Raw genomic sequence first — 57,671 nt, forward strand, 5'->3', positions numbered from 1 at the left:
GATCAACCAGGGGATACACCCGAGGACGCCCACGGCGACTGCAATCAACCAGATGAAAATCGACGTGTCACTCATGGTTTAGTCGGGTAACGTTGGCGATCACGCGGTCGCCGCGATCGATCGACCACTTCGAAAACCATGGCTCGGCGACTCGTCGTGCATCGCATTGTTATTCGCCGCTCTCCCGTTTTCTAGGTGCACTGGGAAACCAATCGCGTGAGATCGTGATTTGCAAAACGATGGTGATTGCAACAAGCATCGAAGAAACAATCAGTTTGGTCGGCGGTTCCGCGGGGAGTAGTGTGACAACAAGAATGCAGGTGGAGAGCGCAAATAGTGAGGCAAACCGAATCGCGACGGTTGGCATAGACGGCTTAAATCCGAACCAGCGAACCGCCGCGTAGAGCGACGCCAACAGCAGTGGAATAAAGATGAACGGAGCAAGGTCCGCGTCGCCGAATGGCGCGACGAGGCCAATACGGTCCCAGTTTGCGCAGAGACCAACCAGGGCCAGCGTGAACGCGATGACGATCGCGAGCAACGTGAGTGATGATTTGCTTTCCATTAAGGACAACGTTGGAACTGCTTTGGATGTGAGTCACGTCAATCGAATAACGTCACGCGTCACCCGGTACGCGCGTTAGATTCTCAATTTCAAAACGCCCAACTCGCGTACTCGGGTGCACGCGATTGTTCCCCGCCAATCTGGGTGTGAATCAGTCGAGGTCAACTCCGGGGAAGTGATGGTGAATTACATCGGTTTGGCTACAGGTCACCACCACCGTCATCGGCGAATCAAGCAATCGTTCAATGTCAGGTTGATCAGCAGCGTTTGAAGTAGCAAGTATACGTTCGCGTGCGGAGGCCGACCATCGCACTTCGATTGTGACCGCCATGTAGTCCGCGTGCCCGGGTGTGCCATAAGTTGCAACAATCTCCTCGTCTGCCGGTTTGGCATCGAGCACGGCTGGGTTTTCCCATTGCAGCGTCGCTGTGAATGCGAGTGCTCGTCGCACGATTGGATGCGAGTGTTCAGATTCCAAAGTGATCGTTGCTAGCCAAGGATTTCAGTCGGGGAACGTCACCGATCACGGGGCGGCGACGAGAGATTCTCAATTGTCAAAAACGCGACTTCGCCGCTCCCGTGCATCGGAATGGTTATCCGTTTTCAGGGAGATCCGGATGCGGAAGCACCGACCGGAGGTAAGCAAGCAACGATTTCGAGGCTTCGTTGGGTTGAAACCCGTGCCAACGATACTTTTCATCAGCTTCATCATAAAAGTAGAAGTTACGGCACTTCCAGCAAATCGTGGTTTCAAAGACAAGTTCGTCCCCGTTGTAGAAGCGCAAGCCGTAGACGGGATAGTGACACATCGCCCCAGCATATCTCTCGAAGTTCAATCGCTCCCAGGTTTTGACAAATTGCTCAGATTGTTCATTGTCCAGGGTTGTTCGGTCGCCTATCTCGGCGAACGCGTCATACGGACGTACCGGAAAACGATCTGGTGCAGGTTGCTTGTGAAGCGCGGCGAAGCCAGGTTTCTGTTTCAGCGAGTAGACCTCAGCACGGTCAAAGCGAGGCAAGCCAGCGACTATCTCCGGTGCGACGGTTCGACCCTGTTTCGGCGGGCCACCGGCCTCGCCTGCATTTGGAACAAACAATGCCGCGATGACAACGATAAACGAAACGAGAAGATGTTTCATGATTTCCAGTCGGATAACGGTAGACATCACGTGGGACGGACGAAAGACTTTCCACTTCAAAAACCGCGCAAGCCGTCCTCACGTGCATGTCATGGTTCTGCGTTCGTGCGAAGCGGAATTGGCTTCGCGTGAATTGCGAACCGTTTGTAGTCTGGGTCTTGGAAGTAGAATTCTAACGTATACCAATCAGAGATGTTGTAGTACTCAATGTTCCGCAAGTCTGTTGGCATTCCCCTGTCGTCGGGAAAAGGCTTGTCGTAGTCAGGTTTGCCGAATTCCTCGTAGCACTCTGCAGGCTTCTGAATTTTTGATGCGTTTTCGAAAACGCGAGCATATTCATGCGTAGGTGCAATCGGCCCTTCTGCGACGCGGTTGGGCAGCGGTTCAGCGCACCAAGGGCAATGGTGAATAGGGTATTGTGTGCGCTCAGCCCCCTGAACAAAGAACCCGCTGTCATCGGAGTATGAAAACGGCGTCGATTGGTCATTGACCATCATTGCGAGCCAACCGCAGGTGCACATTATTGCAGTCACTCAATCGCAGAACGTTGCGGATCACCCGGTCGGCGCGAGCAATTTCCCATTGTCAAAACGCCCGACTCGCCGACTCGGGTGCATCCGATGGTTCCCCGCTCTTTTCGGGATCGATGTTAGGTTGCCCATCGCCAAACCGCATACGCGACGTACCCGATGAGTATAGCCCTTGCCACCATCGAAAGCCAAGACATCCGCAGTCGCGTGTTTGCTCGTTTCACAGGAAAGGGCAGATCACCCTTCCAGTATCGCCATCCATTCAACCCGAAGTGATAAGTGTGGTCGTCGGTGCGAGCGGAAAGAACGTAGCCAGGTATGCGAAGAATTGGCGAGCGAAACGACGCGAGTACGGCTTCGCGTATGTCCTCGTAGTGAACGGTCCAGTCGCCGCAAACCAAGTGGTCATCGAAGAGACGAAGTCTAGCACGTCGCGAGGTGATCCATTGCGGCCCCGTTTCCAACTGGTTGCCGTCGGCGATGATAGCCTTCGTCATGCAGCTGTGAACAGGTTGCGTCATGATCTTCAGTCGGGGAACGTCCGCCGTCACCGGGCGGCGAGAGTAAAACTAACCATCAGGAAACACGCTGACGCCGCTCCGGTGCACGGCATGGTTACCCGCCGTTTACCTGCAGCGGGGAAGACCAGAGGAAGCGATCCGAACGTATATTGCCACTGCGAACGCCAATCAGTGAATCACGGACAGTATCCGCCGTCACATTTTCCGCGTCAAGGTAAAAGTGTGAGGAGCCAATGCACCGATCATCGAGATAGTCAGTTGTAATGCACACGCGATCGGCAATCACGTCGATTGCAAAACGGGCAGCATCGTGAGCCGCAGCAAGAAGCCGCGAATCGTCCGAATCGCCGTCATAGTTGTAGCCTGAGAAGTGCGTGTGGTGTTTGGTGCCAACTTCGAGCGTCAGTTCGTCGCCGTTGTCGTCGATGCAAAGCGGTCCAACATCCTTGTGTTTGGCGGGAAGGGTTAGGGTTGGATACCGCGACTCGGTTTGCAGCCAGCCGTTAGCGTCACCTCCAAGTTCTGCAAAACGCTCAAGGAATGCGTTCAGTGCTGGAGTCATATCTCAGTCGGGTAACGGCGGTGATCACCGAGCACGGCCCATGTGGTCACCATTTGTAAAATCGCTACGCCGTGCTTCGTGTGAATCACATGGTTATCCCCGATTATGCGCCCCGTCACTCTGCCGCGTCGTGGCCACAATGCGAGCAAACCGTACCGTCCCAGCGGTACGCGAACCCGCACGACGGACACCGCCCGACCGTATCCCACTTCGTGCGATCATTTGGAGCAACGCGAACCCAGTCGCAGTTTGGGCAGTCAATCTGGGTCCCGCTACGATGGCCGGCACCGCATTCAGGACAGATCCCACTGTAGGATACAAAGGGGATCGGGGCGACCCGGTCTTCAATGCGTTTAATCGCGACGTCCAGAGAACCAGCATCGTCAAGCATGAACTTACACTGAAGGACACCAAGGCCGGTGAGCTTCCGCAGCTTCATTACGTCCTGGGCGTGGCTCATATGGACACCGTGTGGCCGGCGAGGATTACAGTGGGATAACGGCGGACATCACGGGGGACGGACGAAAGGCCTTCCACTTCAAAAAACACGCAAGCCGTCCTCCCGTGCATGTCATGGTTCGCCGATCTACACGGACATTATTGCGGCGAAAGCCAAGTGATTGTTATGGGACCATAGTATCATGCCGATGAAAACGATCCAAGCAAACACGAATCTGCGTGAACAGAAGTGCAACCAAGTGCCGACCGTCGTCAGCAGCATACCCAATAGCATCAGCGAGCCGTGCAAAGGTCCGTAAAATCCTAGGCTCGGAAACAAACCAAACGTCATGGCGATAGGGCTGGACATGACGGCAGCAATCGTGTGGCTGGTGTAGTCGCCGTCGGCATCGTCAGGATACCACGCATCTCCAACGTGTACTGAAACGAACGATCCGAGAACGAGGCCGGTGAAGGCAAACGCCAAAAAGATGAAAAGACAGGTCGCAAATGAAGGAGTGCATGACTCGTCCGCCTGACTCTTCTGCGATGCTTCGTACGGGTTATGTTTGCTTTGCATGCATTTAGCACGGCGAACTTGTTTATCACCTGTTGGACAGGTGGGAATAAGTGGTGAGGTTTATTCTACACTGTTTGCCGGTGGGAATAAGTCGCCTTCCGAGCACTTGTTCTCATCAGTTGGCGCGGACTTCGTCCACGTGGGTGACTTGTTCTCACCGAGACGCTTCCAAGACGTTGCGCCCTCTCATTGATCTCAACTGACAAGATGACGGCGAACGCGAGTCCAAGGGCTACATCCTTTGATGCTCGCGAAAGTGTCCAGTGGAATTCCCGTCTTATTGTTGGGGATCCGGATCCCGCTTGCAAGCATTTTTGGCACCCGGTGAACAAAAACGCACGCTTTGAGCGGTGGTTTCAGCGAGTTTCCCGCCTAGTTTGTTCACGCAAGGCGGAAGGGCGCGAGCCCTCCGGTTCCTCACCGGGCGGCTTGCGACACACCGCTAACATTGTGACTTGTTGTTCACGCGTCGCTTGTGCAGCGGGTTGGGAGGGAGGATTCTCAGGCTGGAAGCCTAAGCCACTTGGGTTGCAGAACGACGGGTGAGCGACTTGCTGAGGTGGCAGGTTGGAGGACACAAATTGGATGGCACGGTTGACGTGCGGGAGCTGAGTTTGGATGGGGATGTATTCGAAGCCGGCGAGTGCTGAGCAGAAGCAACGTTGGGCGAAGATTTGGTTTCAAAAGCTTTGCCAATTCCACCGGCGGAAGACGGAACCGGATTGGGCGTTCTCGGCCGATGATGTGATTGCGTTCCTTCAATCACGTCGCGATGCGGAGGTGCCGGCTTGGAAGCGGATGAAGATCATCGAGGGCTTGGTTCAGTACCGTGAAACGATCCAGCGTCGAGAGGTGGACGACCTGCTGCCGCTGAAGAAAAAGATGGGGGAGATCATCCTGATCGAGCAAGCCAAGACGGGCGGGTTGGATTCGATCGATGATGTGGTCGGCAAAATCAATCCCAATGAGATGGATGCGATTCAGGAGTTCCGTCGCTCGATGCGTCGAGCCGGCATGGCGATCGCGACCGAACGCAGCTATGTGACCAAACTGAAGGCGTTCATGGCGGATCGTGGGCTGAATTGTCTGGCGGATTTCGACCGGATTCACGCTTCTGACGTGGAGGCTCACCTGACGGATTTGGCGGTTGATGGCAACGTTTCTCCGTCGACGCAGAATCAGGCTTTTCATTCTTTGCTGAAGTTCTTCGAATTGGTGCTGAAGCGGGAGATGGGGAAGATCGAAGCGATCCGTGCGAACAAGGATTCGATGGCCCCCACGGTGATGTCACCTGGTGAGGTCGGCCAAGTGTTCGAGGGACTCGAGGGCGTGTATCTGGTGATCGCGAAGTTGCTGTATGGTTGCGGGATGAGGATCAGTGAGGCGCATCGGTTGCGGGTCAAGGACATTGATTTCGCGAACAAGCAAATCGAGATTCGTCAGTCCAAGGGCAACAAGAGTCGATTGGTTCCGATGCCAGATGATTTGATTGAACCGCTGCGGCGTTTTGTTAAGACTCGCGAGGCTTTGCACGAACATGATTTGGCCAACGGCACGGCCTCGGTGTATCTGCCGTATGCGTTGGACCGGAAGTATCCGTCGGCGCATCGTGAACTGAAGTGGCAGTATCTGTTTGCGTCGCACCGATTGTCTCGGGATCCGAGAACCGGCCGGATTCACCGTCATCACTTGCATTCCAGCACGTTCCCGACTCACTTGCGACGGGCGGTGGAGCAGGCGGGGATTTTGAAGCATGTGACGAGCCACACGTTTCGCCATTGTTTTGCGACGCATCTGTTGTGGCAGGGAACCGACATCCGTCAGATCCAGCAGTTGCTGGGGCACAACGATGTGAAGACGACGGAGATTTACACCCACGTGCGGAATCCGAACGAGTCGAAGGTGGTCAGTCCGTTGGACCGGTTGGTGCAAGAGGGGGACTCGGCTGAGGCGGGGTGAGACGGCTGGTTGCAATGACCACGGTGTCGTTTTCAATGGACGGGGGTGTTTGCGTTCGACCTCCCCTCGCTTCGCTCGACCCTCCTGCCAGGAGGGTGAATTGGTTCTTCGGCTGGACGCTCCCTTTCCGACCCGTTCCGTTTGGACTCGTCGAGTTTGTTTTAGGGTGGCCGTTCTTGGCCGACATTCAAAACTCCGACGGGCAAGAGTGCCCATCACAACGCGACGCGTGAGCGAGGGATGCCACCCCAACTTCTACGACGGCCCCATCCGGGGCGACCGCTTGTTTTTCGGCATCGGTCTCTCGGGGCTTCCGCCCCGAGCTAAGCACGACGGCCCCATCCGGGGCGAAAACCAAACGCCAGCCACCATTTGTTTTTCGAGCGTCGCCAAAGAACCAGTGCCAGGTGGGACCTGGCCTACGAGCGACAACGCGTCCGTCACAAGGTTGTTGGAGGTGGTTGATGCGATGGGGGCATTGAGAAGTGGGAGACGCACCAATCGTCATATCTGAATTCTGGCGAATCCAGCTACCACGAGGAGCGTTTAGGGCACCTTTCATCGCGAGGGTGGAGTTGTTTGACACAGAACCAGTGCCAGGTGGGACCTGGCCTACGAGCGGCAATGCGTCCGTCGCAAGGTTGTTGGAGGTGGTTGATGCGACAGGGGCCTTGAGAAGTGGAAGACGCACCAATCGTCACATCTGAATTCTGGCGAATCCAGCTACCGCGAGGAGCGTCCAGGGCACCTTTCATCGCGAGGGTGGTGTTGTTTGACACAGATCCAGTGCCAGGTGGGACCTGGCCTACGAGCGACAACGCGTCCGTCGCAAGGTTGTTGGAGGTGGTTGATGCGATGGGGGCATTGAGAAGTGGGAGACCCACTAATCGTCATATCTGAATTCTGGCGAATCCAGCTACCGCGAGGAGCGTCCAGAGCACCTTTCATCGCGAGGGTGGTGTTGTTTGACATAGAACCAGTGCCAGGTGGGACCTGGCCTACGAGCGGCAACGCGTCCGTCGCAAGGTTGTTGGAGGTGGTTGATGCGACGGGGCATTGAGAAGTGGGAGACGCACCAATCGTCATATCTGAATTCTGGCGAATCCAGCTACCACGAGGAGCGTCCAGGGCACCTTTCATCGCGAGGGTGGTGTGGTTTGACACAGAACCAGTGCCAGGTGGGACGTGGCCTACGAGCGACCGACTTGCTGGCGCGGCGCTGTTGAACAGGGGAGTGGCAAGTCCTTTTGCAATTTGCAATTGTCAATTTGACTTTTTCAATTGACTGAGGTGTTTGGGTTCGACCTCCCCTCGCTTCGCTCGACCCTCCTGCCAGGAGGGTGGATTGGTTCTTTGGCTGGACGTCCTGCCGCGGAAATCTTGCTGGGGACGCTCTCAATCCTTTTCGGCGGCACTCCGTGATTTGGCGACGCCGTGGACGACATCGCCGCCTTGTTGGGCGGCTTGGTTGGCGATCGTTTGCAAGTGCGCGGCGTACTCGGCGCCCAGTTGGTTGGGCACGAATTCGTTGCCGATCGGGCTCTCGCCGTACAAGCATTCAAACCACACGCACGCGCCCAAGTATTCGCCGGCAAGGTTGGCGTGGTGGCCGTCCATTTTCAGTTGAGGTTTTTCCTTGGATTTGTTCCAACTGTACCCAGCATGCAAAGAGTGAGTTTGCTCCGGAAGACTTGGGTACTCGAGTGACTGGGCGTCGAAGTCTTCGGGTGGTTGGTATCCGAATTTCGGATCGTTGTCGGCGATCCAGAACGCGTCGCCGACTGGGATTCGATTGGCGGCTAATTCGGCTGTGATCGTTTGGTAGGCTTCGCTAAGCCCTTCGTACATGGCTTGTTGAGTGCCCGGTTCACCCGCAGCGGGTTTCGATCGATTGAATCGCGGGTCGTCGCTGCGATACGCCCAGGTTTGATGCACCAGCAACTTGGCTTGCGGCGCCTCGCGACGAATGATCTCCGCGAGTTGTTGGGCGTACGGGCGGTAGGTCTGGACGTCATGGCTTTTGAAGCTGACTTGCTGAATCGTGACGAAGTCCCACGGTTCGCTCCGCAGCGCTTCCTGCAGGGTGTTGCCGTTGCTGTATTTGGCGGACGCCGCAGTGGGATCGTTCTCGAACGCCAATGCTTTCTTCGCGTGCAACTCCAAAGGTGACCCACCGATGGAGAGCATTGTGTGAGTCAGCTTGTGCCCGCCTGCTTCGACCACCTCGTCCAAGAACCGAGTCGCGTTGTGAGTGAAGCTGTTGCCGATCGTCAGAATGCGAACGTGTTTTGGACTGTCGTGGGCAGGTTGCTCAGGTGAGTCAGCGAAGGATGACGGCCCAGCGTTCAATGAAATCAACGTGAAAAGACAAACGAAGAAAATCGGTCGGAACATGGTGGGGGCATTCCTCTGGAGTTGGTGGGAAGGTGGGGCGGGGCCGCCTATGGTACTTGAAGTCGGAGGGCGGTTTCCGACGAATGGTATTGATACGGCGCTTGTCGCTATTGAAAAAGCGAAAGTGTAAATTGACAGTTGTAAAATGCCGGAATGCGCGGATGAAGTCGCATCATTTTGCATTTTTCAATTGTCAACTTAACCTTTTCAATGAGTTGCATTCAGTTCGCACACTTACCGCCCTGCCAACATTTTCATCAGCCCAGGTGAACGCTCGGTTGTGCAATGTTTGGGGGTGACGCCGCTTTGGATTCAAAAACAAAGGGTGGCTGGCGTCTGGGTTTCGTCCCGGATGGGTCCGTTGTGGGAGTTGGGGGAGTCCCTCGCTCACGCGTCGGGTTGTGATGGGGGCTTGGCAGACTCTGGCGTGCAAGAGTGCACATCCTCCCTGTGTTGAAACGTCGTTGACGATTGAGTCGAAAAGCCGTCACCATTGGCGTTTTGATTGCGGATGCCAATTTTGTTCCTGGATTGCACTCGTAGGCCAGAACAAAACAACTTGAAGGTCGTGCGGTTTTCATTCACTCGCCCTTTGGTAGGGGCGGCCCGCTTCGGGCTGGGGAGGGTTGCGCGCTGGATCCGATACTCGACCCTCCCCTCGCTTCGCTCGGCCCTCCCAGAGGGAGGGTGATGAGAATCGCCCGGCAATGCAGCACTTTAAAACTGCACGACCTTTTTGCAAATTGACTGTCAGGCCTGGAATCAAGCCTGGTCTGGGAAGAACTTTGCCAGGGTTTCTTTCGGTGGCTTGGGCGTCACCATGGAAACCACGACCATCGCAATCAGGGTGCTGAGCACCATCGCGACAACGGGCATCACTTCGTAAGTCTCGCCACCAAACGGCAGACGCAAGACGTACTTGCTCAAACCCTCTGGGTCCAAGGTGCCTTGGTAGAAGAGATACGACCAACTGGTGATGGCGGCCAAAATACCGGCGATTGCACCCGATGCGGTGAGGCCTCGCCAGTAGAGCGCGGCCACAACCAACGGGAACAACGCGCTGAATCCGCTGAAACACCAGACTCCCAGGGCAAACACACTGCGAACGTTGCCGAGGCTGAGAAGGTACGTGATGGCCACGATTCCGACGATGAACAATCGTGTGAAGAGGACTTGTTGTTTGTCCGAGAAACGGTCTTCACCGAAGGTGTGGTTGACCACGTCGTTGTTGAACATTGTTCCGATGCACAGGAATTGACTGTCCAGGCTGGACATGATCGCGGCCAAGATTCCCGCGGCCAAAAAGCCACCGAGGATGGGTGCGGTCTGAGTCTTGACCAAGAATGGCAACACCTTGTTCGCATCCACAATGTCGCCACCGGGCAATCGTGGCAGTGGTGGCTTGGTCGGCATCAATTCACCGGTCGCCCAAACGCCCACCAGAACACACGGCACCCAAACGATCATGATGAACAGTGGGTGACAGACGACCGACAGCTTGAACGTGCTGGCTTTCTTGGCCGTCATCCAGTGTTGGAACAGGTGTGGGAACATCCCAACCGACAACGGAATCATCAGGTAGGTGAAGAACTTTGTCTTGCTCATCGCCACCCGTGTTTTGCCTTCTTCGGGAATCGATTCACCGAGCACGCGAAGATTTTCGAAGAAGCTGTCTTGTTTGCCCAGTTTGTTCGCAATGACGAAGAACGTCACGACACCTAAGACCATGAAGACCAAAGTCTGGAAGGTGTTGGCCCAGGTCGTGCCTCGCATCCCGCCAAAGAAAACGTAGACCAAAACGACGGTGCAGATGGTCAGCGAACCGAGCCAAGCGGGAATGCCACCGTGAACGGCCGGGTCGATTCCGCCGGGGCCACCTTCCAGTGGGACGGGGAACATGTCGGGGGCCAGTCCAGCGGTGAGAGCTTGGACAACGCCACCGGCGCTGATCACACCGACCAACAGGTACGGGATGATCATGCCGACCAGGATTGGGAACAGCAGCCATCCGACCAAGTTGTTGTTCAAACGGTCGCGAAAGAATTCGATTTGGGTGGTGTAGTTGTGGGCGCGGGCGAACCGCCAGACTTTGACACCGATCAAAAAGAAGCACAGCGAGTGGATGATCCCACTGCTGCTGGCCAGCATGCCGTAGACGCCGATGCCTTCGCGGAAGGCTTCGCCGCTGCTGCCGACCAGGGCGAAGGCGGTCATGGTCGTTCCAAACATGCTCATCAACAGCAGGAATGGACCGATCGAATGGCTGGCGACTTGGTAATCTTCCTTCGTTCCGCGAAACAGGCGGCTGCTGAAGAGGCCCAGCGCGAGTAACAAACTCAAGTACACCAGAATGATGATGAACTGAGGGACACCATTGTGCATTGCGAAGAGCATCATCGTTGTGGCTCCTCTTCATCGAGAGGCCAAGCGATTCGTGTCGCCAAGAACCACGTGAAGGAGGCGGCAATCGAGATCCCGGCGTGCCACGCCAGTCCGATGGGCATGAATCCGAACAGCAACGTGTCGTTGGTCCACAACCAATTGTCTTGGTGAAGAATCAAGAGCACGATGACCAAACCGGCGATGAGGAGGGCGCCACCTGTCAGACCTTTCCGGTCAGGCGGAGCGGACGAATCAGTCGAGTTGGGCATGATGGAGAGTTTCAGGCGAGACGGGGGAGGAAGGTGGGACCGGCAGAATCTGAAGCGGAATGGCGTTCGGCAGAGAAATGCCGTCATTCTGGGCATGCAAACCACTGTCAGGGAAGTAGTCTAATGGGATCACGGGGGCGACGATATCCATGGTTTGAATTACTGTAGGAGCCAGTTGTTTCGCGTTGTCCGGACCGAAACGGGCCTCCTCCCTGCTGCCGCGGAACTCGCCGGCACATTCAACACGTTTTCTGCCGCATGGAATCTTTGTTTGACCCCTTGGTTTGGCCGACGGTTTGGCCCATGTGGCTGACCATTGGAGTCGCGATTGCGCTGTTGCTTGGTTTGGCGACACGAGCCGCGGCGACGGATCTTTTGGCGCTGACGGCCTTGTCGGTGTTGGTTGTCGTTCAGGATCTGACTGGAACGACGCTGCTGCCTGATCCGACGCAGGCGGTCGCAGGATTCGGCAACAAAGGCTTGATCACGATCGCGTTGTTGTTTGCAGTGGTCGCTGGTCTGGAACTCACTGGTGGAACCGAGCTGGCCACGGGATGGTTGCTTTCCAAAGCCAAGAATCTCCGTGACACCCAGATTCGGATGTTACTGCCGGTCGCGCTCTTGAGCGGTTTTTTGAACAACACCCCTGTCGTCGCGGCGATGTTGCCTGTCGTGGGTGATCTGGGAAAACGGTTGTCGATCAGTCCCAGTCGATTGCTGTTGCCGCTTTCCTACGCCGCGATTTTGGGCGGGATGTGCACGTTGATGGGAACCAGCACGAACCTGTTGGTTCGTGATGAGTACAACCAATACGTCGCCGATGCGCATGCAGCCGGCGAGGAGATGAAACTGTCGGAACTCAGTTTCTTCACGCCGGCGATCGCTGGGATTCCGGCCACCATCCTGGGATTGATCTACATCATCGGGGCGTCCAAGTGGTTGTTGCCCGAACGCAAGCCAGCGGTGAGTGTCGGTGACGATCCCCAGAAGTACACCGTTGAGATGCAGGTGGAGTTGATGGGGCCGTTGGTGGGCAAAACGCTGCAAGAAGCCGGGTTGCGTGCTCTGCCAGGTTTGTATGTTGCCGAAGTCCAGCGCGCCGACGGTCGCATCGAGCCTGCCAAACCGGAGCAACGTCTGTATGGCGAAGACATTTTGATTTTAGTCGGCGACGTGGACAGTGTGGTCGACCTGCGGAAGATCCGTGGTTTGATCACTCCCGGTGACCAGGCTCGCAAGTTAGAGATTCCCGCTTGGCGACGAACGTTGGTGGAAGCCGTCGTCAGTCCACGTTGCAGCTTGATTGGCAAGACGATTCGCGAGGGACGGTTTCGTTCCAATTTCAATGCCGCCGTGGTCGCGGTTGCTCGCGGTGGCCGGCGTTTGGAAGGCAAGCTGGGGGACGTTCGGATTGAGCCAGGCGATGTGTTGTTGTTGGAAGCATCGAAGTCCTTCATGCATCGTCAACGTGGCGGCAGTGACTTCTACCTTGTGAGCAGCGTCGATCGAGGTGAGATTCGCCGGCACGAACGGGCACCGTTGGCGCTTGGGATCATGTTGGTGATGGTGATCGTGGCGGCATTGAATTGGTTGTCAATTTTGAGTGCCGCTATGATGGCGGCCTGTGCAATGGTGCTGACACGCTGTTGCACGACCTCGGAAGCGCGACGCAGTATCGATTGGTCAGTGTTGATTGTGATCGGTTCGGCGATCGGAATTGGCCGAGCGATGGAACAGAGCGGAGCGGCAGGGCAAATCGCTGGTGGGCTGTTGAGCATTGCCCAGGGAAATCCGTTGGGCACCTTGATCGCGATTTATGTTGCCACCGTGATCTGCACCGAATTGATCACAAACAACGCGGCGGCCATGTTGATGTTCCCGATTGCCTGGACGGCCGGTGCTCAACTTGGAACGGATCCAATGCCGTTGGTGGTGGCGGTGATGATCGCGGCTTCGGCGAGCTTCCTGACTCCGTTTGGTTATCAGACAAACACAATGGTGTACGGTGTCGGTGGTTACCGACTGCGTGACTACATTCAATTTGGGTTGCCGCTGAGTCTGCTCGTTGGTGTGGTGTCGATTGGAATGTTGACGTGGTGGTATCAGTGATCATGACATTCCACCATTGGGACCGCGTTTTGTTTCCACGTTACCATTTTTGGGCTGATTCTGTTTTCGGGGGCTTGGGTTGATGAGCGAACGTTTTTCAGATGCTCCCATTTCACGATTGGTTGGATTTCAAGTTCATCCCAGTGAGTGCGTGGACGGTGATCCGGACGCGGGCACAGCGACCGTGGACATTCAGTGTGGTCCCCAGCATCACAATCCAATGGGGCGCGTGCACGGCGGTTTGGTGTCTGCTCTAGCAGACGCCGCGATGGGGATCGCGTTCGGTCGGACACTGCTATCCAGCGAGGACTTTTCGACGATTGAGATGAAAGTCAGCTTCATTCGTCCGGTTCGTGAAGGTCTTCTATCGGCCAAGGCGACCGTGATCCAGCGAGGCCTGCGAATCGGGTTCGTGGAATGTCAGATCACAAACGAAAAGGGAAAGTTGGTCGCGACCGCGTCCTCGACCTGCACGGTGCTGGCGGGAGGATAAGCAGGTAGGCAGGTGTCATCGGGTATGTGAGCCGTTTGGCGTTCGCCACGGTTCCCACGCACAACCGGGGCCAACGCCCAAACGGCTCACTCATTTTGATCCAATCATTCCGGCGTACCTGCTTAAAACCGAACAAGAAGGGAGCCAGGGGCACCGTCTTCGGCGACCTGTGTTAGACTGTCGCTCCTAGTGGTCTGTCACAGCTAAAAGTGAGGGTTGATCGTAGTGGACGAGGCCACGAGTCCTTGGATTTGACGCCAGTTCAGGACTCGTGGCCTCGTCCACTACCCTAAAAACAAGTCCTGACAGACCACTAGCCTGATTCTTGTGTCCAGCTGAACAAGCGATGTTTTGTTCGTGGTCATGCCTGCCTCTCCATCCCACCTCGCAAATCTCTATGCGAACGCATTCGATTTTGATCGCGGCCCTCTTGTGCGCTGTTTTTCAAGCCAACTCGCACGGCTTCGGGGCCGATCAGTCCAACGATGACCATCCCAACGTTGTGTGGATCATTGCCGATGATTTGGGGCCTGAACTGGCCTGTTACGGCTATCCCGATGTGGCGACGCCCCATCTGGACCGTTTGGCAGGGCAAGGTCGTCGGTTTGCCAACGCATTCAGCACCGCCCCGGTGTGTTCTTCGTCGCGATCAGCGTTTCAAACGGGCCGGTACCAGACATCAATCGGGTGCTATCACCATCTGACGCGGGACAAGAAGGAACTGCAAGTTCCAACGGTAATCGATTGGATGAGAGACGCGGGGTACTTCATTTCGCATGGCAATGGGGAAGTCGGGAATCGCAAAGCCAACAAGTACGGCGTCAACTATTTGTACGACAAGAAGACCCACTTCGACGCTTACGATTGGTCAGAGCGAAGCCCGGGGCAGCCATTCTTTGCCCAGGTTCATCTTCATGAACCACACCGCCCGTTTGTGGAGAGTGACCGCAAGCGGCCAATCGCTGCGATTCCGCCGTACTACCCCGATCATCCGATCACGCGAGCCGATTGGTCCAACTACTTGGCCACGATCGAGGTGATGGACCAAAAGGTGGGGCAGGTGCTCGATCGATTGGACGCCGAAGGTTTGAGCGAGAACACACTGGTGATCTTCTTTGGCGATCATGGTCGGCCGCATGTTCGTGGCAAACAGTGGTTGTACGACGGCGGGCTGCACACGCCCTTGATCGTTCGTTGGCCCGCCAAACTTGCGGGGGCTTCCGTTGAAACCGGCATGGCGAGTTTGTTGGATCTCGCACCAACGACGTTGCAGGCCGCGGGAATCAGCGTGCCTGAGTTGCCCGGGAAGAGTTTGCTGCAAGAGGACTGGAAGGGGCATGAACAACTTTTTGCCGCTCGCGATCGTTGCGGGGACGCTCCCGATCGAATCCGCAGCGTTCGGACGGAACGATACAAATACATTCGCAACTTCCATCCTGACAAACCATACCTGCAACTGAGCAGCTACAAGAAGCTGTCCTATCCGGTTGAGACGTTGATGAAGGTTCTGCACGCCGAGGGACGTTGGGATTCGCTGATGATGGCGGAGACTCGACCGGAGGAAGAACTTTACGACCTGAAGGCCGATCCATTTGAAATGAACAATTTGGCCGTTTCACAAGGCCATAGCGAAACGTTGATGCAACTACGTGGCGAATTGGATTCTTGGATCGAGCGGACTGGCGACCAGGGCGGCGTCGACGAGAGCTTGAGCGTCGACATGGATGCGCTGATGGCTGAAAAGCGGGAGTGGTACGAACGCACCATGAAACGACGAGGCCTCGACCCCGCCATTTCTGATCAGGAGTATCTGATTTGGTGGGCGACTGAATTGGGAGTTGAATGAGTTGTTATCGGTTTTGAAAGTACGAGACGAGTTTTGCAGCATGAGACGAATGAACCATTTGGCTGGACGAAGATGGCGTTGCGTCTTCATGGTGTTGGCGTTGTGCTGCGCCTCGATTTCCAACGCCGAGGAGATCGTTCCAGCCGACATGCATCCGTTTGTGATCGGTGTGGAGCGTCTTGGTCGGTTTGGTGAGATCGATCCAGTTTCAAATTCACGGTTGCTTGTCACGGAGTTGAGCTGCACTGCCTGTCACCGCTCGGATCGCACTGATTTGTCGCCGAAAGGGGGTCCGAAATTGAGTGCCGCGGGTTCCCGGTTGAGCATGTCTTGGGTCAAAGAGTTTTTGCAGTCGCCTCATCAAACCAAACCCGGCACCACGATGCCTGATGTGTTGGCGGCTTTGAATGAACCTGAACGAGAAGAGGCGATCAAGGCTCTGGTTGCGTTCATCGGATCGCTGCAAGAACCATTTCCTCTGTTGAAAGCGGGTGGCGCCAATCCGTTGGAGGATGAGTTTTGGAACAAAGGCGATGCTGTTCGAGGCGGGAAGCTGTATCACGAAGTGGGGTGCGTCGCATGCCACGAGACGGATCCTGAGCATCAGGTGAACTCCGCACCGATATCCGCAGTCGACCGTTTGTTGGACGAACTGGATCCGGAAGAACTGGAGGACATGGGATTGGCAGCGGCTGCACGGAAGGTGCCTTCGGTCCCGCACGCGGAACTGGCGAAGAAGTACAGCCGTCAATCACTGACCCACTTTTTGCACGATCCCGAACACGTTCGTCCTTCGGGTCGAATGCCAAGTTTGAAGTTGACGCCGAATGAAGCCGCCGACATCGCGGAATATTTGTTTGAGAAGGAAGGTGCCGATGGGGACTCAGCGCAGCCAGAGATCGTTTCACCGGGGCCGTCCCACGAACCATTGGTGGCTCGTGGGAAACAGTGGTTTGTGCAGCTCGAATGTGCGAATTGCCATGACACGGGATCGGCCGAGGAATCCAAATTTGCGACCGACTGGGATCAGCTTTCTTTTGATTCGGCCGAGGCCTGTTGGAAGTCCGAACGTCAGTCATCTGTCCGCTTCCATTTGGACGATTTTCAGAAGGCAACGCTTGCCAAGGGAATCCTGAACGCCTCGTTCGCGAATGATGAAACAGCGAATGACCCGCAGCAATTGATTCAGCAGAGTTTCCTGGAACTGAACTGTTACGCTTGCCATGAGCGGGACGAACTCGGTGGTGTGGGCCGCTATCGAAAGGCCCACTTTGAATCGACTGGACTGGCGGACCTGGGCGATGAAGGTCGCCTGCCGCCGGCATTGACGGGGGTGGGAGCCAAGCTCCACTCCGCGTGGATGCGGAAGGTCTTGGAGGGGCATCCATCAACTCGCCTGCGTCCGCACATGACCATTCGCATGCCGAGGTTCCCCAAATCAAGGGTGGATCCGCTGGTCAAGGCGTTGGAAACCGCCGATCAGGGATCACCGCTGTCAGATGCCGACGTGTTCCCCGATCATCTGCCATTGGCAGAGACGGGAATGCGTCTGACACAAGTCGGCTGCATCCAGTGCCATGTGTTTGATGGTCAAGCCCTTGCGGGGGTGGTTGGCATCGATTTGGGTAGCGTGACAAATCGAATCCGCCCGAGTTGGTTTCGAGAGTTTTTGTTGGATCCTGGTGGGCGAAAACGGGGGACTCGCATGCCATCGTTTTTTCCGGATGGAAAGAGCCAGTCACCGGATGTTCTGGATGGAGACGCTGAAAAGCAGATTGCTGCGTTGTGGTCTTACCTCAAGCATTCGGATCGAGTTGGCGTTCCACCCAAAATTGCAGAAGCGTTGGCGGCGAACTACGAGTTGAAACCAAACGAAAAGCCGTTGCTGTTGAGGACGTTCATGCAGGGTGTGGGAACTCACGCGATCGCCGTTGGTTTCCCGGAGGGCGTCCACTTCGCTTTCGACGCAGAAACACCGCGGCTGGCGCTGGCGTGGAAGGAGGACTTTGTGGATGCTCGAAGCACCTGGTTCGAACGCTTCTCGCCCCCCATCGATCCGCTCGGCAAGGATTCGATCGCCATCGCTTCCGAAATGGAGTTTCGATTGTCACATGAACGCGAACCAATGGATTCCGAAACGCCGCCCCTGCAGTTCCTTGGTTTTCGATTTGATGCGAAACGCGTTCCAACGTTTCGATACCGCTTGGGCGATGCTGTCATTCTGGATCGTTGCGAAGCGACCAGGGAAGGAGCGTTGCGGCGAACAATTGAATTGGAAGAGAACGGATCAGAGAACATGGGGCGACTGCAGTTCCGTGCTTTGAAAGACACGTCGATTCAAGCCGTTGATTCGCAAACCATCCAAGGCTCTTCCGGACTGAAAGTGAGTTGGTCGATGTACCGGTCTGAGTCGCAGCGTGTGACACGTGTCGAGTCAAACGATGAGGTTTGGCTTGATTTGAATCCGAATCAGACGTTGGAGGTTGTCTACCAATGGTGAATCAAAGCATGTGGCGAACACTTCGGATGCCATTCGTCCGCTGTCTAATTGGAATGGTGGCGTTGGCTTTGGCAGTCGGCTCGGCGTGGGCGGATGAAGAGCAGGATTATTACCGCATCATTTCGATTGCAACGCCTGACTCGCAAACCGATTCTCGCGACCCGAACTGGAAGCCATCTGACGAGGGGATCGCTTTGGAGGTCAGCGGAATTGCGGTTCTCAGTCCCTCACGCGTGGCCGTTGCGATTCGGAAGGGCGAGGTTTGGTTGCTCGATGGAGTCGATCAGGTCACCGGCGAGGGGGAGGAGTCCGGCGTGGTTACCTATCAGCGTTTCGCCAGCGCGTTGCACGAACCGCTGGGGTTGCTGCAACAGGATGACTCATTGATCACCGTTCAGCGGACGGAGATGACTCGACTGCGTGACACTGACGGTGACGATGTCGCCGACGTATACGACACACTCGCGTCGGGATGGGGCGTCTCGGGCCACTACCACGAGTACGCTTACGGGCCCAAGTTGGATGGCGACGGCAACCTCTGGATGACCTTGAACATCGGCATGGGGTTGAAGGGCGAACAGCTTCAGAAGATCGTTCCGGATGCGCCGTTGGGGTACCGGCAGGCAGCTTGGCGAGGTTGGGGAATGAAGTTGGATTCCAGCGGAGAGTTGAACCCGGTTTGTGCTGGGATGCGTTCGCCGTCTGGTTTGGGAGCCAACGCCGACGGGGACATGTTCTACACGGATCAGCAAGGCAATTGGGTTGCCACGAACTCGCTGCATCACATGCGTCCGGGCGCGTTCTCGCATCACCCTGAATCACTCGCGTCCATGGAATTGAGGGGATCAACCATTCACGACGTTGAGGAAGTGCCCAATGGACTGGCGTACCCCGAAGCGTTGAAACGATTCCCGCAGATGCAACCGCCAGCGGTTTGGTTCCCGTACAAGAAGGCCGGGCAGTCTGCGACAGACATTCTGTTGGATCAAAGCGGAGGCAAGTTTGGCCCATTTGAGAACCAGTTGTTCGTCGGTGAATTCACGCAAGCGTCGATGCATCGCGTGTTCTTGGAAAAGGTCAACGGCGAATATCAAGGCGCGTGTTTTCCCTTTCGTCGCGGGTTTGCTTCCGCGGTGTTGCGGATGGCACAGGCGGAAGATGGAAGCGTCTACGTGGGACTGACCAATCGCGGATGGAGCAGCCTGGGGACGTCGTCCTATGGATTGCAGCGTTTGGAGTGGACCGGCAAGACTCCCTTTGAAATCCAAGAGATGCGAGCCAAGCCGGATGGATTCGAGTTGGTCTTCACACGTCAGGTGGATGTCGAGTCCGCATCGGACGTCGGTTCATATCAACTGGCCAGTCACACGTACCTGTATCAGTCCAGCTACGGCAGCGACGAAGTCTTGAAGCAAGATCTGAAAATTCGAGAAGCGATTGTTTCAGAAGACCGTCTGCGAGTTCGTCTGAAGGTGGACGGCTTGCGGGAACTGTTTGTGCATGAGTTGGACGCGGGCGGAGTGAAGGATGAAAACGGCCAACCACTGCTGCATCGCAAAGCGTTCTACACGCTGAACAACATCCCGCAGGAATGAGGGGGTGGACTCAAACGAGTTGCCAGTAGGCGATGCCGAAACCATTGTCGTTCTGTGCCAAGGTTCGGAGTTCGCCGTCGGAATCGAATTTTCCCTCTTTCAGTGAATAGGGCTGCAGGCTTCCGATTTCATCCGGGTTGTAGGCCGAGATCCCATCGGCACTGAATGACGAGTCCAGTTGACCGTCCGGCGTCAGCCGAGCAACTCCGTTGAAGTAATGAACCAGATAACGGCCCAAGCCATCGACGCTGAAGGTCCCGCCAGTGTTATCGAACAACAGCGATCCATCGGTCACGATGGAACTTGGCAGAATGATCCGACCGCCGTCACCAAAACTTGGGTCGATTTGACCATCGATCGTGAACCGAAGCAGTGCCTGAGTCCCCAGGACGGTGAGCCTTCCTTCATCGTCCAGCACCAAGCGTTCAAACCGCTCGCTGTAGGACGAAAATTCAGAAAACTGTTGGTAGGGAATGCTTGCGAAGCCTTCGTCGCCAAACCAGGTTCCCGTGCTGCCGTCTTCGTTCAATTGAATCAGCCACCCGGCACTCGCGTTCGCACTGGATGGGATTCCCCACAAGACCAGCATCGAATCGTCAGGACGCGTGAGGATCTGCGATTGCCCCGCGTAAAAGTCAGGTTCCTGCGGCAACGGGATGTCGGATGCACCGTTGGTTCCGAAACTGTTGTCGGCTGTCCCGTCCGCGTTGTAGCGTGAGATCGTCACGGCATTGCTAACCAGGATGCGGTCTTGGGAGTCGATTGTCATTGAGGAAGCGGTCGTGATGCCTCCCAATGACACTGGCACGAATCCACCGTCGCCGAACGACGAATCCAACTGTCCATCCGATGTCAACCGAACCAATACATTGGAATAGCTGCGGAAGTATCCGTTGTAGTGGAATGCCTGAAGACGGACGAGCAGCCGATCCTGTGAGTCGACCTCGAGGTCCATCAAAGACAATTGTGAAGATTCCAGCGAGTCATCATCGAGGAATTCGATTGTGGCTTGAATCAGTTCGACAGGTTCGCCGCGATGGAACGAAGTCAGCACCGATCCGTTTTCGTCGAACAGTTGAACTTGGATGATCTTTTGATACTCGCCTGATTCTGTCCAAAACGATTCGCTCCATCCAACCGCGGATAGATCCGAAGAGGTGATCTCGTGTTCAACATCAAAAGGAAGATTGGGGGTAACGATGGAAACGCCTGCCTCGGCGATCGAGTCGTCCAACGTGTATCGTTCGCTCGCAAAAACGCTTGCATCGAACTGAAAATGCCCACGTCCTTCGAGACGCTCGGTTTGCCAATTGCCCGAGGTGAGTGCACCGTCTCGATAAACGCCTTGGGCGAAGGTCGTTGGGGCTTCGGTTTGATGAACCACCCCATCGATCTCGATCCGATCGACGACCAGGTTGTAATCGATGCCTTGATCGGGGCGGTACAAGTCGTTGATGAATTCCACCCGTACCGAACTCGGTTTCAAATCGGTGTCGAGATAGAACGTATAGGCCGTCATTTCGGTGGTCAGACTGATTTGGTCAGCACGGAACGAACCCGCCAAAACGTTCATCTTTTCGCCGCCTTGATCACCCCGAGCGTAGACGATGAGTTCGGATCCGGTGGGCGTGCCGTACTGGAGGTAGCCGTTTGCGTTCAAGACGCTGCCGCGTCCTAGGCCGGAGGCAACGCCGTCTTCGGGAAGCCAAGTTCCCGTTGAGAAAACGTCCGCCGCGTTGCTGTCGAGAACTTGATCGCCAACCGTCACCGATCCAAGTTGGACATTTCGATCGATTCCCTGGTCTGGGTCATACAAGTCGTTCACAAAATGAATTCGCAACAGGCTCGGATCAATCGAGATGTAGTCCACATTGATCTGATAGGTCTCCCATTGGTCGCTGACGCGGAAGCTCGAGATCGTTTCGTCGTTGTAGAGCACTTCCAGGATCTCTTGTCCTGTGTCTCCAATCGCCTGCACCTGGATTCCCGGTGCGTCCAAAGCAAAACTGACTTCCTGTCCCGTGTCACCGGCCAACAGCAACCGCGGCTCCAACTCATCAACCGACCAATTCGGGAGCGATCTTCGCGAACGTTTCGACGTGAATCCAGAGGAGCGGCGGTGCGAGAGACGGTTCACCCAAGTGCGAAGATTCATGAGATTGGTGGATCATGGAGACAAGGCAATTTGCAGCAATGGTCAACAGTATAGGCATTTGGAAGTGAGGAGGGAGAATCCCCCGGGATATCTGGGGGGAGAGTGAACTCAGCGGTCGAGTGAATGAACCCGCCACCGGGTGGCGAAAGGAGAGAGAGATTCGCCAGAGTCGGTTGAGGGAAACGGAGTTGGGTGAAACGACCGCGACGTTGCGGCATGACAGGCCGCCAATACTAAATCTCGAGAGTGGACGCATGCGATTCGATAGCCCCCGTTGCACGATCGGCTGTGCCTTGTCATTCAGTCCGTCGAGGAACAAAATGGAAGATTCGAGGCGACTTGTTTCGGAAGAGAGCCATTTCAATTCATCGTCGACGAGATCGAGTAGACTGTGCGTTGAGGGGCTGAGTTGACGAACCAGCCCGCCCTTCCTCACACAGTGAAAAGATTTTTGGCCCGAGCCTTGATGCGTTCTCGCATTGCCTTGTTGCCAACCCACCCCTTTCCGCCAACCCGTTTGGCCCCGCCACCTGCCTGATTTCAATGCTTCGTGATCGTAGCATTGGTAAGCAAGAATGATTGGGTATCACCTTGTGAGCCGTTTGGGCGTTAGCCCCGGTTTTGCGTGGGAACCGTGGCGAACGCCAAACGGCTCACATACCCGATGACACCTGCGTACCTGCTTAGACGTCCAGCCATGCTGAGACGATTGGGCATCCCGATTGACGTGAGAAATCCGATTGCCACCGCGGTTGATCCGCTGACCGGCAATCAATGGGGATCTCGTACCGACTGGTTTTCGCTCCGCGTTGGTGAACGAACCGCATGCTACAAAAATCCAAGACGAATGAATCGATGTCGCAAAAGTTTCTGATCACAGTCCTGTCTGTCTCCACCACAACCTTTCTCCTTGGCGGACTGGCCAGCTACTGGGTTGGGGGGCAACTCTCACCTGCCGTTGATTCCGCACCCGAATCCGCGCCGGCGAACCCGGCGGCAAACCGAGGCGGCCCGCAGGCTCAACTCGTTCGCGTCGACTCGATCGAGCGGGAGGAGTTCACCCCTGTCCGCACGCTGGTCGGTGATTTGATCGCTGTCCGTCGCGCCACCATCGCCACCGAGGTCGCGGGCAAGATCATCGAATTGCCGGTGGATGAAGGCAGTGCCGTGATCGCTGGCAAAACCCGCTTGGCGCGTGTCGACGACACTTGGACCAAATTGGAAGAGGACAAGATTGCGACGCAAATCGCCGAGCAACAGGCGACGTTGGAATTCGAGCGTGCCGATTTGAGTCGCTACGAAGACATGCTCAAACACAACGCGGTCTCTCTCAGCGAAACCGAGCAAAAGCGATCGCTGATCGAAGGTCTGGAAGCGGGGCTTGCCCAGCACAAAGTGATGCTTCGGGAAGCCAATGAGCGGGATTCGCGTCTGGAGATCTTTGCTCCCTTTGACGGAAGCGTCGTCGCAAAGCTGGCCGAGGTCGGCGAGTACCTGCCCATCGGCAGCCCGATTGTTGAAATCGTCTCCAGTGGTCGGATCGACGCTCGTATCATGGTTCCCGAGGAATCGCTGGCGTTGATCCGCGTGGGCGACACACTGGACCTGCTGATCGATAGCCTGGGCATCGAACTTCAAGGCGAAGTGGCATCGATCAATGCACAAGGTTCCGTTGGCAGCCGAACGTTTCCCGTTCGAATTGCGATGGACGATCAGGACGGCATCCTGTTGCCTGGCATGGGAGTCAGTGCTTTTGTCCCGATCAAACGAGAGTCAACCGAACTGCTGGTTCCCCGTGACGCGGTTCTTAGAAAGCCAGATGAATCGACGATTTGGATTCTTGAGCGGGGCGACTCGATCGCTGGCGATTCCACTGCGGCAACCAGTGGGAAGCCAGATGCGCCGGAATCGAGCGGGCCAGCCAATTGGACCGCTCATCCCGTCCCAGTTCGTGTGCTCTCGCATACGCGAGATTCGTACGCCATCTCCCCGGTCCGAAAAGTCGATCGACCGCGATTGGAGCCGGGGGTGCAAGTCGTGACCGAAGGATTGGAACGACTTGTTCCAGGTGCTCGCGTCAAAGTGGATCCAGACACCTCCGAACTCGCCGCTGTCCCTGGGACCTACCGCACGGGCCAACAACTGAGTGACCGTGATCGATAGCAGAAAGATGACCGACACACGCCGCGGACAAAACCATTTCTGAACGACATCAAGACGCACTGCCATCATGGATCCCATCAAATTCGCCATCGAGAACCCTGTCAAAGCCGCCGTTGGCGTGATCTTGGTTCTGCTGTTTGGCATCATTGCCTTTGCGCAGATTCCGGTTCAGTTGACTCCGGACGTCGATCGTCCCGTCATCACGATTCGGACGCAGTGGTCGGGACGCAGCCCCGAGGAGATTGAGAAGTCGATCATCATCGAACAAGAGGAGAAGTTGAAGTCGGTCCAAGGCCTTTGGAAGATGACTTCGGTGGCCAGTCTTGGCTCCGCCATGACGACGCTTGAGTTCAATGTGGGATCGTCGCCCGAGCGAATCCTGCAAGAGGTATCCAACAAGATCGATGAGGTCCCCGAGTACCCCGAAGACGTGGACCGACCGATCATTGATGTCGCCGATACAGCCGGTGACGACGCGATCGCGTACCTGTTGTTGCAAGCTGAGGATCCCGATTTTGAAGTCGCGACGTTCTACGACTATGCCGATCGGTTTCTCAAACCCAGTCTGGAACGAATCGAAGGGGTTGCCGAAATTGATCTGAAAGGTGGCCGCCAACACCAAGTCCAAATTCGTTTTGACCCAACCACCTTGGCGAGGCGAGGGATCACAATTACGGAGCTGAATGCGGCCCTGCGTCTGGACAACGTCAACGCCTCCGCAGGCGATATGGCGAACAACCGGCAAGACGTCCGGTTTCGAGTCCTCGGCCAATACGACTCACTGGAACCGCTCCGCAACACGATCATCAAGTACGACGACATGGGCAGTCCCGTGCGCGTCGCGGACATCGCCGATGTGGAACTCGCCTTGGAAAAGACGACTCACTTTGACCAATGCAAAGGTCAAACATCGATGACGATTTTTGTCAAACGAAAGACTGGCAGCAACGTGCTCGACATCATCGAGCAAGTCAAAGTCGTGGTCGATCAAATGAATGCCCCGGACGGTGTTCTGCGGAGTTTCAAAAACGACCGTTACGGGCTAAGGCTGCGGATGGCGTTTGATGATTCGCACTACATCTACAGTGCCATCAATCTTGTCAAAGAGAATTTGTTGATCGGTGGTGGACTGGCGGTGCTGGTGTTGCTGCTGTTCCTTCGCAGCATTCGGTCGACGTTGATTGTCGCGGTCTCGATTCCAATTTCCGTCATCGGCACCTTTGTGATCATGTGGTTCGCCGATCGAAACCTGAACGTGATCTCCTTGGCCGGGCTCAGTTTCGCCGTCGGGATGGTGGTCGACAACGCAATTGTGGTTTTGGAGAACATCGATCGACATCTCAAGCGAGGATCCAGCCCGCGGCAAGCCGCGTACGAAGGCACCAAGGAAGTCTGGGGAGCCATTCTGGCATCGACGCTGACAACGCTCGCCGTGTTCGCACCGGTGTTGACGATCCAAGACGAAGCCGGCCAGTTGTTCTACGACTTGATTCTTGCGATCTGCGCCGCGGTCGGACTGTCGTTCGTCGTGTCGATCACCGTCATCCCTGCCGCGGCATCGTTGTTTTTGCGTTCGTCGACCGTGACCAGCCCGATCGCTCGTTCTGCGTCTGACTTGTTCGGCATTGCTCCCGTGTTTCAGTGGCTCGGGAACGGTTGGGCATCGCTGATTCACCTGTTGACCTATCGCAGCATTGCCAGTGCTTGGCTGCGGGTTGTCTTGATCACGCTCACCATCCTGGTTTCAGTCGTGATCAGCATGATCTTGATGCCGCCTGCGAGTTACCTTCCCAACGGGAACAAGAACTTCACGTTCTGCCGGATGTCGACACCTGCCGGCTATTCCGTGATGGAGAACTTTTACGTTGGGCAACGGATCGAAGAAGCTTTGAAGCCGTTCTGGAGTGCAGAGAGTTCCGAAGAAGCGTCCGCTTATGGCCCGATCACGGACCAACGGTCAGGCAATGTGTTCGAGACAATTCCCGCTTTGAAGGAGTTCTTCTTTGTCGTGGCTCGCGGAAGTGTGTTCATGGTGGGGATCAGTGATGAACCTGACAACGTCGAACCCATTGCAGCGGTTTTCAACAAAGCCTTTGAGGTGATCCCGGCCAGCAAAGGGGTGACTTCTCAGAAGTCGATCTTTGGACGTGGGGCGGGCAGTTCCAATGCCGTCGACATTGAAATCAGCGGGAACGACTTGGTCCGTCTGAAAGCGGCTTGTTCTCACCTGGAGCGGGAATTGAAGCTCGCATTCTCGAAGTTTTCCGTCCGTGCCTCACCCAGCAATTACAACGAGGCCGGACCTGAACGGCAGTTGCAGATCAAACAAGAGGTCGCGAAACGCTTGAACATTAGCGTCAGCGAGCTGGCCATGTCGGCGCGTGCAATGATCGATGGATCGTTCGTCGGCGATTTTGATTTTGAAGGCGACAACATCGATCTCTTGCTGATCCGCGACCCTGCCATCGAGATTTCTCCTGACGATGTTCCCGATCTACCCATCGCTGTTCGCGAGGCCAATGGGGAAGTCGCGATGGTTCCATTGGGGCAAATCGCCGAATTCGTTTCGACCGAAGCGTCCCAAGAGATCCGGCGAGTCGAACAGCAACGAGCGATCGCACTGTCGGTCACACCGCCGGAGAATATCGCGTTGGAAGAAGCCCAAGCGACGATCCTCGAGATTGTTGCCGACGCCCGTGCCGAGGGACGGCTGGGCAACGACATCTTTGTCTCGTTGTCGGGCAACGCGGACCGCCTGTCGGAAGTCCGGGCGTCGTTGATGGGACGCTGGACAGGATGGAATTGGGAGTCAATCGGAAGTGTCGCCCTGAGTCGATTCTTCTTGGCGATGGTGATCACCTATCTGTTGATGACCGCTCTGTTTGAAAACTTTCTCTACCCGCTGGTCATCATGTTCACGGTGCCCTTGGCGACGGTCGGTGGCTTCATCGGTTTGTGGTTCATCCGTCAAAATGACCCGACGCAACAACTGGATGTGTTGACGATGCTGGGGTTTGTCATTTTGGTGGGCGTGGTGGTGAACAATGCGATTTTGATTGTGCACCAAGCTCTCAACAACATGCATGGCCGGCATCACGATGGCGAGGGCGATGCCGAGCCCATGTCGCCGCGGGATGCGATTCGCGAATCCGTTCGCACTCGCATGCGGCCCATCTTCATGACCACCTGCACGAGCGTGTTTGGAATGTTGCCGCTGGTCATCGCGCCGGGTTCCGGCAGCGAACTGTATCGCGGGTTGGGTTCGATCGTGGTTGGCGGGCTGTTGTTCTCGACCGTGTTCACCTTGCTTGTGATCCCGTTGCTGTTCAGCTTGGTGATCGATGCTCGGCGACTGATCTGGAAGTCGTGAATCGGTTCTCGGTGGTTCAGCAGACCGGGGACTGACGCCCCCGGCAAAGGCTGTGTCGGCCTTTCAGGCCTGATACATTGGCTTATCGGACTAGGCCCGATAGGGCCGGCAGAACCATTGCCGGGGCCGTTAGGCCCCGGGTGATATGCGTTTTGAGAACAGTAGCCCCGAATGGGGCGACACAGATACGCCAAGGGCCAGCCATGTCGACTCATCAGCAGCTTCTCTACCACATTGTCTTCAGCACGAAGCGTCGCAAGCGCCTCTTGAATGATTCGATTCGCGATGATGCATTCGCCTACCTCGCTGGAGTTTGCAAACGGTTGGATGGTTTTGCGTTGGAGGTGGGTGGCTACTACGACCACGCTCATTTACTCGTACGGATTCCGGCCCGTGTTGCTGTTTCTGACTTCGTGGGGAAGGTCAAAGCAAACGTGAGCAAGCACCTGAATGAGGGCAAACTCATTGGAGTTCCTTTTGCGTGGCAGGATGGATTCGGAGCCTTTTCAGTCAGTCGCTCGAACAAGGAAGCGGTTGGTCGTTACATCCGCGGTCAGATGGAACATCATCGAAAGCGGACCTTTGAAGAGGAGTATTTGGAGTTGTTGAAGAAGCACGAGGTTGAGTTTGATGAGCGGTATGTGTTTGACTAACCCCTGTGTCGCCCCGTTGGGGCTTTTTTGATTGTGGGTGTTTGGCAAACCGGGGACTGACGCCCCCGGCAATGGCTGTGTCGGCCTTCCAGGCCTGATGTTTTTTGTCAGACTGCAGGCCCGATAGGGCCGACAGAACCCTTGCCGGGGCCGTGAGGCCCCGGAACTGTGCTCGATGAAAACCACAGCCCCGAATGGGGCGACACAGAAACTCCCTGAACCAGCCATGTCGACCTTAGCTCTTGGAACGTTCCACCAATTCTTCGACGAAGCGGACTGCCCAGGCGAGACGTCTCATGGGTCTTGAGTTGCTGGTTTGGTTGGCCAAAATCTCTGGCGTTCGTGGATCGCATTCTTTGGTTTTGGGTTTCAACGCGATCGATTTCAGCACGATACTCGGCGTGAAGTCCGCTCCGACGTCTTCCAGCAACTTGGACGTGCTGCGATGGAAAGTAGCGACGCGATCATCGGGCCGAAGGAAGGCTCGCCAGCGTTTACGAAATTCGTCCACGGAGACAAGCGGTTGCAAATCAGCCGAAGTCAGCCGCAAGCGATTCATGAACGCTTCGTCTTTCAATGAATCGGACTGGATTGCACATCGAAAGAATTCGCCCGTGCCCATGCGGACCGCGTTCCAATACAGCGGTGCGGGCGGTTGGTTGGGCGTGCTCGACCCGTCGCCGGTGTTGCCACGTTCTTGTTCGCCATAGGCGACAACAATTTTGCTGATGTCTTTGGTCAGCACTCGCGGCACGTTGGGAGATCCAGGCCGGCGGGCTTCGTTGTGACGCCAGTTGGATTTTGAGACCTTGAGCTGATCCACGATCATGTGGTCGAACACATCCAACAAGCGGTCGAACCCAGGTGTGTTGGGCTCAATCGCGGACAAGGCCGCGACGGTGGCTTCCAGCGTCGACAGGGCGTGCTCGTTCGGCTCTCGGCGAATTCGGTAACGCCCGGGTTCCGAGGGAGCCAGTCGATATCGGGGCAACGTTTGGAGCCTTGGAATGTCGCGAAAGAGTGTCTTGGCATGATGCCAGGTTCCGTCGATCACGACCAACTGCCGGGGCCGTTCCTCAGGCTCCAGGTCTGAGAGCAGCTTTGCGTTCTCGCCGGGATACAACAAACCGACCCGATCACTGAGTGGCATGGTGGCGAACCGCTCCGCCAGTTCATGGTTGTAAGCCACCATGACCTGGCACCTTTGCAGCGATTGGCTGACGATCCGGGCGGTGTTGAAGGGGTGGGATCGTTCGCGCCGGTGTTGCATGATCAACACCTCGGTCTGGTTGGCGACCTTCGGAATCAGCTTGCAAAAACAAAGCGACCGGGGGCGGAAGCAGACGTGGCAGCGTGTCGGCGAGTCGGGATCGACCAAGGATTCGTTCGGATTCAGCGATTGGGTGGCGATCGGAAAACGTCTGGAGCGAGGGAGCGATGAGATGAGCGACTGCGAATAGTTCTAGAAGAAATTGCAATGGGAGGGTATTGGGAGTCCGAGTGGGAGGCCAATGTTGTCACCTCAATCGGGGGTGGTGTGGATCGGGACAACGTTGCCCCTCCGACGGCGCAACAGAAACCCCGCCTGCAACGAATCGGCAGGCGGGGTTTCGAGTGTTTTCAGAGATCGCGAATCGACCGATCAGTTTTCTTCGCGGATCGAGATGTCTTTGAACTCGACCGGGTCGTTGTGACCGGCGAATCCGAAGTGGCCGGAGGTGCGAGTCTTGCCTGGGTGAGCGCTGCCTGCCATGTAGTCTTCCACTTGGGAGACATCGGCATCGAGGATCACGTTGCCATTGAGTTCCACTCGGATCGTCGGTCCGATCACGGTGACTTGTTGGAAGTTCCACTCGCCAGTGGGACGCAGGTAGCCGCGGGTCGCAGCCGCCATGCCATAGGCCGAACCATGGTACTGGCGTTCATCCAACGTGGCGTAGGCGGGGTGATCGTTGTCCAGGACTTGCAGTTCGGTCATCGCCGCATAGGCCGGGTTGCCTTCTTTGGGGGCCCGGATCGCCAGGCCGTTGTTGCCGCGTGCTGGCAAACGGAACATCAAGCGGGCGGAGAAGTCGCTGTATTCCTTTTCGGTCAACAGATTGCCACCGCGTCCCTTTTGGCATTGGACGGAACCGTTTTCGGTGACTTCGTAATCGTTGACCGCTCCGATCCAGCCATCAAGGGTTTTGCCATCGAACACGGAGACGAAGCCGTCGTTGTGGTGGGCGGCCAAAATCGAATTGGCTTCTTCGGTTCCCAATGGACGCACTTCGAGGTTTCGCCAGCGGATTTCACCGCCATGCGTTTGCAATTGAATGGGGCCGGAGGCGGGCAATGGTTCGTCACGCCGCCAGTAGTTTTCCATGATGGCGTGATCGACGGTTTGCTTTCCGTTCAGCCACACCGACGTGCGTGAACCGACCTGGATGATGTGAACGGTGTTCCATTCGCCAAAGGGCTTGTCAGCGAGAACCAATGGGTCTTTGCCGGGGGCCTTGGGGGAGTTGTTCCACAACGCTCCGCTGCCCAGGTTGGATCCGATGTTGAATTTGCCCTCGTCGGTGTAATCCCAAATCTGGACTTGCGGGGTGCCTTTCAAGTAGATGCCACTGTCAGCTTTGGCGACGGTGCGGTACTCCAATTTCAACTCGTAGTCCGAAAAGTTTTCGTCCGTGGTCAGGTAAGCCCCGTGACCGTCGTTGACCAATTCGCCGTTTTCGATCGACCAGTGTTGCTTGGCGTCTGCGGTCCATGCTTCGATCTTCGCCGCACGTTCTTCTTCGGACAGTTCGGCGAGTTTGTAAGGGTCAAAGTGGGGTTGGCCGTGCCATCCCGTCATGTCTTTGCCGTTGAACAAAGCTGTCCAGCCTGACTTGGCGTCGGCGGTGTCTTGGGCATGAGAAGTCGTGAGGGCGGCAAGGCACAAGGCCACGCAAAGCGGCAAGCGATGGTTGAAGTGGAATTTCATGTTGCAACGTTGAAGTGGTAACCAGGATGAAGTGAGTCAATCGAACGCACGCGTGGCGACGTGTCGTTCATGCATGGTTGCTCGCCAATGTGCGACGACGAAGGCGGGAACCGTTGGGGCAATGGAACGGCCAATGACGCTGGAGGCAGGCCGAGTCGGCATGATGAACCAGTTGGCATCAAAGTGTTCGAAGGAGGTGGGCAAGAATCAGGCAGGGTTTCAGACGTGACCTCACAATGGAGGTGGGACAATATCCGAAGTCCTCGTAGGATAGTCATTTCCAAGTCGCTGATGTTGCGGCTGACCGCCAATCGCTGAAATGTGCCGTTGATGTCCGACAGTCCACCCTTATCCGCCGTAACGCCTGCCCACGTCGTCCTCTATCAACCGGAAATCCCCCAGAACACGGGGAATATCGGTCGCACCTGCGTGGCAGTGGGTGCCAAACTGTGGATCGTCGAACCAGCTTCGTTTCAGTTCGATGAAAAGCGATTGCGTCGAGCCGGGTTGGACTACTGGCAGTACCTGGACTGGGAACCGGTCCCGTCCTGGGAGGCTCTGTGTGAGCAACTGGATCCAGAACGGTTCTTCTTCTTTTCAAAGTTCGCCAAGCGGACCGTTTGGGAAGCCGATTTTGCGTTGGGAGATGTGTTGGTGTTCGGCCGCGAAACCAGTGGGTTGCCCGCGACAATTTTGAAGCCCCATGATCCGAGAGCATTGCGGTTGCCAATGAGAGAACAAGTCCGAAGTTTGAATTTGAGCGTCACCGCCGGAATCGCGTTGTACGAACATCAACGTCAAACAACGACCATCTCGTAACCGCAGGGGGGCGATCGAAGTTCGCATTCTTCGGGATTGTCCCGAATCAATTTCCCGACTTCGATTCCAGCGAAAGTTGCAAACCATCCGGTTCCTCAGCACTGGACGGTTTGTGCTTTTCTCAGGCCTTTGGGCGCCCGAGAGAATTGGCATTGGCGAGTGGGCGTTGGACGAGCAAGCGTGTTCCAGGGAATCGTTCTCCCCAATTCAGTGCGGCTTGTTGAGCAGCCTGCTCCGTTTCAAACCAAGTGAACACACCGGGGCCCCAACTGCTCTGTCCAACGCCGTGCAATCCAACGGCGATCAATTGTTCAATCAGCCGCGTTGTGGCATCGCCGTTGTAGGGACCGCCTTGAACTGGAGCAAACAGTTCGCCACTGGATCGGTTGTACTGGGTCACGGCGTCTGCGAATCTCGAGAAATCCTTTCTCGCGATCGCGGGGATCATCTCTTCGGTGAGAATTCCAACGAGTCGTGAACGATCATCAGGGTGCGCCGGTTGCAACGCGTCGAATTGCTGTTGTTCTTCGTCGCCGCTGATGGTTTCCGCGGAGGACACTTCGTCCATCAACACCACACCAACCCGCCATGCATCAGGAAGTTGGATTCGCTGGTCGATTGGGTTGAGTTGGGTTCCTCTCGATCGTTGGCGGTCGAGACCTTCCACGATCAAACCGGGTTCAAAGAATCCATGCGAACCAACGGCGCTCCGCCGGCCTCGGTTGGCCAGTTGGAGAACTTGCTCTCGAGCGGGCGTTTCACCGGATGTTTGTTTCAGCAAGGCATCGGCAATGGCGAGTGACAGCTGAGTCCCGCTTCCCAAACCATGGTGCGACGGAGCGGCGTGAAGGACTTCGATGGCAACCGCCGGAGGCGAGGCGTTGCCGGTCATCTGTTGCCAACGCTGGACGATTCCCGCAATTCGGTCGTGATGTCGAACGTCCGATGCGAAGGCGGAGGCTGCACTCACGCGAACACGGGTGGGCGGGCCATCGATCATCACCCCACAACCGCCAAACGGCGGTGCGACGTCCAGCAATCCAAAGTGCAGACGCGCGCCCGTTTGAACTTCGACGCTCATGAGACATTCGTCTCTCGCACGTGTTGTTCAATCAGTTGCAACGCTTCTCGTTCGTCGTCGCCGCCTGTCTTCTCAACGGCGATCGCGGCACGTCTGAGTTCTTCTGAGATTTCTTCGTCCGGCAACAGATGCAAACGGGTCGCGGCGATTGCCGCTTCGATCACCGCGTGTTTGGCACGATTGAATCCAAAGAAGGGATCCACGATCTGGGAATCCAAGCAACTCGCTGTCAGTTCATGTCTGGGCGGTGTACCGGCACGGTGCGTCACGCGAATCGCGAACCAGCGATGGCAGTGCGTCAGCCGAACGTGCGAGCTTTCCAGTCCAGGCACAGGAATGACCAACTCCGATGCATCGACCTTTCCAATTGCCGTTTGAGCGATCAACAAGGCGTCGTCGATCACATGAATGACGGCGTTGCCATTGTCGAGAAGATTCGTGCAGGTCGTGGAACCCTGGTAGGGCCGCAGTAAAAACGTGGGCAAGCCCTCAGCGGAAGCAGAGGGATGCACGATTGGCCCCAGCGGAGCCAGGTTGACGCGGCCCTGTGCGTCCAAGGTGGTGACGAGTGATTCCAAAATCATGGATTCACGCCTCCGCCGGTTTTGGTCGGCGAGATTGAAATGGTTGGCAGTGGGCTGCGTTGAAACCTTGAATTGCGGTTGAGCGGTTGCTCATCGGGCTGATGACGTTGAGCCAAACCGATGAAGTGTTCGAACATCGCCAGTCCATCTTGGGTCAACAACGATTCGGGATGAAACTGAACCCCGTGCACACAGCGGTCGTGATCCGCCAATCCCATCACCAGGCCGGGATCGTCAGCGGACCAGGCGGTGACTTCCAAAGACTCCGGCAAGGTGGTCGCATCAACACGGAGCGAGTGATACCTCCCCACTTCGAGCGACGATGGCAAGCCTGCAAAAACGCTGACGCCACGGTGCCTTATGGGGACCGCCATCCCGTGCATCGGCGGGCCGACCACGACTTTCGCTCCATAGGCCGCCGCGATCGTCTGATGCCCCAGGCAGATTCCCAAAATGGGAATGCGGCCGGCGAGTTGCCGGACCACTTCGAGAGAACAACCCGCGGACTCGGGGCCGTGGGGACCGGGCGAAATCACGATCGCACTCGGTCTCATTTTGACGATTTGTTCGACCGTCAGCGCGTCGCTGCGGACGACCTGGGTCCGCAGCCCTTTTCCGGGCTCGTCTTCCATTGGCAGGTTGTTGCCAGTGCGGTTCCGACGAGCGGCAACGCGGAGATACCGCGCCACGTTGTGAACGAAGGAGTCGTAGTTATCGAGTAACAGGATCAACGAGCAACAGTATCAAAACGGCTTCACGGATGGTTCTGCCAATCGCGAATCAACGCCGCGGTTTGGCGAATTTGATCTTCTCGATCAATTTGACCACCTGATCGCCGTCTTTGTAACCACTGACCGCGGTGATCGCCCGAATCACGTATTCGTACCGCAAGTTGTAGTCCGTGTCGATTTCGATTTCCGGCCCCTCGCCCGCTTCGACCTCCGTGGGCGTTGACGAACCGATCATCCCAACGACCTTCGCACGCAGTTTGTCGAAGCTGGTCGCGTCGTTGCCCATCTGAATGTCATTCAGTTCAATCCCAGCCAAGGATCCTGCGGCGTCGGATCGAAGTCGCAGTTTCAACGGCAGGTCGGTTGGATCCAGGCTGCTGCTGCCCTGACCGGCCAGCGGCATCTTGATGCTGAAGTCGCCTTCCATCTCGACAATTTTGAACGTCATCACAAAGAAGATCAGCAGCAGAAAGACAATGTCAATCATGCTGGTCATGTTCAGCTCAGTGCCCTGGCTGGTTTCGCGGTTGCGAATCTTCATGAGCGATCCTCTTTGACCCGCAAGGCAAAGTTCTCCAGCTTGGAATCCTGGCAGACCCGGATGATCTCTTGGACCTCACCAGCGGCGACATCTTTGTGCCCGCGGATGATCACGTTGGCATCGCTGACAGCTTTGCCTTCGGCACGAACCACAGCCAATTCCCGATCCAGCCCAATGCGGAGTGTTTCAGCGGTGTAGTCGTCTCCGCCCAAAAAGACTCGACCGTCTGCACCGACGTGCAGGATGATCGGAAACTCAAGCGCGACTTCGGGCGGTTTGACCAAGCGACTGTTCGGCAACACCACGTTGTCGTTGGCTTCCGTCTGAGCGAAATTGATCAGGACCATGAAGAAGGCGATCAACTGAAACGTCATGTCGATCATCGGCGTCATGTCACCTTCCGCCATGTCGACTTCGGTGCGTTTGACTCGCATCAGCCACGGGCTCCGGACTTAGGCGACAGGTCTTCAAACTTGCTCATCAGGTTTTCGCTTTCCACGCCGACTTCCAGCAGCAGTCGAGCGACGCGGTTGCGAAGAATGTTGTAGGCCGCAATCGCGGGAATCGCGACGGCAAGGCCAACCAGCGTGGTGAACAAAGCGGTCGAAATACCGGCCGCCAAATCAGATGGTTTGGGCGTTGAACCGCCAGTCGCGATGACTTGGAACGAGGAGATCATCCCCTGAACCGTTCCGAACAATCCGATCATGGGCGACAGGTTGCCGATCAAGGCCATGTAGCTCAGACGGTGCTCAAGCTTCATGCTTTCCTCTTCGCCGACTTCCTGCATCGCTTCGATTGCTTTGCTGTATCCTTTGCTGACCTTCGCCAACCCGGCCGCCAGAACCTGACCTAGCACGGACTCGTCGGCTTTCGCGAGGTCATAAGCACCTTGGTTGTCGTTGGCCGCGATGCGTTGGCTGAACTCTTCGACCAATTCCGTCGGGCACAGCGTGTCGCGTCGTGCTGCCAACATGTTCATGACGAACAGAGACACCAGCGTCACTGACAGCGCCAAGAAGACGATCAGGTAGGCGGCCCCCAAGGATTCAAAGACCCATGCCAAGAGTGATTGATCAGCGGCTGGAGGAGCCGTGTTGGCGTTGCCACCGCCTGCATTGGCTGCCCCTGCGTCACCAACGGGTTGCTCCGCGGCACCGGGACCAGCCGGCTCGGCAGGTTGTTCCGCGACAGGATCTTCGCCGAACTCCGCCATCGCATCGTCTTGAGCGAAGCTGGTCGTGGGCGACGTCCCGAACAAAACCAAAGAAGCGAGAACAAGACCCACACAGAAGAGCCAAGTTCGAGGAGCCAACAGTTCAGCAGGACGCATCATCGATGAAACAACCACGGAAGGAGAGAAAAGTCGAGTGGGTACGGATCAGAATAATCCACGCTGACGCCCGTCGCACCACCCCTGAGGCGGTTTGTGCTCCCAAAACTCAGTCGGTGGTTCCGATTGAACGGTTCATTCCCCCGAATCGTTTCAACTTCCGTGAGCATGGGCTGTTTGAAGGGACCCATTCGGCGGAGAGTTGTCACGGAGCTGGACGTCAGACATTCGCATGGTCACCACTTCCGCCAAGAAGAGTTGCGAACGATACAATAACGATTGAAGACCTCGTTTGTTCTCACGGAGCGATGGATTTCGCCAACCACACTCGTTGGAGCGTTGGAGAGATTGCTTGTCAGAGGAGACGCGACGACGGTTGGACTTCCAGCAATGAACATGACCTCCCACCAAAGATCGAGACCCCATCATGCGAAGCGAATTGGACGCTGCGATTGCTCACCTTCATGAACAACTCGCAGACATTGACGATCTGGACCCCGCTGAAATCGAACGACTCAAATCCGAACTCGATGAGATTCGTGAAACGCTGGATGAGCAAGATGTGAATTCAGCGACGCTGGCCGAGCGTTGGAAAACGCAGGTCGAACATTTTCGTGAGTCGTATCCGGTGCTGACCGAAAACGCGGGCCGTGTCGCGGACATGTTGGCACAGATGGGAATCTGAAGTCGGGACCGAAAGGGGTTCCGAGAACAGGTGTTGCTGACGGTGGTTGATCTTGTCCGACCTTCCTACAATCCGTCGTTTTCGTACCTGTCAACTCGCATTTGAAGATCGATATGTCGCCCGCACCCGAGACTCGCGTTGCCACCCCACTGAATGTCCCCGACAGCGACGCCTTGCGTTTTCTGCCAGAAGGTCCGATGGCGATGGTGGGCGACGGCAAATTGTCTTGGGTTGGAATCCAACACGGTGCCGATGTGACTCACGGCAGCATCAACGTGTTGGAGCTTGCCACGCAAGCGAACCAGTCGTTTGATTTGCCGGGACGTCCCGGTTTCGCGTTCCAGTGTCAAACGCCGGGCAAGTTCGTTGCTGGTGTCGAACGTTCGCTGGGGATCTTCGACACCAACTCAGGTGAGTGGACGCCGTTCTGCGAGGGCGTGGACGACGACGTCACCAACACGATCATCAACGATGGCTTGGCATTCGAAGACAACTTGATCTTCGGAACGAAGGACTTGGCGTTCGCAGAAAAGAAAGCGGGGTTGTACCTGTACCGGGGGAGCGATCAAAAGCTGATCCGCCTGCGTGACGATCAAATCTGCAGCAACGGCAAGATGATCCGTCGAGACGATGCGGGCAATTTGTTCTTGATCGACATCGATTCGCCGACACGGACGATCGTGGAATATTCGTTGGACGTTGCCGCCGGAACGATGGGTGAGCCTCGCGTGGTGTTGGATCTGACAAACGACCCGGGCGTCCCTGACGGTGCGATTCTGACGCCCGATGGAACCGGCATCATTGTCGCGATTTTTCATCCCGGAGTGGCGGAGCACGGTGAGACTCGTCTTTACGATCTGGCGAGCGGTGAGCTTCGCATCGTGTGGCAAACACCAGGGTCGCCACAAAACACGTGTCCGGCATTGGTGCCTCAGGAAGGCAAACTGAAATTGATCATCACGACCGCCGTTGAAAACTTCAGTTCGGAAGATCAAGCCAAGTGCCCCACCGCAGGGCGACTGTTTGTTGGCGAAACGGATTACGCCGCAGACGATTCATTCGAACGAACCGTTTGGCCGGTTTGAGTGTGGGTGATCGTTGCAAACGGCCGTTGGTTCACGTGGGCGTTGGTTTTGTGCGATGCACGGGGTTCGCGGTGGTTGGCGTGTGGTGTGGGGCGAGGTCTTGGCTGGTTGGAATGTTGGGTTGGTTTGGATGTTGAGTTGGTAACCGGGCCTAACGGCCGTCGGCTCACTTGGGTGCTGGGTTTGTGAGCCGCTCGGCGTTAGCCGCGGTTGGAATGATGCGGGGCGAGGTCGTTGTTGGTTGGAATTTTGGGTTGGTTTGGATGTTGGGTGGGTAACCGGGCCTAACGGCCGTCGGCTCACTTGGGCGTTGGGTTTGTGCGATGCACGGGGTTCGCGGTGGTTGGCGCGTGGTGCGCGGCGAGGTCTTGGCTGGTTGGAACGTTGGGGTGGTTTGGATGTTGGGTGGCAACCGGGCCTAACGGCCGTCGGCTCACTTGGGCGTTGGGTTTGTGAGCCGCTCGGCGTTAGCCGCGGTTGGCGTGGGGGGCGGGGCGAGGTCGTTGTTGGTTGGAACGTTGGGGTGGTTTGGATGTTGGGTGGGTAACCGGGCCTAACGGCCGCCGGCTCACTTGGGCGTTGGTTTTGTGAGCCGCACGGCGTTAGCCGCGGTTGGCGTGAGTGCGGGGCGAGGTCTTAGCTGGTTGGAACGTTGGGGTGGTTTGGATGTTGGGTTGGTAACCGGGCCTAACGGCCGTCGGCTCACGTGGATGTTGGGTTGTGTGAGCCGCACGGCGTTCGCCGCGGTTGGCGTGCGGTGCGGGGCGAGGTCTTGGCTGGTTGGAAGGTTGATCGGCGTGCACGAGGGATCTGATGGCGGTATCTTTGATGTCTGTGAGGGACATGCGTTTGTTGCGTTTCATTGATTGACCGATAGCCAAATGTCACCGCCTGCGAATCATGGAAGACTGAGCGAGTTGGGACAGGGGGCCGAATGACGCTTTCCCCCGGTTGTCATTGTCAATGGCTTGACCACCCGAGGTTTCAAAGTGAATTCCGAGCCAATTGCCTTTTTCATCACCTTCACTGTCTACGGATCGTTTTTGCAGGGTGATCGGCGATGGTGGCGATCGCGGACGGACGGGGTGAAACCGCCGCAGCCGAAGCTTGAACAATGGCATCGCGATCGACTGAAACACGATGTCCTGTTGCTTCACACTGATCAACGTGTTTCGCTCAAGGGGGAACTCATGCGGCTTTCCAACCACTGTGGTTGGAGACTGTGGAGAGCCAACCCGCGCTCCAATCACGTGCATGTGGTCGTCACGGCACATGGATTGGCCGGACACAAGGTTTTGAGTCAGATCAAGGCAAACTGCACCCGCGTGTTGCGAGAACGCTGGCCCGTTTTCATCGGACGTCCTGTCTGGACGTCCGGTGGTGATTGTGAGTTCATCGATCGGGAGGAAGAACTTGAACGCGTGATTCGCTACGTCGATGAGGCGCAAGATCGAGTTGGACGCGAAGCGTGACTGATTTTGTGAGCCGCACGGCGGTTGGCGCGGTTGGTGTGCGGGGCGAGTTTGTTGTTGGTTGGAATTTTGGGGTGGTTTGGATGTTGGGGTGGCAACCGGGCCTAACGGCCGTCGGCTCACTTGGGTGCTGGTTGTGTGAGCCGCACGGCGTTCGCCGCGGTTGGCGTGGGGGGCGGGGCGAGTTTGTTGTTGGTTGGAATGTTGTGGTTGTTTGGATGTTGGGATGGTAACCGGGCCTAACGGCCGTCGGCTCACGTGGGCGTTGGTTTTGTGAGCCGCACGGCGTTAGCCGCGGTTGGCGTGTGGTGTGGGGCGAGGTCGTTGTTGGTTGGAACGTTGGGGTGGTTTGAATGTTGGGTTGGTAACCGGGCCTAACGGCCGTCGGCTCACGTGGGCGTTGTGGGTTGTGAGCTGCACGGGGTTCGCGGCGGTTGGCTGGGGCGATTGGGGTCAGTGCAGGGGGCGGATGGAAACGGTGTCGATTCCGGCCATCCAACGTGCGATCGCTTTTTCGTTTTTGCCAGTGATCTTGATTTGTATCGTCACGGGTTTTTCGGGCGTCAATTCGACTCGTTCCCACGTGACTGCAGGCATGACTTTGACGTCGCGGGAATAACCGTCGAATGACTTCTCCGATTGTTCGTTGACTTTCAGTGACAACGTGGCGTAATCAATCGCCCCGGTCAGGTGCATTTGAATCTCGGCGGGACCATTGATCTGATGGGGGACATTCAATGTCAGCGTCGATCCCACCTGTCCGCCGGTCCACCACAGGTGATTGTCGGCCGACCATTGATCGTTGAATGGCTTCATATTTTGGTCTTGAATTTGACCGCCTTTGACATCGGCGGAACGAATCAGACTTTCCGCCTCAATTGCCCACTCCCGGCTGTATGCAGGACCCGGGCTCATCAGGTAGCCAAACAGGTCACGGACTTGGTTGGGTGACATCGGTTCAAGTTGGCCTTCGGGCATCAGCGATGTTTCCGAGAGCTTTTCGATTTCAACGTCATCGAGTGACAACACGGTGATCTCGGAGGGCGTTTGAACCGTCACCGCGTCTTCATTCCGCGAGCGAACCAATCCAGAAACGACTCTTCCGTCTGCCAGCAAGAACGTCGTCATCTGATAGGCGTTGCCAATCACCGCGTTGGGTTGCAGGATGTTTTCCAACCAGTAGTTGACGTCGCTGCGGTTGGCGCCGGTGAGGTCGGGGCCAATCGGTTCGCCTTCGCCAAACAGACGATGGCATTTGCCGCAGTTGGTTTCGTAGAGCTTCTTGCCTTCGGCGCGGTCGGCCGATGCGAGTGAGGCAGGCGTCAGCAACCCGGAATACTTTTCGTGCATTTGCTTGGCTTGTTCACTCGTCGATCCAATGCGTCCCCAAGCCGCTTCCAAACGCTTGCGCGCGGAGTCGTCTGTGAACGGCAACGACAGCACATTTTGGATCGCGTACGCCGGAACGATTGTTGGTGGGATCACGTTTTCTTCCATCGCGGCGATCAACTGAATCGCGGAATCGATCCGCGAAGTCAGGGTGGCTAACGCATCGGACTGCTTTTGTGGGGACCAACCTTGAAATCGTTGGATCAGCAGCGGAGCGATCTTCGGTGAGTCATACGAGGCGAGACCGCGAACAGCTTGGGAGCCAATTTCGCGATCGTCGATCAATTCCAGCATGACTTCACCGAGTTCTTGATCTTTGGCCTGCGTGAGCAGTCGCATGGCATCCAAGCGAGCCGAAGCCGCTTGGGAAGGATCGGTCAGAATCTTGCGCAACTCGGGAAGTGCCGATGCGTCCCCAAATTGAATTGCCAAGGCACCGACGAAATCCCTCGTGCTGGTCGCCGAGGCTCGTTCCCGAAGCAGCTGAGAAACGTGAGGCCACGCGTTTGGCATCACGACACCGCCGCGACTGCGCGCCGATTGCAACAATTCCTCCAGCATCCAGTCGAATTGATTGTTCACGCTTCCTTCCTTGGCCATCCCCTCAATTTTGTTCCCGATCGATTTCACCAAGGCTTGCCTTCCCTCGGGTGTCGTCGCCGTGCGACGAGTCACGAACCGTTGCAACTGATTCCAGTTGCCATTGGAAACAACGCTCATCACTCCGGCGGGGTCGACGTCGACGACCGGTTCGATGCCGTACCAAATCAACCAAGGCAGGTTGCGGTCGTTTTGGTCGATGCCGTGCTTGAGCAGTCCACGTGCGATACCGAGGCGTTGCGATTCTGGGATGCGCTGCAGAAACGACGCGAGGTGACGACGGGTGACCGGTGACGTTTCGGAATCCGCCATGCGCTGGAGTTTTGCAAGCAGATCCGTCGACAAGGTCGGTTGTTCCTCACCAATCAACTGGACTGCCCATCCGCGAATCAGGGGATCGTTGTCGTCCAACAGCGTGGTGAGATCGGTTGCAACGCGAACTGCGTTTGAACTTTGCGAACCGTTGACCGGAAGCAGGTCTGATGTCCAGGCCGTCCATACGGCTTGCAGTCGATGTCGACGCGGCAGCTCAGCTCGCAACAACGCAGTCAGTTTGGAAGCGAGTTGAGCTCGATCGAGCGTTCCCGCTGCGGCGCGTTCTTGCAGAATGCGTTGCGACTGACGCACGAAGTACGCGTTTGGATGTTGCAGGTTCTCGACCAGTTGATCGAGGCTTTGTGTCGACAGGTCAAAGCGATACGGTTGCAGGTCCCCGTAGCGAATTCGGAAGAGGCGACCGTTGGTGCGGTCCCAGATTTCATGGTCACGGTGGTGGCAGGTTTGGTCGTCGTGCCAATCCGATGTGTAAAGGGCTCCGTCGGGGCCTTGCATGATCCCCACGCCGATCTGTTCGTGGTCGTGTGACATCATGAAGTCAGGGCGGTGCCGACCGATGTAACCGGAACCTTCTGGCTCGAGGTGTTCGCGAACGATTCGGTGGCCGTGCAAGTTGTGGAAGAACAGTTCACCACGGTAGTGAGCCGGAAATTCATCGGCTTGGTAAATCGTCAAACCTGCATGCGCATGCCCGCCGCCGACCATCGACGTGGTTGCGACGGTGCGGCGTACCAATTCGCGATCGACCCGGTTCGCTGAATTGGCGGATTGGAACGTGCCATCACCGTAGTGAAGGTGATCCGCAATGGTTTTGATGTCGTCATAGGTGTGCGGGTTGAAGTGCTGGCCTGCCTGGCGGAAATACCTTCCACCGTGCGACAGATGAAACAGGTGCGGAATCACACAAGCGCTGACGAACCAATCGCCGTCTTCGTTGAAGTCGACTCCCCACGGGTTGCTGGTTCCATGCGCGTACACCTCGAATTCGTGTCGCACCGGATGATATCGCCACACGCCTGCGTTCAAAGGAACGCGATCTTCTTTGGCAGTGCCAGGTTTGCCGACGTTGGAATGGGTGAAGACCCCATGGCAACCGTACAGCCACCCATCCATTCCCCAAGTGAAACTGTTGAGGGTTTCGTGCGTGTCCTGGTATCCCCATCCATCCAGCAACACGGTTGGTTCCGCGTCTGGCACGTCGTCGCGATCCGCATCGGGATAGAACAACAGCTCAGGAGCCGCACCGATCCAAACGCCTCCGAAACCGACTTCGATCCCGCTGGCGAGGTTCACACCTTCGGCAAACACTTTGTGGGTTTCGAATGATCCGTCGCCATTGGAATCCTCGAGGATCAGGATACGGTCTTTGCCTTCGCCTTCAGGAGCCTTCGTGGGATACGTGTTGCCTTCGATCATCCAGATCCGGCCACGATCATCGAAGCACATCGCGATGGGTTGGACCAATTCCGGTTCGCTGGCAACAACATCAACCTCGAATCCGTCGGGCAGGTTCATGTGCTGGGCCGACTCTTCAGGACTCAAACCAATTGCATATTCTGTTTGCGGCAGCTTCGGGGTTCGCCAACGTTCCGCGACGTGGGGCCGTTTGTTTTGGGGGACGTCGCTGAGGTCGGTTTGGAAATGGACGCTCAGGCCCTTTTTGTTTCCTGCCAAAACGTCCACGCGGCCGTCGCCGTTGATGTCAGTGACGATGACTTCGACGCCCACGCCGGCGGTTTCGTGAATGACGTGGGGAATGAATTCGATGCCGCCAGATTGGTCGCTCTCCACGTTGCGAAACCAAACGACCAAGGGAGCTTGCAGGCCGCCAGGGTCTTTGCCGCCGTGGGCGAAGTAGCGTTTGCCGGTCACGATGTCACGCCGTCCGTCGCCATCGACGTCGATCGATTCCAGGGCATGCATTTGGGATGTGGCGTACCCGTGTGGATTGTGCATCGACGATTCGCCGCTGATTTCGTGGGCGACAAACTGCCCGGCGACGGTTTGTTCAAACCACGCCAGTCCGTACCCGTGCGCATTCTTGGACGTGACCAAGTCGGAATCACCGTCGCCATCGAAATCGTGCACATGAATTTGAGCACCTCCCCCACCGTACGGTTGGGCAATCCAAGTTTGTCGCTGCCACAAGTTGGTTTCCGTTGCCGAGTCTTCGGTGTCCGGGTGTTTCCACCAGTGCTGGCGGTCGATGATGTCCTGCTGCCCGTCACCATCGATGTCGCCGACGCCCAGCCCATGCCCGAACGGTTCGATTGCCGTGCCGGGTTCCGAGATTGGGACCCATTTCCAAGGCTGAGTCGGGTCGTCCAAGGAGTCCGCCGTGTAATAGCCATAGGCTCGATCACGGGCGCACACGAGTTCCGGCAACCCACCAGGAATCAAATTCACCCAGGCGGGAGATTCGTTTGAGACCCGCGGGGCGATCGTGTGAGCAGCCCAGGTTGGCGCGTCGCCACGGGCGTCAAACTCACCTGGGTTGATGTACAGCGTTGCGTTGCGGCCAGGAAAACCGACCGAGATCACGTCGAGGCGGCCATCCCGGTTGACGTCGCAAACGTGGGAGAAAAAGTGTTGGCTGTATCCCTTCACCGGAACCACGTTCGGTTCTGCGAGGGAATTTTGAACTTGATAGTCGGGGCCTTCGAACCACACCGGCCCGTACACCAGATCGTTCAAGCCGTCACCGTTCAGATCACCGACAGCAGAGCCTTCGGCGAAGAATTGGTCGGTGATCTGGTGCGATTCCCAGCCGACGTGAGTGTCTTCGAGCTTGGAAGGTGTTTCCTGTGCGACGACGGGACTGGCAAGCCATCCGAGCAGCAGTGCTGCCCAGCCCAATGAGGCTGTGCAGGACACTGAGGTGGGGCGAGTCATGAACGCGAACAGATTCATGTCAAAAAACCGGTGGGAGGTCGGGGAAGGCGGATTGTCAGGCGGGACCGCGGCTTCAAAGCGGCAATGGCAATGCGAAGTGGACTCGCGAAACCAGAAGTCAGGTTGGTGTTCCGATTGCGAAGTGAGACCGCCGCGGAGGCTTCGTATGGCCGATTCTTTGCCCGAAACCGTCAGGACCTGATCTCAACTTCTATGGTTCTTTGCCAGTATGACTGATTCTGTGCCGCTAGGGGGTAACGACGCGTGATTCATCGCTGGTATTATCTTGCCAGTTTCCTACCTCCCGCCCGCCTCGTGACCGCGCATGTCTGAATCGAACCCCACCTCCCACACCGAAGCCAACCCTCTGACCGGTGGCGATGCTGTGATCAGCGACAAAGTCCTCGCCGATCGTGCGATGCTGCAAAAAGCCCAAGCGGAAGGCAAAACGCTGGGCACCTACATCAAGCTCTCGGGCCCCGGGTGGTTGCAATCTGCCATCACGCTCGGTGGTGGATCGCTCGCAGGGTCATTGTTCCTGGGAGTGATGGGTGGGACCAGCATGTTGTGGCTGCAACTCGTCGCAATCATCTTGGGCGTGGTGATGCTGTCGGCGATCAGTTACGTGACGCTTTCGACTGGTCGTCGACCGTTTGAAGCGATCAACAACGAGATCAACCCGGCACTTGGTTGGGGATGGATCATCGCGACCGTGCTGGCGAACATGATCTTTTGCATGCCCCAGTTCAGTCTTTGCTACGACGCGCTCGACAAGAATCTGTTGACGCTCGGTGGAGGCGAGGGGCTGGGCGATTCGCGTTCGGCTCGCTGGATCGTGACCATGGTTCTGTTCTTTGCCGCGGGTTTCATCGTGCTGCTGAACACCAAGCAGGGCCGGGCCGCGAAGATTTTTGACATCTTCCTGAAGACGTTGATCGGGATGGTCGTGATCTGCTTCTTCGGCGTCGCGATCTTGCTGTTGGCAAAGGGCCAACTCGATTTTGCCAGCATTTTCGCGGGTCTGGTTCCTGACCTGACTCAGTTTGTTCGCCCGGCTGGTGACCTCCGTGAAACGGTCGCGAACCTTTCTCCCGAAGGCAGCTCGTTTTGGACGCATCGTCTGATGGGCACTCAGCGAAGCGTGATGATCTCAGCCATTGCGACCGCCGTCGGGATCAACATGACCTTCCTGTTGCCTTATTCCATGCTGGCGCGTGGTTGGGACAAGACCTTCCGTGGACTGGCTCGGTTTGACCTTTCGACCGGCATGGCGATTCCCTTTGTCTTGGTGACCAGCTGCGTCGTGATCGCTTCGGCGTCGTCGTTTCACAATAAAATTGACGATCAATTGGCATCGACTGACCTGCAGGTGATGCAGCAGTCGCCGCTGTACGAAAAGGTGAAGGGCGATTTGATCGCTCGCGTCGACGCGGGTCTGGGGGCGGAAGCAGCAGCGACGGCTGAAGTCGCCAAACTGCAAATGGTCGCGGAACTTCCGGAAGAAGAAAAGCGATTGGCTGCGGCCTTGGTCAAACGCAACGCCTTCGAGCTTTCCCAGACACTCGCACCGTTGTTGGGGGACGAATCCGCCAAATTGATCTTCGGTTTGGGCGTTTTCGGAATGGGTTTCTCCACGATTATCATTCTGATGTTGATCAACGGCTACGCGATTCGCGAAATGTTTGGACGTCCGAACAGCCAAACGATTTTCATCATCGGCGTGTTGATCGCAGGTGCCTCGGGTGCGAGTTGGGTGGAGCTTTGGACGGACCCGGACAAGAAGTTCTGGCTCGCGATTCTGGCCAGCACCTTCGCGGTGATGTTGTTGCCGATCGCGTATTTCACGTTCTTCCTGATGATGAACAGCCGCGAGATTTTGGGTGATGATCGCCCCACCGGCGGGCATCGTTTGACTTGGAACGTGTTCATGGGATTGGCTGTGATCGGAGCGACCGCTGCGGCTGGCGTTGCCGTGTACGAAAAGTACATGGCGGAGGATCCCTTGTCCTTCCGGATTGTCGCTGCCATCTGGGTGGCGTACGCGATTGCGGTGGTGTTGGGATTTGTGTTGAAAAAGAAGTCAACGCAAGCTGCTTGATCGGAACGCGCACGTTCCATGATCACGTGATTTCTAGGCCGCGTCCGATGAACACAGCAGGTGTTCCCGAGGGCGCGGTCAGAGGTGCTTGCGTGATCCAGTGCCGATGAGTTGGCAGTTACAGAATCGCCAGTGGGTTGCGTTTGGCTTCGAGCGTTCCACGCGTCACACCGACGCGATTTTCGGCGGACAGTGATCGCCAAACCTCTTGTCCAGCGATCTCGCCGAGCAGCAATTGCCGGTACAGACGCAGGATCGATTCGGCTTCTTGCGCGTTTTCGCTGAGCAGTTCGACTCGGAACGATCCAACGCCACAGGCGACCATGTTGCTAACAATCTCGGCACCGCTCTGAGGCGTCGCATTGAACAGCGTGTTCCGGCACGCAATGTCGGCTTGGAGGACGTGCAGTTTGCCGACGCGGTCACGCAGTTCAACCACGTGCCGATCACAGGGACGCCCACAGTTGGTCTTGTTTGTTCCTGGCGACAGCACGCTGCAGAACACACAGTGCTCCATGTGGAACATCGGCATGTGTTGGTGCAGCACCAATTCCAACCAATCCGCAGGCATCGAACTGACCAATTGATCGAGTTGGTCGGCGTTCAAATCGTAAGAGGCTGTGACTCGCTGGACGCCTTGGTCGATCAGCCATTCTGCTGAGCGATGGTTGGCAACGTTGAGTGAAAAGTCAGCGATGGTTGGCAGGCCTGCCTCGACGCCCAATCGAACCGCGGCCAAGTTTCGAGCCAGCAACCCTGCCGGGCCCTGTTTGACCACTTGCTTGAGAAGTCCCATTTCGCCGGGCTTTTGGATCCGAAGCGACGCGATCCAAATCGACGCGTTGTGTTCGGCTCCCAGAGCAATGGCAGCTTTGTGCTCGCGTGGATCGTGGAAGTCAGCGTAGATCCGTTCTGCGGACGCTGCGATCGCGCCTCGGACTTGATCCAGTGTTCGGCAGAGCACCGACAACTGCGGCGGTGCCTGAGGAACAGTTGGCTGGTCGTCTGAAACGGGCGTTTCGTTCTTGATTGGAGTCACCAGTGCGCGTCCGGCCGACAAGCGAACGGTCCGGCGAGGTGCTGCGTGAAATTGATCTTCAAGCTTTTCAACCAATTCTCGGCGGAGCTGGTTGAGAACGCCGAGTGGCACCATGGGGCCACCGCTCAGATCGCTGGTCAGACGTGCCAGGTGAAAGGGCGTACCGCCAAGCCGGCCCAGTTTGTCTGCCAAGACTTCCTCGGTGATCGCATGTTTGTTCGCGACGGCCAGGTCGTCTTCGCCGACGATGTTTTCGGTCGTGGCGTGTTCGCCGCTGCCCAGGGTCGCGGTGACTTCGACCGGGCGACCCACATGGGCCACGACATGCAGATGGATCGGACGTGTGCGCCGTGGCTTGCCACCAAACGTGGCTGCCAATCGCTTGTTCAGTTGAGGGTCATCGTTTTTGAAGACCGTCGCCCCAATCTCGATGCGTGAAAAGTCGAGTTCGCCTCGTCCGAATCCAATCCAAACGGTTTGATTGGCTTGGACCTTGGAGAGTTTGTCGGTGCCTGCTTGCGATTCGGATTGTTTCCGCTGGCGGGCTTGTTCCCACGGACTTTGTGCGGATTTCGGGGCATTCTGTGAGTCGTCTGGTCGGCGCGGATCGGACTTCGATTCATCGTCCAAACGCAGTGAATAGATTCGCCCGCCTTGGTGATTGTCGGCGAAGCCGCTGTCGAAGGCCTTCGTGCTGTTGGGATCCACGGCGGATTCCATCGCCAGTCCATCGCCCAGGGCGATTCCCGCTTGAATCTCCACCAAGATCGAATCTCGTCCAATGGCTAGGACTTCGCCCAGCACAATGCCTTGTTTGGCCGAGCGGATTCCGGGGACCAAGCGTTTGTGATCGTTGCCTTCGAGCCATCCGGGGGTGAAGCCGCGAGAGAACGACAGCTCCATTTCGTGTTGAGCGTCCTCGCCGAGGTTCACAACGCCTTCTGAGATGGCTTGATCGATCGCGCGACGGTAGTGGCCGGTGATGTTGGCGACGTATTCGGGGGTCTTCAGCCGGCCTTCAATTTTCAAACTGTTGACGCCCGCGTGGATCATGTCAGGGATTGCGGCGTAACCCGCCAAATCTTGAGGGCTGAGCAAGTAGCGAACGTCGCCCAGTTCCTGATCGATCCCATCGCAAACCAAGTCGTACGGCAATCGACAGGCCTGCGCGCACTGGCCGCGGTTGGCGCTGCGTCCGCCAAGCGATTCGCTGGTCAAGCACTGGCCGCTGTAGGCGACACAAAGTGCCCCATGAATGAAGGCCTCGATCGGCATGTCGGTCTTCGACCGAATCTGCTTGATTTCGCCGATCGACAATTCGCGAGCGACGACGACACGGGACAGATCCAGTGATCGGGCGGCTTCGATGGTTTCTGAGCTGGTCAGGCTCATTTGCGTGGAAGCGTGAATCTCCAGTTCAGGACAGACGGCGCGGACAATTCTCGCGACACCGAAGTCTTGCACGAGGACCGCATCGACCCCGGCACTGGCGATCGCGTCGACCACTTCGACCAAATCGTTCAGTTCGTCGGGAAAAACCAACGTGTTGAGCGTCACATAACCGCGAACACCGCGGAGATGCAGCTGGCCCATCAACGAGGAAAGGTCGTTGACACCAAAATTGGCCGCACGGTGCCGGGCGTTGAAACCGCGATCGAGACCGAAGTAGACGGCGTCGGCTCCGTTTTCGATGGCGGCGTGGACACAGTCCCAATTGCCGGCGGGGGCGAGCAATTCAGGAGCGGAGACGTTGGATGACAAAGGGGAATCGAGCATTTGTGAGATTGTAACCGACGACACCCTGTTTCAGAACGGAAACATGGAAGCCCGCCAAGTTGGCGTGGGCTGGGCATTCAAAGCGGAGGGAACCACGACCATCACGTCGGCCCGAGGGCGGGCTGCACTCGCAAACTCGTTCTTGAGCCGAGCGTTCTTGGGACGCGTTTGGGTCGAGCAGAGGATGGCAGTTTGGGGAAGCAGCGGCCGTTTGAAGATGCTCCCGGGGGAATAGAAAAAGCCCCGGTCGCGGGAGACCGGGGCTTTCTGGGTCGTTCGTTGTGGGATTCGATGGGTGCGTTCTGCCTCCAAAGTGGGAGGCGGGCACTTCGATCGATCGAACTATTCGCGAGGGCGGATGGCGCCTGTCAAACCGCTGTAGTCAACGCGGTCGGTCGTGTGCCAAAGGGGTTGCCCCAGTTCGACACGACGACGAAGCACTTCGATTTTCTCTTGACTGCCAGCAGGTGCATCCGTCGAGGAGAACATTTCGTCTTCGTTGGGCACGAAGTCTTCATCGTGGCCGTAACGCAAGATTGCTTCGAAAACGTTTTTGCAATGAGTCATACTATTCCGATTTTTCTTCCAAGGGTCGGGAGCGATCCGAGCGTCCACGACACAGCTTTCAAACATTCGCCTTCAACCAAGTCCATTCGTCGAAAGCATTTCACACGGAGGGATTATTCGTGTTTGTGGGCGTTGGTCAAGAAAATTCTGGAGGGGCCTTGCTCTTCCCTGCCATTCCGGCGTCACCCACAACGGTCACTCACGATCATGTCAAACACGGTGAGTTTGCCGATCAAGAATCCATTGACTTGCAGTTGAAGGATTCTGAAAGCCGTCAAGGGGGAGATGCCCAACCTAGTTTCTCGGTGAAGGTCGTCAGGAGGCTCTTGACAGGGTTGTCAGGCAACGGCCTTCTCCGTCAGAATTTTGGGACTGGGAGCCCTTCGACGCAGGAACCGTATAAACGTCACCACTCGATCGGGCTAGAAAAAAACTTCTGAAAAATTTCTCCTCGAACCCTCGGTACCTTCCTAAATGTCGTACTGGATCCAACGGGAATTGACATTGCCGGCCGCGCGACGCGGGTTTCACTTGGTCACTCGCCGCATTGTGGAAGCAATTCCGGAGCTGGGGGAAATCGAGGTGGGGCTGCTGCACGTGTTCATTCAGCACACCAGCGCTTCGCTGACGATCAATGAAAATGCGGATCCAGACGTTCGAGTCGACTTTGAAACTGCGATGAATCACGCGGTGCCTGAATCGCTGCCGTACGTTCACACCCTGGAAGGGCCCGATGACATGCCCGCGCACGTGAAAGCCTCGATGATGGGTAGCAGCGTCAGCGTCCCCCTCAAAAATGGGCGGCTGAATGTCGGAACTTGGCAGGGCATCTATCTGTGCGAACACCGCGACCAAGCTTCCTCGCGTCATCTCGTCCTGACATTGCAAGGGAAGCGGGCGGGCACCTGAGTCCGGGCTTCCTGGGACGTCGGTGTTGGATCGCCGCGATTGCCTTGCGGGTTTGACAGCGACGATTGACTGGGACGAATCAGTGAGATTCCGTCGCGAATCGTTGCAATTCTTCCAGGGAAGCGAATTCCAGGGCGGAAATGTGTGTCGCCTCCAGGTGGACCTTGGGGGCCATGCCAGCGTCGAAGGCTTCTTTCCAGCGAGCGGCGCACAGGCACCAGCGATCGCCGGGCTGCAGGCCAGGGAACTCATACACCGGTATCGGAGTGCTGAGGTCATTCCCCCGCGAGCGACTGAATTGGAGGAAGTCAGCGGTCATCTCCGCACAAACCACGTGCAGTCCGACGTCTTGGCCACCCGTGTTGCAGCATCCGTCTCGATAAAATCCGGTCATCGGATCCGTGTTGCAGGTTTGCAATTCGGTCCCCAAGACATTTTTCGCGCCGGAAGGGTTGGGTGAAGCCATGTCGCGGGTCCGTCGTTAGTGAGTGGGAACGAGAGCGTCCGGAACGACAGCCAAGTGTTGCGTCCTGACGCAATCGTGCCCCTGATTCAGCAATCAAGCAAGGGTCGGTCGACCCGATTCAGTCTACAAACACGCGGGCAACCTGGTTGAACTCCCCGTTTTCCCAGTCGCAGCCAATTTGAGAGACTTTAGCGGTTGGGGGATTTGATCAGAGGCAGAGGGTCGGTTCAGACAAGGTGGTCCGGATTGGCAAGGGGTTCCGATTGAAACGCTCCTAACAGTCGATCCCATTCTTCGCAGATTCCGGAACGAGTTGGCCACCATTTGAGGGATTGATACGTGGAAAGGAGTCCACCTCGGTCGATTCGACTTGCGGAAGGAAAGCCAAACCGAGGGATCGGTCTGGTCAACCAACTTCTCTCAATTCAGGTCCACCGTATTGAACATTCGGCTGGGGTGTTGGGCGGCATTGTTCGTCCCACTGATTGAGATCGACATGACATTCCGTAACTGCCTCCCAGCTACTTGGGCCGGCCGCTACTGGTCCTACTTGACTGTCATTTCGATCTTGGTCGGTCGCCTCTGTGGATGACTCGATTTCGGCTAGGGCAGTTGCAATGAAGCACATTAGCGCACGCAGAAGGAGTCAGCGATGAAATTCAACGTCTTGCGAGCTGTCGCAGCCACCCTTTCCATGGGTGTTTGCACGATCGCCTCGGCACAATACGGGCCTGGTCAATACGGCGGACAACCCTACGCTGGTCCAACCAGCCAACTGGGTGTTCCACAGACACAAGCGGTTCAAACGTTTGGTGGCGGAAACTACCAGGCACCCAACTCGGGCGGCTACCAAGCGCCTGCGAAGTGGAACAACTTCGGCAACCAAAGCAACGGCCCCCAGTTGTTCCAGCCCGCCTCGTCGGGTGGATATGACAACCAGATGCCATCGCCTGAATCCATCCCCACGCCAGCTCCTTCGTACGGCGAGCAATTGGCCGCCCCGATGCAGCAGCACACCGCGCCTGCTCAGCCCGCTCCGACGTACTCGTCGCCTGCCCCTTCGGCGAGCGTGCAGCATCAGCATTCGTCGGCACCCGTCGAGCACTACGGTGCACCCACGCAGTACAACAGTGGTCCTGCCGGCGACTGCCAAACCTGTGCTCAACCGAGTCCTTACATGCAAGCGGCTTCGCAACCATGGGAAGGTGCCTCCTACGCAGCACAATCCTGTGGCATGCCATCGGCAGCTCCCGCTCGTGGGCCGTTGTTCCCATGGTTCGGTTCGTTTGACCTGTTGTTCTTCAACATGGACACGAACGGCAAAGATCGCAACATCGTGTCGCGTTACGACGCCGTTGATCCAACGCGACCGTACTTGCCTTTGATGGGCATCGGATCGATCGAGCCAGATAGCTCGCTCGGGTACAGCCTCAGCTTCGGTCGCTACTTGGGATGTGGCCAGTACGGTCTGGGGATGACGTACTTCAATTGGGATCCTGATTCCGAGATGTACAACTCGCCGGTCTACACGCCGGAAGATTCTACCGGAGCTGGCGGTGGCGGTGGTGCTCTGCGTGCCTCGGGCATGCCTCAGTACAACGGTGCCCAGATGGCGTACAACTTCGACAATGGTGGAGGCTACAATGCCTTGAATGGTGGTGCCGCCTACACCGTTTATGACATCATCGATGGTCGTGCGGGGCAGAGTGCACTGGATGGCGGTGACGCCAATGCTGATTCGGTCGCGATGCCAGGCAGCTCGCATGCTGAAGCGACTCAGTTTCGTGCTCGTCGTGACGTCGACGTTCAAGGCCTGGAAGTCAACCTGTTCAGCTTTGGTCTGATGGGTGCTCAACGTGCTTCGGCCGCTTCGTGCGGAACCGGCATGGGCATGGGCCACAAACTGAAGAGCTTCATGGGCTTGGGTGGCTACGGTGGAGTCGGCGGCTACGGCGGAGCCAACTACGGTGGCTACGGCAGCTGCAACACCGGCGCTTGCCCACCGCAACAGTGCGGCCCGATGCACGGGTACGGTGGAGCCGGTGGCCCCTTGGTGCGTCCTTGCAACGGCAAAGTCCAGGTCGTGACCAGTCACGGACTTCGTTGGTTCCAGTTCAAAGACAGCGTCGATTACGCCTTCGATGTTGACGGACGAGCCGGCTACACGATGAACGACATCTACGACACGACTTCGACTGAGAACGATCTGTTCGGCTACCAGTTCGGCAGCCAACTGATCTACTGCTTGGGCAGCCGCGTCAACTTGAACCTGGGTGGCAAGTTCGGTGTCTACGGAAACCAAGCTGAGTTCCGTCATCGTTTGGGAACCCAAGACACCGCCGCTGAGTTGGCTGCAATGCCCGGCGAAATGATCAACTACGAGACCTCCGACACCGTGTTGTCGACTCTCGGCGAAATTGATCTGGGCCTTGGTGTTCGCGTCAGCAACGCCTGGACGGTCCGTGGTGGTTACCGTGTCCTGGGAGCCTCCGGTTTGGCAATCGCCGACAACTACTCGCGTGATTACAGCTCGGTCGCCTCGGCCAGTGCCCTGCACGCCGACAGCAGCCTGTTGCTTCACGGAGCCTATGTTGGAGCCAACTTCAACTGGTAGTTGTCGTCGGCCATGTCCGGTGGCCGGATGACTCCAGTTTTTGTGAACCGCTTGACGCCCTCGAATCGCTTGATTCGGGGGCGTTTTCGCGTTTCTGACTTCGGTGTGAAAAAGAGCGAAGTATACTGGCGGGGCCCTTTTCAGCTTTTTCGCCCGGGATTCGGCCCAGGAATCCCACTCGCTTCTCTCGCATTCCCGCCGGACGACCCAACACGTGACCAAGGTTCTCTTGACGGCTTTCGAGCCCTACGACCGCTGGCCGGACAACTCGAGCTGGATGAGTCTGATGGAGCTGACGCATTGGTACGACGGCCCCGTGGAGCTGGTCACACGGCGATATCCCGTGAACTTGCTGACCATGAGCGAGCGGCTAAGAGCTGACTTGCAGGCGGGTTACGATCTGGCGATTCATTGCGGTCAGGCTCCAGGATCAACCCAAATGCGATTGGAAAACGTGGGGCTGAATCTCCGCACAGATGGCACCGAAATCCTGCCCGACGCTCCTGCGGCCTACCGATCTGGTTTGCCGCTGCCAGCATCCGCTCAAAAGATCCGAGATGCGGGCATTCCTGCCGCGGTGTCGCATCACGCGGGTACATATTTGTGCAATGCGGCGTTGTACCTGAGTCACCATTATTCAGCAGCATTCGGGCTGCAGACCCAGTCTCTGTTCGTGCACGTGCCCCTGGCCCCTTCCCAGGTCGCACGTGAAAATTCGGATTCGCCCAGCATGAGTGTGCCGATGACCAGCGCCGCGCTCGCGATTCTGATTCAAAGTCTGGTTGCATCGACCAACTGACCAGAATCCGGTCCGGAACGGCTGATCGGGCCAAAGCGGGCGATGACGATTGCGGGGGTCAGCGACTATGATGGGTGTCTTTGCTGCCCTCCTTCTTCCATCACCGTTCTGCACCATCACCATGATCAGTTCGCGAAAATCGTCTTTCTTGCGGTTCGTGTCGCTCTGCTGCCTTGCCTTGGCCTCGGTCGCCCCCGTGTCCGCCGATGATGAAAAGACGGCTGACTCGAAGGACAAGCCCGCGGCGACCGAAACAGCCGCCGAGGTGAAGCCTCCCGCCAAGGCTGACAAACCGGCACCGAAAAAAGTGGCTGAAACGAAGGAAGTCACCGAGAAAGAAGTGCCCCAGAAGGCGGATGAAAAACCCGTCGTCCAATCGATCTTTCCCGACAAGGCTCTCGAAACGTCCGTCCGTGCGGAGGTGTTCGCCAAACGCCACAACGACGAACCGATCACGGCCGAAGACGTTGCCAAAATCTCGCGAGTGGTGGGCAGCGGCAAAGGCATCGCCTCACTGGAGGGTTTGCAGCACTGCAAGTCATTGATGTTGATCGATTTGGCGAACAATGAAATCGAAGACTTGACTCCGATCTCCGGGCTCAAACGCTTGCAATCCGTCACCTTGGCGAGCAACAAAATCAGCAGCCTCGATCCGGTCGCTGAACTGACTGCGATGCAGTTGCTCGATGTTTCGGCCAACCAACTGACCAGCTTGGATCCGCTGACGAAGATGTCCAATTTGCGGACTCTGTATTTGGCCGACAATCAATTGACCAGCCTGGATCCTTTGGCAGGTCTGACCAAGATTTGGTCGCTGGATGTGGCCGGGAATCAACTGACCAGCTTGAATCCCATTTCGAAGCTTGGTTGGTTGACCACGCTCGAAATTTCGGACAACCAAATCACGTCCCTTCAACCACTGACGGCGCTCCATGACCTCGACATGCTGATCGTTCCTGGCAATCCGATTGCCAACCTGAAACCTCTGGTCGAAATGTGTCGTGCGGACCTGGAGGGTGACCGACGTTTCGCTCCTTACTTGAACGTTTACTTTTCCCCCACGCAGTTGAATCACGCCGATTGGTCCGAAGACCTTGCTGGCCTGCGAAGTCTCGGTGTGCGTCTGCACGAGTATGAGCGGAAGCAGCCGGGAGCAAAGTCGAATCCATGAGTGCTCCGACTCCCGAAGAATTCATTCAGCGAGCGTTGGCTGTTGGGATTGCTGACCGCCGTTCAGTCGACCGCGCGCTAGCGGACCTCGGTTCGGAAGAACGTGGGCTCAGCGATGTGATTGAGCTGCTGCAGCGACACGGAATTCTGACCACCTTGCAATGCGAGAAGCTGACCCGAGGCGACAAGGGTGGTTACTTCTATGGCGATTACATCGTCCAGTACCTGATCGGTGCTGGTACGTTCGCACGGGTGTACCGAGCTCAGAAGGGCGAAGAAGTCTTCGCGGTCAAAGTGCTTCGCAAACGGTTCCGTGATGAACCGAAGGAAATGGAACAATTCCTTCGCGAAGGTCGGATGGGGCTGAAGCTCAAACACCCCAACATTGTTCGAATCTTGGATGTCGTTCCGGACGTGAGGAATCCGTTCTTGGTGATGGAGTTTGTCGAGGGGCAAACGCTTCGCGAGCTGGTGAGAATTCGCAAGCAGCTGCCGGTTGAACTTGCGTTGAAACTCACGATGGAGATCTCGGCCGGTCTGGCACACGCGGCCGGGCTTGGGATTTCTCACCGTGACTTGAAGCTGTCCAACGTGCTGATTTCATCGGCCGGGACGGCGAAGCTGGTCGACTTCGGCTTGGCCGCGTTGGCCGATCGCAACAACCCCGAACAAGTCGCGGATTGCCCCAACGCTCGCGCGATTGATTACGCCGCGTTGGAACGCGGCACCAACGTTCGCAAGGACGACCCACGCAGTGACGTCTTCTTCACCGGCAACATGCTGTATCACATGATCGCGGGCGAGCCGGCACTGACCGAAACCCGTGACCGTTTGGCGCGGCTAAACGTGTCGCGATTTCAAGAAATCAAACCGATCTCGGAACACGTTCCCGATTGCCCCGGGATCGTCAGTCAACTGTTGATGAAAATTCTGGCGTATGATCCTGAGAAACGCATTCAATCCGCTGCGGCGATGCGGATTGAAGTCGAACGCGTCCTGGAAACGCTGAAGAAGGGCCCAACGGAACGGAAAGTCCATGACACCACCGGAACCGTCAACGCGGCCGATGTCGGTGATGACCAGGTGGTCACCAACGAGGGCGAAGGCTACGTCGTGATGTTGGTGGAATCAAAAGCCAACTTGCAAAACGCGGTTCGCGAGCGGTTGAAGGCACGTGGTTATCGCGTGTTGATCATCGCCGATCCCAAGCGAGCTTTGGCGAGATTCGAGGATGACATTGAGAATCCCGCAGATTGTGTGATCTTTGGTGCAGCCGAACTTGGCAACGACGCCTTGGAGGCCTACAACCAATTTGTCACGGACGAAAAGACGGCCGAAATCCCGGCGATCTTGCTCGTCGATCAACGCCAAGGACACATCATCAGCCGCGCCAAACGCGGTCCCAATCGCGTGCTGCTACCGTTGCCACTGCGAGTCAAGCAACTTCGAGTTGCGCTGATGCAGTTGCTGGCCAACATCGAAAAGCGGACCCCG

General features: G+C 56.8%; 42 protein-coding genes (1 of these 42 running past the window's edge). 19 read left to right on the top strand and 23 right to left on the bottom strand.

The annotated features are described in order from the left end of the window. Positions 1 to 169 precede the first annotated feature (169 nt). From RISK_RS16245 to RISK_RS16280, 7 genes are all read right to left on the bottom strand, one after another. Entirely contained in the window at positions 170 to 565 is a 396-nt protein-coding gene (locus tag RISK_RS16245) for a hypothetical protein (protein ID WP_047815382.1), read from the bottom strand. A 151-nt stretch (positions 566 to 716) separates the two neighbouring features. Next, positions 717 to 1,016, bottom strand: a complete 300-nt coding sequence (locus tag RISK_RS16250) for a hypothetical protein (protein WP_150122601.1) — start codon at positions 1,014 to 1,016, stop codon at positions 717 to 719. 142 nt (positions 1,017 to 1,158) lie between these two features. After that, positions 1,159 to 1,704, bottom strand: coding sequence for a hypothetical protein (locus RISK_RS16255; RefSeq protein ID WP_150122602.1), 546 nt, complete (start codon positions 1,702 to 1,704; stop codon positions 1,159 to 1,161). Positions 1,705 to 1,793: 89 nt separating this feature from the next. After that, a complete protein-coding gene (locus tag RISK_RS32250; RefSeq protein ID WP_160311456.1) occupies positions 1,794 to 2,201 on the bottom strand; it encodes a hypothetical protein in 408 nt (135 codons plus the stop codon). A 152-nt stretch (positions 2,202 to 2,353) separates the two neighbouring features. Beyond that, entirely contained in the window at positions 2,354 to 2,755 is a 402-nt protein-coding gene (locus RISK_RS31660) for a hypothetical protein (RefSeq protein ID WP_053061214.1), read from the bottom strand. Between the two features lie 94 nt (positions 2,756 to 2,849). Continuing rightward, positions 2,850 to 3,317 (bottom strand): hypothetical protein, encoded by a 468-nt coding sequence (locus RISK_RS16270; protein ID WP_047815385.1) that lies wholly within the window; start codon positions 3,315 to 3,317, stop codon positions 2,850 to 2,852. Between the two features lie 586 nt (positions 3,318 to 3,903). Continuing rightward, positions 3,904 to 4,335, bottom strand: a complete 432-nt coding sequence (locus tag RISK_RS16280) for a hypothetical protein (protein WP_150122604.1) — start codon at positions 4,333 to 4,335, stop codon at positions 3,904 to 3,906. A gap of 624 nt (positions 4,336 to 4,959) precedes the next feature. Between RISK_RS16280 and RISK_RS16285 the strand changes: the two genes are divergently transcribed. Continuing rightward, positions 4,960 to 6,294: an integron integrase gene (locus tag RISK_RS16285; protein ID WP_236696374.1), complete on the top strand. Its 1,335-nt coding sequence runs from the start codon at positions 4,960 to 4,962 to the stop codon at positions 6,292 to 6,294. Between the two features lie 1,395 nt (positions 6,295 to 7,689). On the opposite strand, the gene RISK_RS16290 is transcribed toward RISK_RS16285, so the two are convergent. The 3 genes from RISK_RS16290 to RISK_RS16300 form a co-directional block, all read right to left on the bottom strand. Then, positions 7,690 to 8,688 (bottom strand): DUF4886 domain-containing protein, encoded by a 999-nt coding sequence (locus tag RISK_RS16290; protein ID WP_047815388.1) that lies wholly within the window; start codon positions 8,686 to 8,688, stop codon positions 7,690 to 7,692. Between the two features lie 762 nt (positions 8,689 to 9,450). Beyond that, on the bottom strand, positions 9,451 to 11,085 hold the full coding sequence (locus RISK_RS16295) for a sodium:solute symporter family protein (protein WP_047815389.1): 1,635 nt from the start codon (positions 11,083 to 11,085) through the stop codon (positions 9,451 to 9,453). Further along, positions 11,082 to 11,339 (bottom strand): DUF3311 domain-containing protein, encoded by a 258-nt coding sequence (locus tag RISK_RS16300; protein WP_047815390.1) that lies wholly within the window; start codon positions 11,337 to 11,339, stop codon positions 11,082 to 11,084. Before RISK_RS16300 ends, RISK_RS16295 begins: the two co-directional genes overlap by 4 nt. Positions 11,340 to 11,597: 258 nt before the next feature. Between RISK_RS16300 and RISK_RS16305 the strand changes: the two genes are divergently transcribed. The 5 genes from RISK_RS16305 (at position 11,598) to RISK_RS16325 (ending at position 19,882) form a co-directional block, all read left to right on the top strand. Then, positions 11,598 to 13,448, top strand: a complete 1,851-nt coding sequence (locus RISK_RS16305; protein WP_047815391.1) for an SLC13 family permease — start codon at positions 11,598 to 11,600, stop codon at positions 13,446 to 13,448. Between the two features lie 82 nt (positions 13,449 to 13,530). Continuing rightward, positions 13,531 to 13,941 carry a PaaI family thioesterase gene (locus RISK_RS16310; RefSeq protein ID WP_047815392.1) on the top strand — a complete coding sequence of 137 codons (411 nt, stop codon included), beginning with the start codon at positions 13,531 to 13,533 and terminating at the stop codon, positions 13,939 to 13,941. Positions 13,942 to 14,338: 397 nt separating this feature from the next. Further along, positions 14,339 to 15,787, top strand: a complete 1,449-nt coding sequence (locus RISK_RS16315) for a sulfatase family protein (protein WP_047815393.1) — start codon at positions 14,339 to 14,341, stop codon at positions 15,785 to 15,787. Positions 15,788 to 15,836: 49 nt separating this feature from the next. Further along, positions 15,837 to 18,287, top strand: a complete 2,451-nt coding sequence (locus RISK_RS16320) for a c-type cytochrome (RefSeq protein WP_236696375.1) — start codon at positions 15,837 to 15,839, stop codon at positions 18,285 to 18,287. A 53-nt stretch (positions 18,288 to 18,340) separates the two neighbouring features. Beyond that, positions 18,341 to 19,882, top strand: a complete 1,542-nt coding sequence (locus RISK_RS16325; protein ID WP_173442693.1) for a DUF7133 domain-containing protein — start codon at positions 18,341 to 18,343, stop codon at positions 19,880 to 19,882. A gap of 10 nt (positions 19,883 to 19,892) precedes the next feature. On the opposite strand, the gene RISK_RS16330 is transcribed toward RISK_RS16325, so the two are convergent. Then, a complete protein-coding gene (locus tag RISK_RS16330) occupies positions 19,893 to 22,037 on the bottom strand; it encodes a carbohydrate-binding domain-containing protein (RefSeq protein ID WP_047815394.1) in 2,145 nt (714 codons plus the stop codon). 825 nt (positions 22,038 to 22,862) lie between these two features. Here RISK_RS16330 and RISK_RS16335 point away from each other — a divergent pair. The 3 genes from RISK_RS16335 to tnpA all read left to right on the top strand — a co-directional run bounded on the left by RISK_RS16335 (position 22,863) and on the right by tnpA (position 28,223). After that, positions 22,863 to 24,200, top strand: coding sequence for an efflux RND transporter periplasmic adaptor subunit (locus RISK_RS16335; protein ID WP_047815395.1), 1,338 nt, complete (start codon positions 22,863 to 22,865; stop codon positions 24,198 to 24,200). 67 nt (positions 24,201 to 24,267) lie between these two features. After that, the gene (locus RISK_RS16340) at positions 24,268 to 27,570 is read left to right on the top strand and encodes an efflux RND transporter permease subunit (protein ID WP_047815396.1); all 3,303 of its coding nucleotides are present in this window, start codon (positions 24,268 to 24,270) and stop codon (positions 27,568 to 27,570) included. A gap of 203 nt (positions 27,571 to 27,773) precedes the next feature. After that, positions 27,774 to 28,223, top strand: a complete 450-nt coding sequence (gene tnpA / locus RISK_RS16345; protein WP_047815397.1) for an IS200/IS605 family transposase — start codon at positions 27,774 to 27,776, stop codon at positions 28,221 to 28,223. Positions 28,224 to 28,458: 235 nt separating this feature from the next. Here tnpA and RISK_RS16350 read toward each other — a convergent pair whose 3' ends face one another. Both RISK_RS16350 and RISK_RS16355 read right to left on the bottom strand, forming a co-directional pair. Continuing rightward, positions 28,459 to 29,667: a tRNA-uridine aminocarboxypropyltransferase gene (locus RISK_RS16350; protein WP_102017613.1), complete on the bottom strand. Its 1,209-nt coding sequence runs from the start codon at positions 29,665 to 29,667 to the stop codon at positions 28,459 to 28,461. Positions 29,668 to 29,865: 198 nt separating this feature from the next. Next, on the bottom strand, positions 29,866 to 31,191 hold the full coding sequence (locus RISK_RS16355) for a 3-keto-disaccharide hydrolase (RefSeq protein WP_047815399.1): 1,326 nt from the start codon (positions 31,189 to 31,191) through the stop codon (positions 29,866 to 29,868). 330 nt (positions 31,192 to 31,521) lie between these two features. On the opposite strand from RISK_RS16355, the gene RISK_RS16360 reads away from it, so the two are divergent. Continuing rightward, positions 31,522 to 32,010 (top strand): tRNA (cytidine(34)-2'-O)-methyltransferase, encoded by a 489-nt coding sequence (locus tag RISK_RS16360; protein ID WP_047815400.1) that lies wholly within the window; start codon positions 31,522 to 31,524, stop codon positions 32,008 to 32,010. A gap of 121 nt (positions 32,011 to 32,131) precedes the next feature. Here the strand turns inward: RISK_RS16360 and RISK_RS16365 are convergent, their stop codons facing one another. Genes RISK_RS16365 through RISK_RS16390 form a run of 6 tightly spaced genes read right to left on the bottom strand, consistent with a single transcriptional unit; the run spans position 32,132 to position 36,283 of the window. Next, on the bottom strand, positions 32,132 to 33,091 hold the full coding sequence (locus tag RISK_RS16365) for a GHMP family kinase ATP-binding protein (RefSeq protein WP_047815401.1): 960 nt from the start codon (positions 33,089 to 33,091) through the stop codon (positions 32,132 to 32,134). Then, positions 33,088 to 33,675, bottom strand: a complete 588-nt coding sequence (locus RISK_RS16370) for a DUF447 domain-containing protein (protein ID WP_047815402.1) — start codon at positions 33,673 to 33,675, stop codon at positions 33,088 to 33,090. Before RISK_RS16370 ends, RISK_RS16365 begins: the two co-directional genes overlap by 4 nt. Further along, entirely contained in the window at positions 33,672 to 34,406 is a 735-nt protein-coding gene (locus RISK_RS16375) for an anthranilate synthase component II (protein ID WP_047815403.1), read from the bottom strand. Before RISK_RS16375 ends, RISK_RS16370 begins: the two co-directional genes overlap by 4 nt. 49 nt (positions 34,407 to 34,455) lie before the next feature. Further along, complete coding sequence (locus RISK_RS16380) at positions 34,456 to 34,947, bottom strand: ExbD/TolR family protein (protein WP_047815404.1); 492 nt, start codon at positions 34,945 to 34,947, stop codon at positions 34,456 to 34,458. Beyond that, the gene (locus tag RISK_RS16385; RefSeq protein WP_047815405.1) at positions 34,944 to 35,381 is read right to left on the bottom strand and encodes an ExbD/TolR family protein; all 438 of its coding nucleotides are present in this window, start codon (positions 35,379 to 35,381) and stop codon (positions 34,944 to 34,946) included. The genes RISK_RS16380 and RISK_RS16385 overlap by 4 nt, the downstream gene beginning before the upstream one ends. Continuing rightward, positions 35,381 to 36,283: a MotA/TolQ/ExbB proton channel family protein gene (locus RISK_RS16390; RefSeq protein ID WP_047815406.1), complete on the bottom strand. Its 903-nt coding sequence runs from the start codon at positions 36,281 to 36,283 to the stop codon at positions 35,381 to 35,383. Before RISK_RS16390 ends, RISK_RS16385 begins: the two co-directional genes overlap by 1 nt. Before the next feature lie 424 nt (positions 36,284 to 36,707). On the opposite strand from RISK_RS16390, the gene RISK_RS16400 reads away from it, so the two are divergent. The 3 genes from RISK_RS16400 to RISK_RS16415 all read left to right on the top strand — a co-directional run bounded on the left by RISK_RS16400 (position 36,708) and on the right by RISK_RS16415 (position 39,522). After that, entirely contained in the window at positions 36,708 to 36,965 is a 258-nt protein-coding gene (locus RISK_RS16400; RefSeq protein ID WP_047815408.1) for a DUF4404 family protein, read from the top strand. A gap of 113 nt (positions 36,966 to 37,078) precedes the next feature. Next, positions 37,079 to 38,050, top strand: coding sequence for an SMP-30/gluconolactonase/LRE family protein (locus RISK_RS16405; protein WP_047815409.1), 972 nt, complete (start codon positions 37,079 to 37,081; stop codon positions 38,048 to 38,050). A 989-nt stretch (positions 38,051 to 39,039) separates the two neighbouring features. After that, entirely contained in the window at positions 39,040 to 39,522 is a 483-nt protein-coding gene (locus RISK_RS16415) for a transposase (RefSeq protein WP_047815581.1), read from the top strand. Between the two features lie 453 nt (positions 39,523 to 39,975). Here RISK_RS16415 and RISK_RS16425 read toward each other — a convergent pair whose 3' ends face one another. Next, positions 39,976 to 44,757, bottom strand: a complete 4,782-nt coding sequence (locus RISK_RS16425; protein ID WP_047815412.1) for a PVC-type heme-binding CxxCH protein — start codon at positions 44,755 to 44,757, stop codon at positions 39,976 to 39,978. A gap of 307 nt (positions 44,758 to 45,064) precedes the next feature. Between RISK_RS16425 and RISK_RS16430 the strand changes: the two genes are divergently transcribed. Next, entirely contained in the window at positions 45,065 to 46,837 is a 1,773-nt protein-coding gene (locus RISK_RS16430; RefSeq protein ID WP_047815413.1) for a divalent metal cation transporter, read from the top strand. Positions 46,838 to 46,955: 118 nt separating this feature from the next. Here the strand turns inward: RISK_RS16430 and RISK_RS16435 are convergent, their stop codons facing one another. Both RISK_RS16435 and RISK_RS16445 read right to left on the bottom strand, forming a co-directional pair. Next, complete coding sequence (locus RISK_RS16435; RefSeq protein ID WP_047815414.1) at positions 46,956 to 49,652, bottom strand: U32 family peptidase; 2,697 nt, start codon at positions 49,650 to 49,652, stop codon at positions 46,956 to 46,958. A gap of 342 nt (positions 49,653 to 49,994) precedes the next feature. After that, on the bottom strand, positions 49,995 to 50,219 hold the full coding sequence (locus RISK_RS16445) for a hypothetical protein (RefSeq protein WP_047815582.1): 225 nt from the start codon (positions 50,217 to 50,219) through the stop codon (positions 49,995 to 49,997). A gap of 474 nt (positions 50,220 to 50,693) precedes the next feature. Here RISK_RS16445 and RISK_RS16455 point away from each other — a divergent pair, with 474 nt between their 5' ends. Continuing rightward, a complete protein-coding gene (locus RISK_RS16455; RefSeq protein ID WP_047815417.1) occupies positions 50,694 to 51,128 on the top strand; it encodes a secondary thiamine-phosphate synthase enzyme YjbQ in 435 nt (144 codons plus the stop codon). A gap of 79 nt (positions 51,129 to 51,207) precedes the next feature. Here RISK_RS16455 and RISK_RS16460 read toward each other — a convergent pair whose 3' ends face one another. Continuing rightward, positions 51,208 to 51,594, bottom strand: coding sequence for a DUF2237 family protein (locus RISK_RS16460; RefSeq protein ID WP_047815418.1), 387 nt, complete (start codon positions 51,592 to 51,594; stop codon positions 51,208 to 51,210). A gap of 652 nt (positions 51,595 to 52,246) precedes the next feature. On the opposite strand from RISK_RS16460, the gene RISK_RS16465 reads away from it, so the two are divergent. The 4 genes from RISK_RS16465 to RISK_RS16480 form a co-directional block, all read left to right on the top strand. After that, entirely contained in the window at positions 52,247 to 54,208 is a 1,962-nt protein-coding gene (locus RISK_RS16465) for a hypothetical protein (RefSeq protein WP_047815419.1), read from the top strand. A gap of 214 nt (positions 54,209 to 54,422) precedes the next feature. Further along, entirely contained in the window at positions 54,423 to 55,007 is a 585-nt protein-coding gene (locus RISK_RS16470; RefSeq protein WP_047815420.1) for a pyroglutamyl-peptidase I, read from the top strand. A 121-nt stretch (positions 55,008 to 55,128) separates the two neighbouring features. Further along, positions 55,129 to 56,178, top strand: a complete 1,050-nt coding sequence (locus RISK_RS16475) for a leucine-rich repeat domain-containing protein (RefSeq protein ID WP_047815583.1) — start codon at positions 55,129 to 55,131, stop codon at positions 56,176 to 56,178. After that, positions 56,175 to 57,671 carry the 5' portion of a protein kinase domain-containing protein gene (locus RISK_RS16480; RefSeq protein WP_047815421.1) on the top strand. It continues 12 nt past the right edge of the window, so 1,497 of the gene's 1,509 nt are visible here — the first part of the coding sequence; it begins with the start codon at positions 56,175 to 56,177; its stop codon lies beyond the right edge, outside the window. The genes RISK_RS16475 and RISK_RS16480 overlap by 4 nt, the downstream gene beginning before the upstream one ends.

The sequence above is a fragment of the Rhodopirellula islandica genome (genome assembly GCF_001027925.1).
In the GTDB taxonomy this organism is placed as follows: domain Bacteria; phylum Planctomycetota; class Planctomycetia; order Pirellulales; family Pirellulaceae; genus Rhodopirellula; species Rhodopirellula islandica.

Bases quoted from the DNA above. Each gene is read 5' to 3' on its own strand.
- RISK_RS16245 (WP_047815382.1), bottom strand. From the start codon at position 565: ATGGAAAGCAAATCATCACTCACGTTGCTCGCGATCGTCATCGCGTTC.
- RISK_RS16255 (WP_150122602.1), bottom strand. From the start codon at position 1,704: ATGAAACATCTTCTCGTTTCGTTTATCGTTGTCATCGCGGCATTGTTT.
- RISK_RS32250 (WP_160311456.1), bottom strand. From the start codon at position 2,201: ATGATGGTCAATGACCAATCGACGCCGTTTTCATACTCCGATGACAGC.
- RISK_RS31660 (WP_053061214.1), bottom strand. From the start codon at position 2,755: ATGACGCAACCTGTTCACAGCTGCATGACGAAGGCTATCATCGCCGAC.
- RISK_RS16270 (WP_047815385.1), bottom strand. From the start codon at position 3,317: ATGACTCCAGCACTGAACGCATTCCTTGAGCGTTTTGCAGAACTTGGA.
- RISK_RS16280 (WP_150122604.1), bottom strand. From the start codon at position 4,335: ATGCAAAGCAAACATAACCCGTACGAAGCATCGCAGAAGAGTCAGGCG.
- RISK_RS16285 (WP_236696374.1), top strand. From the start codon at position 4,960: ATGTATTCGAAGCCGGCGAGTGCTGAGCAGAAGCAACGTTGGGCGAAG.
- RISK_RS16290 (WP_047815388.1), bottom strand. From the start codon at position 8,688: ATGTTCCGACCGATTTTCTTCGTTTGTCTTTTCACGTTGATTTCATTG.
- RISK_RS16295 (WP_047815389.1), bottom strand. From the start codon at position 11,085: ATGATGCTCTTCGCAATGCACAATGGTGTCCCTCAGTTCATCATCATT.
- RISK_RS16300 (WP_047815390.1), bottom strand. From the start codon at position 11,339: ATGCCCAACTCGACTGATTCGTCCGCTCCGCCTGACCGGAAAGGTCTG.
- RISK_RS16305 (WP_047815391.1), top strand. From the start codon at position 11,598: ATGGAATCTTTGTTTGACCCCTTGGTTTGGCCGACGGTTTGGCCCATG.
- RISK_RS16310 (WP_047815392.1), top strand. From the start codon at position 13,531: ATGAGCGAACGTTTTTCAGATGCTCCCATTTCACGATTGGTTGGATTT.
- RISK_RS16315 (WP_047815393.1), top strand. From the start codon at position 14,339: ATGCGAACGCATTCGATTTTGATCGCGGCCCTCTTGTGCGCTGTTTTT.
- RISK_RS16320 (WP_236696375.1), top strand. From the start codon at position 15,837: ATGAACCATTTGGCTGGACGAAGATGGCGTTGCGTCTTCATGGTGTTG.
- RISK_RS16325 (WP_173442693.1), top strand. From the start codon at position 18,341: ATGGTGGCGTTGGCTTTGGCAGTCGGCTCGGCGTGGGCGGATGAAGAG.
- RISK_RS16330 (WP_047815394.1), bottom strand. From the start codon at position 22,037: ATGAATCTTCGCACTTGGGTGAACCGTCTCTCGCACCGCCGCTCCTCT.
- RISK_RS16335 (WP_047815395.1), top strand. From the start codon at position 22,863: ATGCTACAAAAATCCAAGACGAATGAATCGATGTCGCAAAAGTTTCTG.
- RISK_RS16340 (WP_047815396.1), top strand. From the start codon at position 24,268: ATGGATCCCATCAAATTCGCCATCGAGAACCCTGTCAAAGCCGCCGTT.
- tnpA (WP_047815397.1), top strand. From the start codon at position 27,774: ATGTCGACTCATCAGCAGCTTCTCTACCACATTGTCTTCAGCACGAAG.
- RISK_RS16355 (WP_047815399.1), bottom strand. From the start codon at position 31,191: ATGAAATTCCACTTCAACCATCGCTTGCCGCTTTGCGTGGCCTTGTGC.
- RISK_RS16360 (WP_047815400.1), top strand. From the start codon at position 31,522: ATGTCCGACAGTCCACCCTTATCCGCCGTAACGCCTGCCCACGTCGTC.
- RISK_RS16365 (WP_047815401.1), bottom strand. From the start codon at position 33,091: ATGAGCGTCGAAGTTCAAACGGGCGCGCGTCTGCACTTTGGATTGCTG.
- RISK_RS16370 (WP_047815402.1), bottom strand. From the start codon at position 33,675: ATGATTTTGGAATCACTCGTCACCACCTTGGACGCACAGGGCCGCGTC.
- RISK_RS16380 (WP_047815404.1), bottom strand. From the start codon at position 34,947: ATGAAGATTCGCAACCGCGAAACCAGCCAGGGCACTGAGCTGAACATG.
- RISK_RS16385 (WP_047815405.1), bottom strand. From the start codon at position 35,381: ATGCGAGTCAAACGCACCGAAGTCGACATGGCGGAAGGTGACATGACG.
- RISK_RS16390 (WP_047815406.1), bottom strand. From the start codon at position 36,283: ATGATGCGTCCTGCTGAACTGTTGGCTCCTCGAACTTGGCTCTTCTGT.
- RISK_RS16400 (WP_047815408.1), top strand. From the start codon at position 36,708: ATGCGAAGCGAATTGGACGCTGCGATTGCTCACCTTCATGAACAACTC.
- RISK_RS16405 (WP_047815409.1), top strand. From the start codon at position 37,079: ATGTCGCCCGCACCCGAGACTCGCGTTGCCACCCCACTGAATGTCCCC.
- RISK_RS16425 (WP_047815412.1), bottom strand. From the start codon at position 44,757: ATGAATCTGTTCGCGTTCATGACTCGCCCCACCTCAGTGTCCTGCACA.
- RISK_RS16430 (WP_047815413.1), top strand. From the start codon at position 45,065: ATGTCTGAATCGAACCCCACCTCCCACACCGAAGCCAACCCTCTGACC.
- RISK_RS16435 (WP_047815414.1), bottom strand. From the start codon at position 49,652: ATGCTCGATTCCCCTTTGTCATCCAACGTCTCCGCTCCTGAATTGCTC.
- RISK_RS16445 (WP_047815582.1), bottom strand. From the start codon at position 50,219: ATGACTCATTGCAAAAACGTTTTCGAAGCAATCTTGCGTTACGGCCAC.
- RISK_RS16455 (WP_047815417.1), top strand. From the start codon at position 50,694: ATGTCGTACTGGATCCAACGGGAATTGACATTGCCGGCCGCGCGACGC.
- RISK_RS16460 (WP_047815418.1), bottom strand. From the start codon at position 51,594: ATGGCTTCACCCAACCCTTCCGGCGCGAAAAATGTCTTGGGGACCGAA.
- RISK_RS16465 (WP_047815419.1), top strand. From the start codon at position 52,247: ATGAAATTCAACGTCTTGCGAGCTGTCGCAGCCACCCTTTCCATGGGT.
- RISK_RS16475 (WP_047815583.1), top strand. From the start codon at position 55,129: ATGATCAGTTCGCGAAAATCGTCTTTCTTGCGGTTCGTGTCGCTCTGC.